Source organism: Pseudomonas sp. PS01270 (genome assembly GCF_029959775.1).
GTDB classification, from domain to species: domain Bacteria; phylum Pseudomonadota; class Gammaproteobacteria; order Pseudomonadales; family Pseudomonadaceae; genus Aquipseudomonas; species Aquipseudomonas atacamensis.
The window spans coordinates 1-50,961 of record NZ_JASCPT010000028.1 but is presented as its reverse complement, the minus strand read 5'-3'; the positions used below and the strand labels follow the sequence as shown (position 1 = coordinate 50,961).

At 60.3% G+C, this 50,961-nt stretch carries 56 protein-coding genes and 1 tRNA gene; 27 read left to right on the top strand and 30 right to left on the bottom strand.

Going from position 1 to position 50,961, the window contains the following annotated elements; genetic code table 11:
- Window positions 1-87 precede the first annotated feature (87 nt).
- Genes QMX86_RS11260 through QMX86_RS11220 form a run of 9 tightly spaced genes read right to left on the bottom strand, consistent with a single transcriptional unit; the run spans window position 88 to window position 9,125 of the window.
- Entirely contained in the window at window positions 88-1,035 is a 948-nt protein-coding gene (locus QMX86_RS11260; RefSeq protein WP_282387037.1) for a peptidylprolyl isomerase, read from the bottom strand.
- Window positions 1,032-1,502, bottom strand: coding sequence for a YbjN domain-containing protein (locus QMX86_RS11255; RefSeq protein WP_282387036.1), 471 nt, complete (start codon window positions 1,500-1,502; stop codon window positions 1,032-1,034). The genes QMX86_RS11260 and QMX86_RS11255 overlap by 4 nt, the downstream gene beginning before the upstream one ends.
- A gap of 17 nt (window positions 1,503-1,519) precedes the next feature.
- The gene (locus QMX86_RS11250) at window positions 1,520-2,149 is read right to left on the bottom strand and encodes a DNA repair protein (RefSeq protein ID WP_130929960.1); all 630 of its coding nucleotides are present in this window, start codon (window positions 2,147-2,149) and stop codon (window positions 1,520-1,522) included.
- Window positions 2,150-2,166: 17 nt separating this feature from the next.
- Window positions 2,167-3,864 (bottom strand): putative porin, encoded by a 1,698-nt coding sequence (locus QMX86_RS11245; RefSeq protein ID WP_122507255.1) that lies wholly within the window; start codon window positions 3,862-3,864, stop codon window positions 2,167-2,169.
- A 39-nt stretch (window positions 3,865-3,903) separates the two neighbouring features.
- Entirely contained in the window at window positions 3,904-4,608 is a 705-nt protein-coding gene (locus QMX86_RS11240; protein WP_282387032.1) for an energy transducer TonB, read from the bottom strand.
- A gap of 3 nt (window positions 4,609-4,611) precedes the next feature.
- Window positions 4,612-5,037: a biopolymer transporter ExbD gene (locus QMX86_RS11235; RefSeq protein ID WP_003201710.1), complete on the bottom strand. Its 426-nt coding sequence runs from the start codon at window positions 5,035-5,037 to the stop codon at window positions 4,612-4,614.
- Between the two features lie 11 nt (window positions 5,038-5,048).
- Window positions 5,049-6,848 (bottom strand): MotA/TolQ/ExbB proton channel family protein, encoded by a 1,800-nt coding sequence (locus tag QMX86_RS11230; protein WP_282387031.1) that lies wholly within the window; start codon window positions 6,846-6,848, stop codon window positions 5,049-5,051.
- Between the two features lie 12 nt (window positions 6,849-6,860).
- Window positions 6,861-8,459, bottom strand: coding sequence for a ShlB/FhaC/HecB family hemolysin secretion/activation protein (locus tag QMX86_RS11225; protein WP_282387030.1), 1,599 nt, complete (start codon window positions 8,457-8,459; stop codon window positions 6,861-6,863).
- Window positions 8,460-8,513: 54 nt separating this feature from the next.
- The gene (locus tag QMX86_RS11220; RefSeq protein WP_024012848.1) at window positions 8,514-9,125 is read right to left on the bottom strand and encodes a transposase; all 612 of its coding nucleotides are present in this window, start codon (window positions 9,123-9,125) and stop codon (window positions 8,514-8,516) included.
- A 376-nt stretch (window positions 9,126-9,501) separates the two neighbouring features.
- Between QMX86_RS11220 and QMX86_RS11215 the strand changes: the two genes are divergently transcribed.
- From QMX86_RS11215 to QMX86_RS11200, 4 genes are all read left to right on the top strand, one after another.
- A complete protein-coding gene (locus QMX86_RS11215) occupies window positions 9,502-11,127 on the top strand; it encodes an NADP-dependent glyceraldehyde-3-phosphate dehydrogenase (protein ID WP_282382679.1) in 1,626 nt (541 codons plus the stop codon).
- Window positions 11,128-11,228: 101 nt separating this feature from the next.
- Window positions 11,229-11,585, top strand: coding sequence for a DUF3302 domain-containing protein (locus QMX86_RS11210; RefSeq protein ID WP_016774599.1), 357 nt, complete (start codon window positions 11,229-11,231; stop codon window positions 11,583-11,585).
- 2 nt (window positions 11,586-11,587) lie between these two features.
- A complete protein-coding gene (locus QMX86_RS11205; RefSeq protein ID WP_071172330.1) occupies window positions 11,588-12,547 on the top strand; it encodes an HlyD family secretion protein in 960 nt (319 codons plus the stop codon).
- A 57-nt stretch (window positions 12,548-12,604) separates the two neighbouring features.
- Window positions 12,605-13,645, top strand: a complete 1,041-nt coding sequence (locus QMX86_RS11200; RefSeq protein ID WP_282382824.1) for an FUSC family protein — start codon at window positions 12,605-12,607, stop codon at window positions 13,643-13,645.
- 3 nt (window positions 13,646-13,648) lie between these two features.
- On the opposite strand, the gene QMX86_RS11195 is transcribed toward QMX86_RS11200, so the two are convergent.
- The gene (locus QMX86_RS11195) at window positions 13,649-14,542 is read right to left on the bottom strand and encodes a DMT family transporter (RefSeq protein WP_282382682.1); all 894 of its coding nucleotides are present in this window, start codon (window positions 14,540-14,542) and stop codon (window positions 13,649-13,651) included.
- A gap of 147 nt (window positions 14,543-14,689) precedes the next feature.
- Between QMX86_RS11195 and QMX86_RS11190 the strand changes: the two genes are divergently transcribed.
- Together QMX86_RS11190 and QMX86_RS11185 are read left to right on the top strand one after the other, a co-directional pair.
- Window positions 14,690-15,127 (top strand): Lrp/AsnC family transcriptional regulator, encoded by a 438-nt coding sequence (locus QMX86_RS11190; protein WP_056785725.1) that lies wholly within the window; start codon window positions 14,690-14,692, stop codon window positions 15,125-15,127.
- Between the two features lie 58 nt (window positions 15,128-15,185).
- Window positions 15,186-15,515: a YceK/YidQ family lipoprotein gene (locus QMX86_RS11185; protein WP_024012842.1), complete on the top strand. Its 330-nt coding sequence runs from the start codon at window positions 15,186-15,188 to the stop codon at window positions 15,513-15,515.
- Between the two features lie 65 nt (window positions 15,516-15,580).
- Here the strand turns inward: QMX86_RS11185 and QMX86_RS11180 are convergent, their stop codons facing one another.
- Window positions 15,581-16,252 (bottom strand): Bax inhibitor-1/YccA family protein, encoded by a 672-nt coding sequence (locus tag QMX86_RS11180; RefSeq protein WP_008006561.1) that lies wholly within the window; start codon window positions 16,250-16,252, stop codon window positions 15,581-15,583.
- Window positions 16,253-16,375: 123 nt separating this feature from the next.
- Between QMX86_RS11180 and QMX86_RS11175 the strand changes: the two genes are divergently transcribed.
- Window positions 16,376-16,463, top strand: a tRNA-Ser gene (locus QMX86_RS11175).
- Between the two features lie 151 nt (window positions 16,464-16,614).
- On the opposite strand, the gene QMX86_RS11170 is transcribed toward QMX86_RS11175, so the two are convergent.
- From QMX86_RS11170 to pstS, 6 genes are all read right to left on the bottom strand, one after another.
- Window positions 16,615-17,256 carry a hypothetical protein gene (locus QMX86_RS11170; protein ID WP_282382685.1) on the bottom strand — a complete coding sequence of 214 codons (642 nt, stop codon included), beginning with the start codon at window positions 17,254-17,256 and terminating at the stop codon, window positions 16,615-16,617.
- Window positions 17,256-17,954, bottom strand: coding sequence for a hypothetical protein (locus tag QMX86_RS11165; RefSeq protein WP_282382687.1), 699 nt, complete (start codon window positions 17,952-17,954; stop codon window positions 17,256-17,258). The genes QMX86_RS11170 and QMX86_RS11165 overlap by 1 nt, the downstream gene beginning before the upstream one ends.
- A 93-nt stretch (window positions 17,955-18,047) precedes the next feature.
- Window positions 18,048-18,809, bottom strand: a complete 762-nt coding sequence (pstB, locus tag QMX86_RS11160) for a phosphate ABC transporter ATP-binding protein PstB (protein WP_016774591.1) — start codon at window positions 18,807-18,809, stop codon at window positions 18,048-18,050.
- A 75-nt stretch (window positions 18,810-18,884) separates the two neighbouring features.
- Window positions 18,885-19,796, bottom strand: coding sequence for a phosphate ABC transporter permease PstA (pstA, locus tag QMX86_RS11155; protein WP_016774590.1), 912 nt, complete (start codon window positions 19,794-19,796; stop codon window positions 18,885-18,887).
- Window positions 19,796-20,761, bottom strand: a complete 966-nt coding sequence (gene pstC / locus QMX86_RS11150) for a phosphate ABC transporter permease subunit PstC (RefSeq protein WP_073474631.1) — start codon at window positions 20,759-20,761, stop codon at window positions 19,796-19,798. Before pstC ends, pstA begins: the two co-directional genes overlap by 1 nt.
- Window positions 20,762-20,835: 74 nt before the next feature.
- Window positions 20,836-21,867 (bottom strand): phosphate ABC transporter substrate-binding protein PstS, encoded by a 1,032-nt coding sequence (gene pstS / locus QMX86_RS11145; protein WP_051600442.1) that lies wholly within the window; start codon window positions 21,865-21,867, stop codon window positions 20,836-20,838.
- A gap of 313 nt (window positions 21,868-22,180) precedes the next feature.
- Here pstS and QMX86_RS11140 point away from each other — a divergent pair, with 313 nt between their 5' ends.
- Window positions 22,181-23,620, top strand: a complete 1,440-nt coding sequence (locus tag QMX86_RS11140; RefSeq protein ID WP_280035893.1) for an ATPase domain-containing protein — start codon at window positions 22,181-22,183, stop codon at window positions 23,618-23,620.
- 23 nt (window positions 23,621-23,643) lie between these two features.
- Window positions 23,644-24,006, top strand: a complete 363-nt coding sequence (locus tag QMX86_RS11135; RefSeq protein ID WP_071172326.1) for a response regulator — start codon at window positions 23,644-23,646, stop codon at window positions 24,004-24,006.
- A gap of 21 nt (window positions 24,007-24,027) precedes the next feature.
- Here QMX86_RS11135 and QMX86_RS11130 read toward each other — a convergent pair whose 3' ends face one another.
- The 10 genes from QMX86_RS11130 to QMX86_RS11085 all read right to left on the bottom strand — a co-directional run bounded on the left by QMX86_RS11130 (window position 24,028) and on the right by QMX86_RS11085 (window position 33,448).
- Window positions 24,028-24,345, bottom strand: a complete 318-nt coding sequence (locus QMX86_RS11130) for a LysR substrate-binding domain-containing protein (RefSeq protein WP_282382692.1) — start codon at window positions 24,343-24,345, stop codon at window positions 24,028-24,030.
- Window positions 24,231-24,944 (bottom strand): LysR family transcriptional regulator, encoded by a 714-nt coding sequence (locus tag QMX86_RS11125; protein ID WP_282382693.1) that lies wholly within the window; start codon window positions 24,942-24,944, stop codon window positions 24,231-24,233. Before QMX86_RS11125 ends, QMX86_RS11130 begins: the two co-directional genes overlap by 115 nt.
- 87 nt (window positions 24,945-25,031) lie before the next feature.
- Window positions 25,032-25,568, bottom strand: a complete 537-nt coding sequence (locus QMX86_RS11120) for a 2,4'-dihydroxyacetophenone dioxygenase family protein (protein ID WP_024012829.1) — start codon at window positions 25,566-25,568, stop codon at window positions 25,032-25,034.
- Between the two features lie 108 nt (window positions 25,569-25,676).
- Window positions 25,677-26,822: a glycerol dehydrogenase gene (locus tag QMX86_RS11115; protein ID WP_282382695.1), complete on the bottom strand. Its 1,146-nt coding sequence runs from the start codon at window positions 26,820-26,822 to the stop codon at window positions 25,677-25,679.
- A gap of 24 nt (window positions 26,823-26,846) precedes the next feature.
- Entirely contained in the window at window positions 26,847-27,617 is a 771-nt protein-coding gene (locus tag QMX86_RS11110) for an SDR family NAD(P)-dependent oxidoreductase (RefSeq protein WP_282382698.1), read from the bottom strand.
- 33 nt (window positions 27,618-27,650) lie between these two features.
- Entirely contained in the window at window positions 27,651-28,355 is a 705-nt protein-coding gene (locus QMX86_RS11105; RefSeq protein WP_073474647.1) for an ABC transporter ATP-binding protein, read from the bottom strand.
- Window positions 28,348-30,129 carry a branched-chain amino acid ABC transporter ATP-binding protein/permease gene (locus QMX86_RS11100; RefSeq protein WP_282382703.1) on the bottom strand — a complete coding sequence of 594 codons (1,782 nt, stop codon included), beginning with the start codon at window positions 30,127-30,129 and terminating at the stop codon, window positions 28,348-28,350. Before QMX86_RS11100 ends, QMX86_RS11105 begins: the two co-directional genes overlap by 8 nt.
- Before the next feature lie 11 nt (window positions 30,130-30,140).
- A complete protein-coding gene (locus QMX86_RS11095; RefSeq protein ID WP_024012825.1) occupies window positions 30,141-31,016 on the bottom strand; it encodes a branched-chain amino acid ABC transporter permease in 876 nt (291 codons plus the stop codon).
- A 77-nt stretch (window positions 31,017-31,093) separates the two neighbouring features.
- Window positions 31,094-32,341, bottom strand: a complete 1,248-nt coding sequence (locus QMX86_RS11090) for an ABC transporter substrate-binding protein (protein ID WP_282382704.1) — start codon at window positions 32,339-32,341, stop codon at window positions 31,094-31,096.
- 201 nt (window positions 32,342-32,542) lie between these two features.
- Window positions 32,543-33,448, bottom strand: coding sequence for a LysR family transcriptional regulator (locus QMX86_RS11085; protein WP_282382706.1), 906 nt, complete (start codon window positions 33,446-33,448; stop codon window positions 32,543-32,545).
- A gap of 118 nt (window positions 33,449-33,566) precedes the next feature.
- Between QMX86_RS11085 and QMX86_RS11080 the strand changes: the two genes are divergently transcribed.
- Window positions 33,567-34,493, top strand: coding sequence for an alpha/beta hydrolase (locus QMX86_RS11080; protein WP_177433993.1), 927 nt, complete (start codon window positions 33,567-33,569; stop codon window positions 34,491-34,493).
- Between the two features lie 94 nt (window positions 34,494-34,587).
- Window positions 34,588-34,797, top strand: coding sequence for a hypothetical protein (locus QMX86_RS11075; protein WP_282382711.1), 210 nt, complete (start codon window positions 34,588-34,590; stop codon window positions 34,795-34,797).
- Between the two features lie 25 nt (window positions 34,798-34,822).
- Here the strand turns inward: QMX86_RS11075 and QMX86_RS11070 are convergent, their stop codons facing one another.
- Window positions 34,823-35,137, bottom strand: a complete 315-nt coding sequence (locus QMX86_RS11070) for a hypothetical protein (protein WP_016774554.1) — start codon at window positions 35,135-35,137, stop codon at window positions 34,823-34,825.
- 320 nt (window positions 35,138-35,457) lie between these two features.
- Here QMX86_RS11070 and cyoA point away from each other — a divergent pair, with 320 nt between their 5' ends.
- The 9 genes from cyoA (at window position 35,458) to QMX86_RS11025 (ending at window position 44,066) form a co-directional block, all read left to right on the top strand.
- On the top strand, window positions 35,458-36,387 hold the full coding sequence (gene cyoA / locus QMX86_RS11065; RefSeq protein ID WP_016774553.1) for a ubiquinol oxidase subunit II: 930 nt from the start codon (window positions 35,458-35,460) through the stop codon (window positions 36,385-36,387).
- A gap of 3 nt (window positions 36,388-36,390) precedes the next feature.
- Complete coding sequence (cyoB, locus tag QMX86_RS11060; RefSeq protein WP_039760284.1) at window positions 36,391-38,364, top strand: cytochrome o ubiquinol oxidase subunit I; 1,974 nt, start codon at window positions 36,391-36,393, stop codon at window positions 38,362-38,364.
- Window positions 38,365-38,366: 2 nt separating this feature from the next.
- A complete protein-coding gene (locus QMX86_RS11055) occupies window positions 38,367-38,981 on the top strand; it encodes a cytochrome o ubiquinol oxidase subunit III (RefSeq protein WP_130929946.1) in 615 nt (204 codons plus the stop codon).
- Between the two features lies 1 nt (window position 38,982).
- Window positions 38,983-39,321, top strand: coding sequence for a cytochrome o ubiquinol oxidase subunit IV (cyoD, locus tag QMX86_RS11050; RefSeq protein ID WP_016774550.1), 339 nt, complete (start codon window positions 38,983-38,985; stop codon window positions 39,319-39,321).
- Complete coding sequence (cyoE, locus tag QMX86_RS11045) at window positions 39,279-40,304, top strand: heme o synthase (RefSeq protein ID WP_282382717.1); 1,026 nt, start codon at window positions 39,279-39,281, stop codon at window positions 40,302-40,304. Before cyoD ends, cyoE begins: the two co-directional genes overlap by 43 nt.
- Entirely contained in the window at window positions 40,297-40,557 is a 261-nt protein-coding gene (locus tag QMX86_RS11040) for a metallothionein (RefSeq protein ID WP_282382720.1), read from the top strand. The genes cyoE and QMX86_RS11040 overlap by 8 nt, the downstream gene beginning before the upstream one ends.
- Window positions 40,554-41,738, top strand: coding sequence for an MFS transporter (locus QMX86_RS11035; RefSeq protein ID WP_282382723.1), 1,185 nt, complete (start codon window positions 40,554-40,556; stop codon window positions 41,736-41,738). The genes QMX86_RS11040 and QMX86_RS11035 overlap by 4 nt, the downstream gene beginning before the upstream one ends.
- 27 nt (window positions 41,739-41,765) lie before the next feature.
- Window positions 41,766-42,440, top strand: a complete 675-nt coding sequence (locus QMX86_RS11030; RefSeq protein ID WP_071172297.1) for a polysaccharide lyase family 7 protein — start codon at window positions 41,766-41,768, stop codon at window positions 42,438-42,440.
- 288 nt (window positions 42,441-42,728) lie between these two features.
- Window positions 42,729-44,066, top strand: coding sequence for an MFS transporter (locus QMX86_RS11025; RefSeq protein WP_348776222.1), 1,338 nt, complete (start codon window positions 42,729-42,731; stop codon window positions 44,064-44,066).
- A 7-nt stretch (window positions 44,067-44,073) separates the two neighbouring features.
- Here QMX86_RS11025 and QMX86_RS11020 read toward each other — a convergent pair whose 3' ends face one another.
- Window positions 44,074-44,202: a hypothetical protein gene (locus tag QMX86_RS11020; protein WP_024012797.1), complete on the bottom strand. Its 129-nt coding sequence runs from the start codon at window positions 44,200-44,202 to the stop codon at window positions 44,074-44,076.
- Between the two features lie 132 nt (window positions 44,203-44,334).
- On the bottom strand, window positions 44,335-44,886 hold the full coding sequence (locus QMX86_RS11015) for a cytochrome b (RefSeq protein WP_282382730.1): 552 nt from the start codon (window positions 44,884-44,886) through the stop codon (window positions 44,335-44,337).
- A gap of 173 nt (window positions 44,887-45,059) precedes the next feature.
- On the opposite strand from QMX86_RS11015, the gene QMX86_RS11010 reads away from it, so the two are divergent.
- From QMX86_RS11010 to QMX86_RS10980, 7 genes are all read left to right on the top strand, one after another.
- Window positions 45,060-45,737 (top strand): thermostable hemolysin, encoded by a 678-nt coding sequence (locus tag QMX86_RS11010; protein ID WP_282382733.1) that lies wholly within the window; start codon window positions 45,060-45,062, stop codon window positions 45,735-45,737.
- A complete protein-coding gene (locus tag QMX86_RS11005; protein ID WP_282382736.1) occupies window positions 45,727-47,205 on the top strand; it encodes an AMP-binding protein in 1,479 nt (492 codons plus the stop codon). Before QMX86_RS11010 ends, QMX86_RS11005 begins: the two co-directional genes overlap by 11 nt.
- Window positions 47,205-47,879 (top strand): iron-containing redox enzyme family protein, encoded by a 675-nt coding sequence (locus QMX86_RS11000; protein WP_282382739.1) that lies wholly within the window; start codon window positions 47,205-47,207, stop codon window positions 47,877-47,879. Before QMX86_RS11005 ends, QMX86_RS11000 begins: the two co-directional genes overlap by 1 nt.
- Window positions 47,866-48,675 carry an SDR family oxidoreductase gene (locus QMX86_RS10995; RefSeq protein ID WP_282382742.1) on the top strand — a complete coding sequence of 270 codons (810 nt, stop codon included), beginning with the start codon at window positions 47,866-47,868 and terminating at the stop codon, window positions 48,673-48,675. Before QMX86_RS11000 ends, QMX86_RS10995 begins: the two co-directional genes overlap by 14 nt.
- A complete protein-coding gene (locus tag QMX86_RS10990) occupies window positions 48,672-49,316 on the top strand; it encodes a tetratricopeptide repeat protein (protein ID WP_071172290.1) in 645 nt (214 codons plus the stop codon). Before QMX86_RS10995 ends, QMX86_RS10990 begins: the two co-directional genes overlap by 4 nt.
- Window positions 49,317-49,327: 11 nt before the next feature.
- Window positions 49,328-49,990: a response regulator gene (locus tag QMX86_RS10985; RefSeq protein WP_016774538.1), complete on the top strand. Its 663-nt coding sequence runs from the start codon at window positions 49,328-49,330 to the stop codon at window positions 49,988-49,990.
- On the top strand, window positions 49,987-50,961 hold a 975-nt coding region (locus QMX86_RS10980; RefSeq protein ID WP_282390391.1), incomplete at its 3' end, for a histidine kinase dimerization/phospho-acceptor domain-containing protein. The genes QMX86_RS10985 and QMX86_RS10980, both read left to right, overlap by 4 nt.

Genomic DNA, 50,961 nt, shown 5'->3' with positions numbered 1-50,961 from the left:
AGCGTCAGCACATTCAACATATTTGCTGACTGATACTCCGCTTTCGCGAGCAAGCTCGCTCCCACAGGGGTTGTGGTGTAGGTGAAATCAGTGCTTTTCCTCCAGGACTTTGTTCAGTTCAGCGCCGTCGATGCTGAGGGTGGCGGTGTTGAGCATGCCGTCCAGATAAGCCTGGGCGATCTGTTCCTGGCGTTGTGCGCGCAGGGCCTGGGTCAGTTGGTCGCACAGTTCCTCCAGCGTCGCGGTGCGGGCCGGTTGTTGTTCGGTTAGTTTGATCACGTGGAAGCCGGCGGCACTTTGTACCGGATCAGACACGGCGCCCACCTTGAGCCGCGCCACGGCGCTGCGCACTTCCGGCACCAGCTGTTGCAACGGTTGCAGGCCGGTATCACCGCCCCGCTCTGCCGTCACTCGATCCTGCGAATATTGCGTAGCGAGCGCCGCAAAATCAGCCGGTGCTGACTGCGCCTTCTTGCTCAATTCAGCGGCTTGTTTGCGTACGGTTTCCAACGAAGCGGAATCACTGACAGCAAGGAAAATCTGACTGACCCGGTACATCGGCGGCGTCTGCCAGTTGGCCTTCCCCGCGTCATACGCCTGCTGCAACTCAGCTGCGCTTGGATACTCCGCCGGCACCTGACTCACCGAGCGCAAATAATCACGAAACACGATCTGCTCAGTCGCCGCGCGAGTCTGCCGGGCGACGTCGGGACGCTGCGCCCAGCCCTGCGCATCGGCCTGTTCCAGCACGGCTTTTTCCGCCAGCCGCGCACGAATCCAGCGCTCCAGCGCCTCACGGTTGCCGCGCAGCTGTTCGCGGGTTTGCGCCGGGACGGTGGCCAGCAGCGCCTGCAATTCCTCTGGCGAAACCTGCTGATTGCCCAACCGCGCGACCGCTGGCCCGGCTGCAACCGCCATCACCGGCGAGGGCTGCTGAGCGGCGACCGGATCACTGCCCGGCCGCAGCACCAATGCCACGGCCACCACCAACAACGCCAGCGCTCCGGCGCCGATCACCATGGCAGGCTTTTTCACAGCGCGACTTCCTCTTGTTCGGCGATAGCTGATTTGGCGGTTTGCACACCAGTGGCCTGGCTGAAGTCGCGCAGGTAAACGATGAATTCCTGCAACAGGCGATCCCACAATTCCAAATTGCCGCGCAGGTGCTCGTTGCTCACCCCAGCGGCCACGACCACGTCCATTTCCATCAGCAGAAACTCGCCCTGCAACGACAACCGTGCAAACCGCCGCGTAGCGTTCCACTGCTCGGCCACGCCCTGGGGCAAGTCGCCCTGCACGCGCAGCGCACAGCTGAAGGTGAAATCAACAAAGCTGCCCTGCTCCAGCGCCGGGTTGCCGAACCGCACGGCGTAGCCGATGCCCTGACTGGCGCTGAGCAATTGCACGATGCCGTTCTGTTCGCTCTGGTTGACGCGATAACCGGCGGCTTGCAGAACGTCGGTCAGTGATTGCGGGGAAACGTGGGTGATCAATTGAGTCATGGCTTTCTTCCTTGTTATCAGTGAGCGATCGCGGCTTGCGGCGCGTCGAATTGGGTTTTGTACAGCTCGTCGCCAAAGCCTTGGGCCAGTTCATCGAACTTGACCCGGGCACTGCCGGCGAATGGCTGGCGGATCTTCATCACTTCGGCGACGTCGATGTTTTCGTACGCCGTGAGGATCTGTTTGGCGACGCCGTACATTTGCTGATTCTTGGCTGAACATTGCTGCACTTGTGTGTCACGTTCCGCCAGCTGCGCTTGCAGCTTCGCGCGTTCGGCTTCTTTGCCACGGGCGAGGACGAGCAACTCGTCGTAGGCTTTCTTGAACTTGCCAGTCTGCTCGGCACTGGCCGCGACTTGCGCCTGCGCCTGGCTGTGCAGGGCCTGCTGCTGCCCGGCCAGTTGCTCGGCGAGGCCTTTGGCTTTGGCCAGTTCGGCGGTCAGCTGCTTGATCTGCGCTTGGGCAGCCTTGGCTTCGTTCTGTGCCGCCAGTTGCGCGGCGCTGGCCTGGGCCTGCTGGCTTTGCAGGGCCTGCAATTGCTGGGTGGTGCTGCGCAATTGCGTGCGCAAGCGTTCTTCCATGCCTTCGCCGTTCGCCCCGGTGGCAATCAACAAACCCAGGCCCAGCGCGAGAAAACGCGTGTTCATAAAGCTCTCCCGGCGCCTTAGAAGCGCGTGTTGATCTCAAGCTGCAAGACGTCGATGTCGAACGGCGCGCCGTACACCGCTTCGGTGCTCATCCAGCGGCCCGTGGCGGAAACGTTCTTCGCCAGGCCGTAGTTGCCGCCCATGAAATAGCCCTTGGCGTTGGTGCCGCCGAGGTGGAACGACGAGTCGTTGAAGCCGTCCGGCAAGGCGTCCGGCTGGATGTACTTGTAGCCGGCGAACAGGTTCCAGTCGCCCTTGCGTTTGAGGTCCAGTGCGTTGCCGAGGGTGAACTGCACCATCCATGCATTGGCGCCGCTTTCGATCTCGCCGTTGCTGTCGAGGTTGTTGACGATCTGCCCGGCGGAACGCTTGCGCATGTCGCCTTCGTCGTAGCTGAGGTTGTGGATGTAGTTGCCTTGGCTGCGCAGTTTGAAGTCCTGCGGCAAGTCGGCATCCCAGACCACGTTGAGATCGAGCAGGTTGAACTCGGACGCAAGCCCGACGAATTGCGGCTGCGGCGTAGCGCTCGGGTTGAGCGGGTTCGGCGTGATGTCACGCAGCAGGAACACGCTGTTGCCCTTCTGCATGAACGCCGCGCGGGTGCCGTCGCTGTCGCAGCCTGGCGAGCCGGCCCACGGTTCACAGGGGCTGGAGCGCTGGCCCTGTATGTCGTCGAAGCGGTAATAGGCCAGCGCACCTTTGAGGCGGTTGTTGCTGTTGATCGCCCATTTCGCGCCGAGCTGCGCGCCGTACAGCCATTTGTTGTCGCTCTCTTCCTTATCGAAACCGTTGCTGCTGGAAGTGTCGTTGGTGTAGTCCACCGGGAACGCGCCGACGGTGCCGAACACGCCCCAATCGCGGTTGAGCTTGTGATCGAAAATCGCCGCCACACCGTCGAAATTCAGGTCGTTGGAATAGAGCATGTCGGTGGACATGAACGGATTGGCGAAGCGCCCGCCGGTCAGGGTCAATTCGTCCATTGGCTTCCAGGTCAGGTAGCCCTGATCGAGCCAGATGTCCTTCTTGGCGAAGCCGCCGCCGAGGTTCTGCGTGGTCGATACCGGGTTGTTGTCCGAACCGGTGCCGATGCGAATGCCGGCGGTCCATTCCTCCGAAATCACTGCTTTCATGCCCAGGCGTGCACGCAGGCGAAAGAGGTTTTCGCGGTCTTCGCGGGTGTTGAGCAACGGCGGCAGACTGGTGCTGCTGTTGGGATTTACGTCGTACGGGCCATTGTTGTTGAGCTTGGCGAAGTCGACGATTTCGTTGCTGTTGTTGCCCGAGTAGTACCGCGATTCGTCACGCAGGCGAATGTCGCCGTCGAAACTGATGCGCGAGGCCCAGTCCGGGAAGGTATTCGGCGCGGCCCAGTTTTCCTGTTTGGCGGTGGCCATGACCTCGGCTTTGACCTGATCGCGGATCTGGTCGCGCACTGCTGCCGGCACGTACTGCACGCGCACATCCCCCGGCGCGGCGACCGGCCCGGCCGCAACTGCGGTAGAAGCCGCCGCCTGCTTCGCCTGCGCCGCTTCGTTCTGCGCCTGGGCGATCAGCGCGTCAGCCTTGTCCTGTTTCAGAATGCCCTGCTCGACCAGCAAGCGGATCAGATTGATCGTGGCGTTCTCCGACGGCGCAGGCGCTGCCACGGCCTGACCGACCAGGGTCGCGACGACCATGCCGACCGCCAGGGACAATCGATTCACGTTGGAAATCATCTGCACACAACTCCTTTTGCCGAAGCTTGAATAAGTGAATTAACCCGGACGCCGCCCTTGCAGGGACAGGCGCACGGGCAAAGTGATGGAGGCCGGAGGCCGTTCGCTGAGGGCTGGCGCACCGCGTAAAGCGGCCAGCACCTGGGTATCGATTTGCGGGTTGCCGCTGGACTTGATCAGCTCGACACGGGTGATCTCGCCGACGCTGCTCAGCCAGACATCGGCCTGTAGCGAGAACGCGAGGTTGCGCAGGTCGGGGTTCTCGCGCAGCAAACGCTGGAAGGTGAACGCGAGAAACTGGCTGTACGTGCCCGTGCCCAAACGCCCGCCGCCAGCACCGGCCATGCCGCCGCCCTTGCCCGCGCCGATGTTGAAAGCGTCGCTGCCGGCCTGCGCGTCGCCGTCCATTTGCATCGGATTGGCCAGATCGTCCGCCGGCGATGGCGGCGCCTCTTCTTCAGGCTTGACCTCCTCCGGCTCCGGCGTTGGCTCGGGCTCGACGACTTTTTCTTCCACCGGCGTTACCGGCTCTGGCGGTTTCTCCGGCGGCGGTGGTGGCGGTGGCGGCAATGGAATGATCGTCGGCACTTTCGGCGCTTCGCGGCGCACGCCGGCCATGTCGTTGGCCCACTGCCAGAGGAACCACGCGGCGAGTGCGCCGACCAGCAGTCCGGCGCCCCACTTCACATAGCGCAACGGCGACTTTTTCACGGGCGGCGGTTCGATCGGGAGTTGTGCGGTCATGACTCAGCCCTGACTCGGTTTGCCGGTAACGAGACCGACCTGGGACAGTTCGAGCCGGCGCAGCAGATCGAGTACTTCGATGACTTTCTGGTACTGCACCGTCGCATCGCCGCGCACGATCACCGGGAAATCCGGGCTTTGCGCTTTCTCGATGCGCAGGCGCTCTTCCAGCTCGGCCAAAGTGACCGGATAGGCATCGAGGAACACCTGGCCGCCGTCGTTGACCGAGATCGCCTTGGTCTTGGCTTCGGACAGCGACACCGAAGCGCTGGCCTTAGGCAGGTTGATCTGGATCCCGGAGACCTGCGCGGTAGCGGTGAGGATGAACATCACCAGCACCACCATCAGCACATCGACCAGTGGGGTGATGTTGATGCTGTCGACTGCGGCATCGTCATCATCGTCGTGGGAGGCATTTACGGACGCCATGGCAGTGCTCCTCAGGCCGGTACGGAGTGGTTGGCATGATGGCCGCGCGGGTGCGACGCCTCACTGAACTGGCTCTCGCCGTGCATTTCCGCCAGCCGGGTGATGAACTCGTCGACGAATACGCGCATGTCGGCGCTGACTTCCTTGTTGCGGGTGATCAGGCGGTTGTAGCCAAACAGCGCGGGGATCGCGACGAACAGGCCCATCGCCGTGGCCAACAGCGCGGCGGCCATACCGGGAGCGATGGCGTTGATGTTGACGTCGCCGGCCATTGCCGTGCCGAGGAACACCACCATGATCCCCAGCACCGTACCGAGCAGGCCGATATACGGACCGCCGGCGATGGCGTTGGACAGGGTCGAGAGTTTCGAACTCAGTTGCTGGTTCTCGCGGGTGCGCACGCCATCCATGGAGCAGCGGATGGCTTCGATGGTTGCCGCTGAAACCGAGGAGGTATCGGCGCCCTGCTCGCGACGGGTACGGATCTCTTTGACCGCCACCAGATACAGGCGCCACAGCGACGAATGCTGCAGACGCTGAGCCAGTTGCGCATCGTCGGCGAACATTTCCAGACGCGTGCCGACCTTGGCGAATTGCACGCGGAAGTCTTCGTTGGCAGCGGTGACGCGGCTGAGGCTGCGGTTCTTGCGCAGCATGATGATCCACGACTGGAACATCATCAGCACCAGCACGGCGATGATCACCCAGGCGTCGACTGGCACCGCGTTGAGCAGGAAGCCGAGGCTGCCGAAGCCAAAGCCGGACTGCTCTTCATCGACGCCGTAAGCCACCAGTTTCGACTCGGCGCCTTGCGAGGTGGCATCGGCCAGCAACAACGCGGCCGGACGGGCGACTTTCGACAGGCGCAGCTCATCAATAGCGCCAGCGAATGGCTGGAACGCGCCTTCCTGCAGATCGGCGCCGATGGCCATGACCGAGTTGAACGCCGGCATCGCCTGGGCCAACGCAGCACTTTCGCGACCGTTGATATACAGGGTGACTTTCGAGCCCTCGGCGGTCAGCGCAACGTGTTGCCATTGCGCCGGCGCCAGCGCCTGGGTGGCAGCAGCGCGCTGGCCGTCGATTTCCACGAACGGCAGGCCTTGGCTGACGCCGATCAGCAGGCTCTGCGAGCCTTCGCGACGCGCCAGTATCACTTGCTCGCCGCTGGCCTGATCCAGACGCAGCCAGGCACTGAAGGTGAACGCACTGCCCGCGTTATGTTGTAGCGACGGACTGGCTGGCAGCAACAACGGCTGGCCGCTGAACTGCAAGGCACGCCCGACGACGCCATCAATCGCTGTGCCGGTCGCGCTTTGCGCGGTGTTGCCGTACGCCGTGGTGTCTTTCGCCGGGGTGCCGGTGGCGCCGTCGAAGTGATACAGCGCGGTGTAATTCGGATCGAAAGTGAGTTGGCCGTTGCCAGTGGCCGGGGCTTTCTGGTTGCCGTAGTACATCCAGATGTCCTGACGCTGACCGCCCTCTACATTCGGCACATCAACCCAGATCAGCGCCATGCCCATCAGCGCGTCGAAACTTTCGATCTGGTGGTTGAGCACGGTTTTGTCATCCGCCGCGACGAAGCGCAGATCGGAGCCGTCCTCTTTCACGCCGTCGAAGGTGAAGTTGCCGGTGTGCAGGCGCACCAGTAGCGCGGTGCGGCCGAGCGCCTGATTGATCGCCGCGCCTTGTGGCGTGGTGTCGACGGCGATCTGTTTACGGTAATGCCAGTCGTCCTGCCACCAGGCCTGAGCCGTGGCCGGGAGCACGAAGCCCAGGCAGATCAACAACGAAAGGAAGAGGCGTTGCATGGACGTGCTCCGTTAGAAAGTGGCTTGGAGGTTGAAGTGCAGGCGCGATTCCTGCTTTGAGGTGTTCGGCCCTTCGAGTAGCGGGTAGCCCCAGTCGAGGCTGCCGGACAGCCATTTACTCAGGCTGGCGCGGGTGCCGAGGCCGACGCTGGCCAGGGCGTAATTGGCGTCCTGATCCGGCAGTTCGTCGCGCAGGTAAAGTTGCGCACCCTCGGCGAAGGCGTAGAAGCGCCAGTCCTGCATCCACGTGCCGGCAAATTTCGCCAGCGACGGTGTGCGCAATTCCTGGCTGAGCAAATAGCCGTCATCGGCGGTGCGCTCTGCCGCGAGATAGCCGCGCACCGAGGTGGCGCCACCGGCGGAGAATTGTTCGTTGGAAACCAGCGGCCCCGAGGCGAGTTGGAATGCGGCTTTGCTTGCGCTCTGCCAGTCGTTGTCAAAGGTCCAGGTGTAGTTGGTGTCGCCCTTGAGCACGGCGAAACTCGGTTTGGCGCGATAGCGTTTGTAGTCGAAGTCTTCGTCGTCGCTGCCGTAGCCGAACACGCTGCGGGTGGCGGCAACCAGACTCAGGCCGAGGCCGAGCTGGCTCTTTTCGCTGTAACGAAAGCCGTTGTAGGCGAAGGTGAACGGCGCGTATTTCAGCGGCACCTTGTCGCTTTCGCCGGACAGGCTCAGGCGCTCGTCGAAGTCCTTGAAGTCGATCCCGGCCGACAACGAGTTCGACCAATTGCCGCTCGAGGGCAATGTGTAAATCGCCGCGACGCCGTAGCTGTGACCCTTGCCGAGCACGTTGCTGCCGCCGATGGTGGCGACGTTGCTGTCGGACTGGTAACCGGAGAACTGCACGCTCCAGCGCTCGCTCAGCGGCGCGGTGTAGGACCCGGACCAGACCTTGGCGTTGTCGGTTTCCTGCGGCGCGGTGAAGAACGTCAGGTTGACGCTGTGGCCGAGCTGCCAGAGGTTGTTGTAACCGAGGCTGGTGACGCTGCGCAGCTTTTCGGTGTCGACGCTGTAGTCGTTATTGAGGCCGACGCTGGCCGTCCACGGGTTCTGGTCTTCGACCTGCAAGTCGACATCCATGGTGCCGGGGCGCTGACCCTCGCGCACCAAAGGCATGACCTGGCGACCGGGGGTCTTGTTGAGCTGCGCGAGTTCGCCCTGGACCTTGGCGAAGTCCGGCACCTCGCCTTCCTTCAGCGCCGGTACGTTGTCGCGAATGTCCAGCGGCGAATAGTGTTTGGCGCCGACCACGCGCACCCGGCCGACCTTGGTTTCGCTGACTTGCAGATAGACGATGCCATCGGCCACCGCCTGCTCGGGCAGCTCGACAAACACCGACTGATAGCCGCGCTCCTGATAGGCCTTCTGCAACGCATCGCGGGCGCCTTCGATGTCGCTCAAGGCTTTCTGCGGGCCGAGAAACGGGTAGACCGCTTCTTCGATCGCCCGGGCATCGAGCACGGTATTGCCGCGCACGAAGTATTCGTTGACGTCGACCAGTCGCTGCGCGGCGGGCGCTTCTGTGCCCTCCTCGGCCAGCGCAGGCTGCGCGCCCGCCGTCACCAGCAGCCAGCCCCACAGCGCCAGCCGTGACGTGAAAATCCGTTCCACATTACCCCCTGAAATTCGCGATGACCTGTGGGCGTTAGCGCCCGGTGTGCTGCGTCAATTGCTGATCGTTGTGGCGCAGGCGTGCTTGCCCAGCCAGGTATGCAACAGCGCAAAGTTCAGCGAGAACTCGGGCATTTGCAGCAAGGCACCGCAGAACACTTCGCCGATGATTTTCTGAATCAGCAGCACCGCGCGCGGCTCGTTGAGCAGCGTGGCGATGTCACGGCTGAGGGCGGTGAAACTCCAGACTTTCTGGTTCAGGCCGAGGCCGACAAACCAGCGGAACAGCAGGTTGTAGTTCAGCTGTTCATAGAGCTGCTGTTCGCTGGGCACCGAATACAGCAATTGCAGGAGCAGGACGTGCATCACCGTCTGCGCGGGAATGAGCATGCCGGGTGCGGCATTGAGGTCGTGCAGCAGGTCCTGGTGGGCGTCGAGCAGATCGTCGATCTGCGGGCGCAGCAACACCAGCGAATGGCCCGGTGGAATGTAGCTGGACACTTCTTTCAAAGCACCCTGCCAGTCCTCCTGCGAGACGATCCAGACCCACGGCGCGCCGTAGCGATACACCGAAACCGGCTTCTTGCGCGCCGCTTCGACGATCTTCGACAGGCGTTGATCGAGCTCCTGCATGCCCACTTTCGAATAGCGTTCCATAGTCCCCATTGCCTCACTCCCGGCGTCCCGCCTCGGCTTGCAAAGTGCGCCCCGAAAGGCCCCTCAAGCGCGTTACACAGGCATGACCGGACTGGCAAAGGGCTACCGAACTTTTGTCATAAAAGCTTCATTACCGAAGACAGACTGACTGATTTAAACGATCGACCGTGGGAGCGAGCCTGCTCGCGAAAGCGCTGTGTCAGGCAATGAGGATGTTGGATGTGCCGCCGCCTTCGCGAGCAGGCTCGCTCCCACAGGGTGGACTGCGGTTGCACGGGTGCGTGACATTCGCGTGACATTCACAGGGTTAAATCCCGGCCCGTTCAGGCGTATAACCTTCACAAGACTTTCAATCGGCACGCCGACTTCAACACAGGGTAGTGACATGACCACAGCAAACATCCTTGGCAACCTGTTCCCTTCGGTCAGCGACATCCCGGAAAAATATCGCCTCGACGCTCAGGTCGAGCAGCGTGAATACCTGGTCGATGGTCAATTGCGCCGCTGGGACGGCCCTCTCGCGCAGGTGCGCAGCCCGGTTTATCTGAAAAGCGCAAACGGCGAAGAACAGGTGATCCTCGGCAGCACGCCGCTGCTGGATGCCGACACCGCCCTCACCGCTCTCGACGCTGCCGTTCGCGCTTACGATCGCGGCCAAGGTCTGTGGCCGACCATGCGCGTGGCCGAGCGCATCCAGCATGTCGAAGCGTTTCTCGGCCGCATGCGCGAGCAGCGCGAGGCCGTGGTCAAGCTGCTGATGTGGGAGATCGGCAAGAACCTCAAGGACTCGGAAAAAGAGTTCGATCGCACCTGCGATTACATCGTTGACACCATCAACGCATTGAAAGAACTCGACCGCCGCTCCAGCCGCTTCGAGCTGGAGCAGGACACCCTCGGCCAGATCCGCCGCGTGCCGCTCGGCGTCGCCTTGTGCATGGGGCCTTACAACTACCCGCTGAACGAAACCTTCACCACGCTGATTCCGGCGCTGATCATGGGCAACACCGTAGTGTTCAAACCGGCCAAGCTCGGCGTGCTGCTGATTCGGCCGTTGCTCGAAGCCTTCCGCGACAGCTTCCCGAGCGGCGTGATCAACGTCATCTATGGCAGCGGCCGTGAGACCGTCAGCGCTTTGATGGCCAGCGGCAAGATCGACATCTTCGCCTTCATCGGCACCAACAAGGCTGCCAGTGACCTGAAGAAGCTGCACCCAAAACCACACCGTTTGCGCGCTGCCCTCGGTCTGGATGCCAAGAACCCGGGCATCGTCTTGCCCGAAGTCGATCTCGACAACGCCGTCAGCGAGGCCGTCACCGGTTCGCTGTCGTTCAACGGCCAGCGCTGCACCGCACTGAAAATCCTCTTCGTGCATGAAGACGTGGTCGACAGTTTCATCGAGAAATTCAACGCCAAGCTGGCCACGCTGAAACCGGGCATGCCCTGGGACAGCGGCGTGGCGCTGACGCCGCTGCCGGAGTCGGGCAAGGTCGATTATCTGCATGGTCTGGTCGCGGATGCGCAAAGCAAAGGCGCCCAGGTGGTCAACCCGAATGGTGGCGAGTCCCATGCCTCGTTCTTCTACCCGGCAGTGCTCTATCCGGTGAACCCGCAGATGCGCGTGTATCAGGAAGAACAGTTCGGCCCGGTCGTGCCCATCGTGCCGTACCGCCACCTCGATACCGTGATTGACTATGTGCTGGAATCCGATTTCGGCCAGCAGTTGAGCATCTTCGGCACCAACCCGGTGGCGGTCGGCCGGCTGGTCGACACTTTCGCCAACCAGGTCGGGCGGATCAACCTCAACGCCCAGTGCCAGCGCGGCCCGGACACTTACCCGTTCAACGGTCGCAAGAACTCCGCCGAAGGCACGCTCTCGGTTCACGATGCATTGCGGGTGTTTTCGATTCGTACGCTGGTGGCGACCAAATTCCAGGAGAGCAACAAGGACCTGATCAGCGAGATCATTCGCGGGCGTGATTCGAGTTTCCTGACCACCGATTACATCTTTTGACGGGTGATCGGCAGGATTAATGATCCTGCCGATCCGTCAGCCCCCCGGCGATTCAGTGACTACACTCAGCCCAGCATTGCTGGATGCCCGGGAGGCTGACCATGCTCGATTACTTCGCATTGGGTCTGTTGGTTTTTGTCGGTCTCGTGCTGTTTTACGGGATCATCGTGCTGCATGACATCCCGTACGAGATCGCTGTCCACCGCAACCACCCACACCAGGACGCAATCCATGCCACGGGCTGGGTCAGCCTGTTTACCCTGCATGCGCTGTGGCCGTTTCTGTGGATCTGGGCGATGGCCTATCGCGAGGATCGCGGTTGGGGTTTTGGCGATGGCAAACCCATTCAGAATCACGTCAATCAACTGGAGCAGCAGGTCGTCGAGCTGCAAGCCAGGATCGAGCGGCTCGAAGCGCAGTCGCCGGTTGCGCCTCAATCTGACAGCCGGGGGATCTGAGCATGGATCTGTTGCTCATCCTCACGTATGCCGCGCTCTGCGTCGCGATTTTCAAGATCTTCCGTATTCCGCTGAACAAATGGACGGTGCCCACCGCTGTTCTGGGTGGCGTGCTGATCGTCGGCGCGCTGATTTTCACCATGAACTACAACCATCCCTATTCCGAAGTGGCGCGCTCCTACTTTGTCTCGGTGCCGGTCATTCCGATCGTCAGCGGCCAGGTTATCGACGTGCCGGTAAAGGGCAACGAACCCCTGGAAAAAGGCGACGTGCTGTTCCGCATCGATCCCACGCCTTTCCAGAACCGCCTGAAATCGCTGAAGGCGCAACTGGTTGCAGCCAAGGGCGACCGCTACCGCATCACCGAACTGATTCGCCGCAACTTCGGCACCCAGCGTGAACTGGATGCGGCCATTGCCCGCACCGACGATCTGCAGGCGCAACTGGACAATGCGCAGTTCGAGCTGGACAACACTGTGGTTCGAGCGCCGAGCAAAGGCTTCGTCACCCACGTTTCGCTGCGCCCGGGAATGATGGCGAGCAAGCTGCCGCTGCGCCCGTCGATGGTGTTTATTCCGCAGGAAGGTCAGTACTTCGCCGCTTGGATGCGTCAGAACAGCCTGCTGCGTCTGACCGTGGGCGACGAGGCCGAAGTCGCCTTCGATGGCATTCCCGGCAAAGTCTTCGCGGGGCGAGTGAAAAGCGTTATCGGGGTGATCGCAGAGGGCCAGGTGCAACCTTCCGGTACCCTGATCAGCTACACCGGCTCGCCACCGGCCGGACGGGTGCCAGTGATCATTGAAATCACTGACCCGGCGTTCGCCGAATACAGCGCGCTCATGCCGGGCGGCGCCTACGGGCAAGCGGCGCTGTACAGTCAGCACTTTCATCACATCGGCGCGATGCGCAAAATCCTGCTGCGCATGTCCGCCTGGATGAATTACATTTTCCCCTTCCATTGATTTGACTGACTCACGAGGTTCGCACTGACTACTTACAGCACCCACCGCCTGCCACCGCTGTTGCGCCGTATCCTGCGTCCGCTGCTGGACCCGTATCGGCGCTACCGTCACGCCCGACTGATCCATTCCGTGCGGGTGGCGCTGGGGTTGCTGGCGACGATTCTGCTGACCACTGGCATCAATCTGCCCCACGGCGAATGGGCATCGGTGACCATGCTGGTGGTGATCGGCGGTTTGCAGCACCACGGCAACATCGGCAAAAAAGCCGCCGAGCGCGCTATCGGCACCCTGATCGGCGCGGGGGTCGGATTGGCCCTAGTGGCGCAGCACGCCTGGCTGGGCATGCCGTGGCTGACCTATTTTTCCATGGCCGTGGTGTGCGGTTTTTTCTCGTATCACGCGATCGGCAAGGGCGGCTACACCGCCCTGCTCTCCGCCATCACGGTGTTCATCGTCGCCGGGCATGGCGACAACCCGATCACCGATGGTCTGTGGCGCGGCGTCGACATCCTGATCGGCATCGCCCTCGCCCTGGCGTTTTCCTTCGCCCTGCCGCTGTACGCGGTCTACTCGTGGCGTTACAACCTCGCCGACGCCTTGCGCGACTGCGCCACAGTGTACGGGCGCATCATCAACGGTGAAGCGGTCAGCGCCGACGAGCATGTGCGGCTGATGAGCAAAGTCGGCGCGGTGATGGTGCAATTGCGCTCGCTGATGCCGTCGGTGTCCAAGGAAGTGAAAATCTCCATGACCGAGCTCGACGCGATTCAGCGCAACCTGCGCATGTGCATCAGCACGCTGGAGATCCTCGGCAATATCCGCCCCAACGCAAGCGACCCGCAGGCCACGGCATATCTGCAAACGGCACTGAAGGCTGAGCACCGGCAGATTCGTGTGCAGCTGATCGGCATGGCTCGCGCGTTGAAAACCGGGGCCTCGCAACGGCTGGAGCGACCGATGGAGCTGCCAGCAGCGGACCTTGATGCGCCAGTCGCCAATACGCTCGACGGCTACCGGATGCTGACCCGGCAACTGGCGGCCAATATCAGCGAGATGCGCCAGCGCTTGGCAGCAACCGCACCGCGCTGGAACATCTGATCCTTATTGTGCCGCCAGCCGCCGGGCTTTCCAGCCCCAACCTTGTTGCATGCCGGCGGCGGCCAGCAGGATCGCCGCCACGCCGATCCACTGCAGCAATTGGAGGCGATGGCCGAAGGCGAACCAGTCAACGAAAATTGCCGCGATCGGATAGATAAAGGACAGCGCGCCGGTCAATGCCGTCGGCAATTTTTGAATCGCGCCGTACAGCAAGACGTACATCAGACCGGTGTGCACGATCCCGAGAGTCAGCAGACTGGCCCACGCATCGGCGCCCGCCGGCAACGCATCGAAATGCGCAAAAGGCGCGAGCAACAGCACACCGGTGCAGACTTGAATCAGCGCGATCAGGTGCGGCGGCGTGCCGGTCAGGCGCTTGATGATCAGTGCCGCGATCGCATACAGAAACGCCGCGCCCAACGCCAGGGCAATTCCCATCAAGTAATCGTTATCCTCCTCGCCTTGCGTGCCATGGGCGCTGACGATCGCCAGCATGCCCATGAACGAAATCGCCAGCCAGAACAGCTTCTGCAGGGTAATTTTCTCGCCGAGGAACAACGCCGCCAGGCCGACCAGCATGAATGGCTGCACGTTATAGACTGCGGTGCCGATGGCAATCGAGGCGCGGGAATAGGATGCGAACAGCAGCACCCAATTGCCGACAATCGCCATGCCACTGAGCACCGCCAGCAGAAACGTTGTGCGGGTCAGCATTCCCGGACGCAGGAAGCCGAACGCGGCGCAGACCAACAGCAAGGTGCCGGCGCCGAACACGCAGCGCCAGAACACCACGTCGAGCACCGGTTGCCCGGACACCAGCACAAACCAGCCGATCGTCCCCGATATCAGCATGGCGGCGGTCATTTCCAGCGAGCCGCGGCGGATTGCGTTGTCCATCATCTTCTCCTGAGGTTGTGTCTGAAGCATGGCAAAAGTATGCCAAGCGCACCTCGCGCTGCTCCAGCGCATAAAGCAGGCTAAACTTGGTTTTTGCCTTTTTTATCGAGGGTGATTTGCGTCCTTTGCCTAATCCGGAGTTTGAATGTGACTGACGATATCGATCAGATCCTTATCAGCGCGCTGATGGAAGACTCGCGGCGCTCGCTCAAAGCGCTGGCGCAGATCAGCGGCCTGTCATCGCCTAGCGTGGCAGAGCGGTTGCGGCGCCTGGAAGAGCGCGGCGTGCTCAAGGGCTACACGGTGGAGATCGATCCGAAATGCTTCGGCTATCAGTTGCAGGCGATCGTCCGTGTGCGGCCGCTGCCAGGGCAATTGCAGGAGGTTGAGCGGCAGATCATGTCGATTCCGGAGTTCACCGAGTGCGACAAGGTCACCGGTGACGACTGTTTTATCGCCCGCCTGCACGTGCGCTCGATGGAACAGCTCGATACCCTGCTAGACCGACTGAATACGTTGGCCGAAACCAACACCGCGATCGTCAAGAAGACCCCGGTCAAGCGACGCCTGCCACCGATGGCGTAGGTGTCTTTTACCAATGATCAGGGTAGATTGGGGTTTTTCGCGGCTAAGGAATGGCGCTATGAAAATTCAGGCAATACTGCTCGCGGCCCTGCTGCTCGGCGGTTGTGGCACGATTCAAACGGTGGCGCGCGACGACCAGGCTGCCATTGACGGGCTCAAGCAGCAGAAAAGCTATTGCGGCGCGGTACCGAGAATCTACAGCGGCCTCGCTTATGACTTCTGCACGCTGAACGCTCCGCTGGCCTCAGGCATCGATCCCGATGATCACCGCAACGCGGCCATTCCGGTGGTGCTGGTGGACGCCGTGGTGTCCGGCGCGCTCGATACTTTGCTGCTGCCCTACACGATCTACCGTCAGCAAGTGGACGGCAGCATCGTCATCAACTGAGCAGACACTTTTCTCCAGACGATAAAAAACCCGCCGAAGCGGGTTTTTTATTGCAGCCATTACGATCAGTCGTCGCGGCTCATGATGCCGAACAGTTGCAGCAGGCTGACGAACAGGTTGTAGATCGATACATACAGGCTGATGGTCGCCATGATGTAGTTGCGCTCGCCGCCGTGGATGATCGCGCTGGTCTGGAACAGAATGCAGACCGACGAGAACAGCACGAAGCCGGCGCTGATCGCCAGTTGCAGGCCGCTGATCTGGAAGAAGAAGCTCGCCAGCGTAGCGCCCAGCAGGACAAAGAAACCGGCGGTGATGAAGCCACCGAGGAAGCTCATGTCCTTGCGGGTGATCAGCACGTAGGCCGACAGACCACCGAACACCAGCGCGGTCATGGCGAACGCCGAGCTGACCACTTCAGCGCCGCCCTGCATGCCCAGGTAACGGTTGAGGATCGGGCCGAGCAGGAAACCCATGAAACCGGTCAACGCAAAGGCGGACACCAGGCCCCACGCGGAATCACGGAGTTTGTTGGTGAGGAAGAACAGCCCGTAGAAGCCGATCAGCACCACGAAAATGTTCGGATAGCCGACACGCATCTGCTGGGCTACGAAGGCCATCACACCGCTGAATGCGAGGGTCAGAGCCAAGAGACCATAAGTGTTGCGCAGGACGCGGCTAACCTCTAGCTGCTCAGCCTGCACGCTGTTATTAACTGCGTAATCCTGTTCGCGCATGGCGACACTCCTGTTGGTTTGAAACGTTCAGTCGCAAAGATCATAACAGACGCTCTGTAACAAGCCATGCAGAGAGTTTGACAGTGTGTTTCATTCAGGTATTATGGCGCCCGCAACGCAAACGGAGGTGTGGCCGAGTGGTTTAAGGCAACGGTCTTGAAAACCGTCGACTGTAACAGGTCCATGAGTTCGAATCCCATCGCCTCCGCCATCTTATGTACAACAAAGCCCTGATTACTCAGGGCTTTGTCGTTTCTGCGAGACATGTTTGCACAGCAGCGTTTGCGCATCTGTTGAGTCATTTCACAGCAGTGCCTCGTACACCTGAGGCGCTGCTGTCCAGATAGCCAATGTGTACTCGCTCAGCCAAGCGACTCAAAGACAGCCTCCGCACGCTGTTGCACCGGCGCCTGAGGTCTGCGCATTTGCTGCCAGGCGAGCTGCGCCTGGATCTTGGCCACCGAATCCAGCACTTTCTGCGCCCAGCGATCATCCTCGGGATGCACCACGACCACCCGGAAGCCATGATCCTTGCCTTCAATCTGCACGCCTTCGGAGTCATCGACATGCAAGTCGATATCGAACGCTGGCGGATACTTGGAAGGCGAATTCGACATTCCGTGCGCCGTCAGGGCACGGTTGTGCAGCACACTGTTGACCACGCCGTCGACGCGGATGCCATAAAGCGCCAACCAACGCCTGATATAGGACGGCGTGCGCCCGGATGAGGTGTAGACCCAGACACTGCAATCCTGGCGACGCAGCTCTCGGATCAGCGATCGCGTGCCCATCCGCAACGGCTCACCCAACCAGCGATGAATACAGGCCGGTAGTCGACTGTTCTCGACCGCGCAGTGATGAAGCTGGCAAGCGAGCGTGTCATCGATATCGAACGAAATCCGTATGCGCTGACGTTCGAACAACTGCGGCAAAGCCCAGCGGACAGCCTGCCCTGCCCGGCTGCCGAAGGTTTTCAATCTGGCAAATGCTGGAGCCCAGCTCATCAATTACTACTCTGCGAGAGAGGCAAAGGCTTGCCTTTGAGAAAGAACTTCATTGGATCGGGCGCCTGTTCTTCCAGGAATGCTGCATATTTTTTCTTGATCTTGGGCAATTCGTACAACGCCTTGACGCCATGCTTGGCGGAGTTGCGGATGACCGAAGACGGGTTGAAATAGCCCTCGGCGTTTTCCAGGGTCAACACGAATGGAGGCAGCCCCGCCCGCATGAGCAGGTAGCTGACAATCAGCGAGCCACTGCGGTTGTTGCCTTCGATAAACAGCTGCGGCTTGCTCAGAATGCGCACATAGACACCCGCTGCACGCTTCCAGACTGACTCACTGCGATAAGCGCAATACCAGTTGTACAAGTCCTTGATGCCGCCCTCAACATTGTTGAAGAAATGCGCCTCGGTGGCTGCCAGATGCTGGGCGTATTCCAGCCGGCGCGCCGGATCCCGGCCACAAAGCACTGTGGCATTGATCTCCAGCATCAGGTTCAGTTGCTGCAGATCGAACAGGTCGACGCCGCGGGCAACATATTCGTCAACCAACGCATAGCCTTCAAGCATATTGTGCAGAACTTCGTCAGTGAACGGGTCCCGGGGCTCGGTGAAGTGCCGGCTGAGTTCGGTGAAACGGCTCTGCACTTTCCGCAGCGCGCGTTCAATCGCAGGCAAATCAAGGCGATGCGTGGCAGGCATTGGAGCTCCTTGGAAACGCTTGGTAAATGTCCACCGATGCCCGCCAAATCCATTTGGCTTGTGCAGGTAGGCGGCCGTGACCGGTGCTGTGACTTAGCTGAACTTGCCGCTGATGTAATCGCCGGTCATCTGTTCACGCGGGTTGTCGAAGATCTGCGCCGTCGGGCCCATCTCGACCAGATAACCGGTGCGTGTGCCCTGGGAAATATCCACCGAGAAAAACGCCGTGGTGTCAGCAACACGGATGGCTTGCTGCATGTTGTGGGTCACCAGTGCGATGGTGTAGTCCTTCTTCAACTCGACCATCAATTCTTCGACGCGTCGGGTGGCGATCGGGTCGAGTGCCGAACAAGGCTCATCCAGCAGCAGGACTTCCGGCTCAGTGGCGATCGCCCGGGCGATACACAGGCGTTGTTGCTGGCCACCGGAGAGCGACAGGCCGCTGACCTTGAGCTTGTCCTTGACTTCGTCCCACAGCGCGGCGCCTTGCAGCGCATGCTTGACGCGGTCGCCGATATCGCCCTTGTAGCGGTTGAGGCGAAGACCAAACGCCACGTTGTCGAAGATGCTCATCGAGAACGGGTTAGGCTGTTGAAACACCATGCCGATGTAGCGGCGCACGACCACCGGATCGACGCCCTTGCCGTAGACGTCCTGCCCGAGGAAATGCACATGGCCCTCGAAACGAAAGCCCTTCACCAGATCGTTCATGCGGTTGAGGCTGCGCAGCACGGTGCTTTTGCCGCAGCCTGAGGGACCGATGAATCCGGTGATCTTGTTTTTCTCGATGGGCACGTGGCTGTCACGTACTGCCATGAAGTTGCCGTAGAAAATCTTGTCCAGTTTGCAGTCCATGACTACAGGCGCCTGGGTGACAAAAGGAGCGGCAATTTGCGCAGTGGATACGTTCAAAATCAGATGCTCCCGTTCTTAATACTTGGGCTTGCCGAAGATCCGGCTGATGATGTTCACGAACAGCACGATCATCACCAGCACCAACGAGGCCGCCCATGCGAGCTCGAGCTGGTTATCGAAAGGCATGCCGGAGAAGTTGTAGATCAGCACCGCCAATGAGGCAGTCGGATTCATGACATCGAGATTGCCCTGGTGGTAGATCCAGTAGTTGCTGAACAGCGCGGTAAACAACAGCGGTGCCGTCTCGCCTGCGGCACGCGCCACGGCGAGCATCACGCCAGTCAGGATCGCCGGCATGCCGGTCGGCAAGATGATCTTCCAGATGACCTGCGAGCGAGTGCAGCCCATGCCATAAGCAGCATCTTTCATGATCTTGGGCACCATCCGCATCGACTCTTCGGCGGTCAGCACCACGATAGGCAGCATCAGGACGGCGAGCGCCACGCCACCTGCCGGTGCCGAATACGTGCCGGTGGTCATCACTACCAAGGCGTAGGCAAATACACCTGCCAGGATTGATGGCAGGCCCGTAAGCATCTTGGCGGCAAAACGCGCGGCGTTCCCCAGCTTGCTGTCCGGCCCCAGTTCAGCCAGAAAAATGGCCGCCATGATCCCGACCGGCACCGCGATCGCTGCCGCGATACCGACCATCACAAAGGTACCCGCCATCGCGTTGCCGAAACCGCCGCCCATCTCGAAGCCGGTCGGCGGCAGTTCGGTAAAGACTTCCAGGTTCAGACGCGCGCCACCACGAGTGATCAGCATGTAGAGCACGGAAATCAGCGGCACGCTGGCCAGCAAAGCACCTGCCCAGACCAGGGTGGTCAGGATCAGGCTGCGCAGCGCACGGCCTTCGAATCTGCGTTGCAAGCTGGGCATCGCACCGGTTGGCGCCGTCAGGTCTGTTGCTGCGGTCAGATCAGTCATCACTTGTTACCCCGTTGGGCGTACATCATGATCATCGAGCCGAAAATGTTGACGATGAGCGTAATCAACATCAGCACCAGCGCGGCATACATCAACACCTCGATCTCGTTCGGTCCGGCTTCGGGGAAGTTCAGCGCCAGCAGAGCGGCAAGCGTGTTGGCCGGTGCAAACAGCGAGAGGGAAATGTTGTTGGCATTGCCGACCAGCATGGCCAGCGCCATCGTTTCACCCAACGCGCGCCCCAGGCCCAGCACCAGAGAGCCGAAAATGCCGGTGGCGGCCGAAGGCACCATCACCTTGAGAATCGCTTCCCAATGGGTTGTGCCCATGCCGTACGCGGCCTGTTTGGTTTTCATCGGCACAGCCGTCAGCGCGTCCTGCGAAACGGCGGCAATGGTCGGCAGAATCATGATCGCGAGCACCAGCGCTGCGGGCAGCAGGCCCGGACCGCTCAGGGACGTGCCGAAAAAAGGTATCCAGCCCAGTTCGCTGTTCAACCAGGTCGTCAGCGGCCGAATTGCCGGAATCACCACATAGATCCCCCACAGGCCATAGACCACGCTGGGAATGGCTGCGAGCAGTTCGACGATGGTGCGAAACAGCGCAGCGAGCTTGGTCGGCAGGAAATCCTGGGTCAGGAAAATCGCCATGCTCACGCCAAAAACACCGGCGATCAGCAACGCGATCAAGGCGCTGTAAAGCGTGCCCCAGATGGCTGGCAGAATGCCGTATTTGCCTTGGTTGACGTCCCATACGCTGCCCAGAAGCACATCGAAGCCGTGCTTCTCCATACCGGGAAGTGCCTTGCGTCCGACTTCGAACACCAGTGCAAATACCAGCGCCAGAATCAGTACCACACCGATGCGCGCCAGCGCGCGGAAGGTGCGATCAACCAGGAAATCCTTCGTCGAGGGTGGCTGGCAGGCAGAGTCGGGATTAACCGGTACGACAAAAGGTTTGTTCATGGGCTAAGTCCGGAACAGGGGGAAAACTCTCCCGGCGTGGCGCAGACGCACACGCCGAGAGAGACCTCACGGCGTTACTGAATGTTGGCGGACGCTTTGCGAACCTGTTCGACGACCGATTGCGGCAACGGGATGTAACCCATCGAATCGGCAATCTTCTGCCCCTCGGTCAGGCTGTATTCGACCATTTCACGCATGGCCTTGGCCTTGGCCGGGTTGCCATTGTCCTTGCGGAAAATCATCCAGGTATAAGAGGTGATCGGATAGGACTTGGCACCGTCCGGATCAGGCAGCCAGGCCACCAGGTTTTCCGGCATCTTCACCGCCGCCAAGGCCTCGGCACCGCTTTCGGCGTTTGGCACGACGTAATTGCCAGCCTTGTTCTGCAACTGCGCGAAGTCGACCTTGGCCAGCTTGGCGAAGCCATATTCGATGTAACCAATCGCACCAGGGGTCTGGCGTACGGTAGCGGTTACGCCATCGTTTTTTGGCGATTTGATGAACTTGTCACTGGCCGGCCAGTTGACGGTGTTGCCCTCACCCAACGCCTGCTTGAACTCGGCGTTGACGGTTGCCAGGTGCTTGGTGAATACCGCGGTCGTACCGCTGGAATCTGCACGCACGACAACCGTGATCGGCGTATCGGAGAGTTTCAGGTCCGGGTTGGCTGCGACGATCTGCGGATCGTTCCAGCGCGTGATCTTGCCCAGGAAAATGTTGGAATAGACGTCGCGTGGCAGCTTCAGACCCTTGGGATTGCCCGGCAGGTTATAGGCCAGCACGATTTCACCGGCGGTCATTGGCAGCAACTGCACGCCTTCGGCGACCTTGGCGATATCTTCGTCTTTCATTGCCGAGTCACTGGCAGCGAAATCCACGGTTTTGTTCAAGAAGTCCTGTACGCCCGCGCCACTGCCCTTGGATTGGTAATCGACAGTGACGCCATCGGATTTCTTGCTGAAATCCTTGAACCAGGTCAGATAGATCGGCGCCGGGAAACTTGCTCCGGACCCCGTCAGGCGAACATTTTCTGCTGCAAAGGAGGCCGAGGTGGCACAAAGAGATACCGCAATGGCGAGCGCAGCAGACTTCATCAAACTTTTCATTAAATGACACCTAGTGATTACGGGCTCCCGAACTCTGCAGCAGTTTTGTGACGATTTCATGAAAGCAAAGTGGCAAGCGTTACCCTCATGGTCCGCAGCAGCGCCTATGGATGTAATCGGCTTCCGGGTTTCGAAAAATCGAATCTTCCTGTGCCGGGCTTGTCACTACCCCCTGATCCCGAGCAGTCACGTGCCAGGTTCACATTGCAAAAACGCTACTTTTCCCCAGCCTTTATGGCCCTCAACCGGAAATGGCGTTAGCATTTCACTCATTCGGCTGAACAAGCCTGTTTATTCAGATCAGGGTCGCATTGTGGAAAAGCTAAAACGCCTTCAAAGCGGGATCGAAGGGCTCGACGCGCTGCTTCAGGGGGGCTTTGTCGCCGGCGCTTCATACATCATTCAAGGGCGCCCGGGCTCCGGCAAGACCATCCTTGCCAACCAGCTAGGGTTTCACCATGCCCGCAACGGCGGCCGTGTGCTGGTCGCCACGTTGCTGGCCGAGTCCCACGACCGCCTGTTCCAGTTCCTGTCGACCATGAGTTTTTTCGACGCTTCGCGAGTCGGCGCGGAAATTCAGTTTGTCAGCGCATTCGATACGCTGGAAAACGAAGGCCTCGATGAAGTCGTGAAGCTGCTGCGACGTGAAATCACTCGGCAGAAGGCGACCGTCATGGTCGTCGACGGCCTGCTCAATGCACGCTCCAAAGCCGACTCGCCGATCGACACGAAAAAATTCATCTCCGAACTGCAAGGCCATGCCGCATTTGCTGGTTGCACCGTGCTGTTCCTGACCAGCTCGCGCCTGGACGACGGCAGCCCCGAGCACACGATGGTCGACGGCGTCATCGAAATGGGTGAAGAGCTGTTCGGTACCCGTTCGGTGCGCCGCATTCATTTGCGCAAAACTCGCGGCAGCGGTGCGTTGACCGGTCTGCACGAATGTGAAATCACCGATAACGGCCTGGTCGTCTACCCGCGCCTCGAAAGTCTCTACAAGCGCCCTTCCGCCCCCGACAGCGCGGACATGACTCGCATTCCAAGCGGCATTGCGTCGCTCGACAAGATCTTCGGTGGCGGCTTGCACAGCTCCAGCGTCACGCTGGTCATGGGGCCTTCCGGCATCGGCAAAACCACGCTGGGCCTGAAGTTTCTCGCGCAATCTACGGCCGAAGCGCCTGGCCTGCATTTCGGTTTCTATGAAAGCCCGCAGCGCCTGCGCCTGAAAGGCCGTTCGCTGGGCATCGATATTGAACACATGGAACACAGCGGCGCATTGAGCATTGCCTGGCAGCCAACTACCGAAGGCTTGCTGGACGGCCTCGGCGCACGCCTGCTGAGCCTGGTCGATGAGAAAGGCATCAAGCGCCTGTTCATCGATAGCCTGAGCGGCATGACACGGGTGTCAACCACACCGGAACGCATCACCGACTTTTTCAGTGCATTGATGAACGAACTGCGGTCCAGAGGCGTGACGGTCTTTGCCTCCTGGGAAATGCGCGATTTGTTCGGCTCCGAAGTCAGCGCACCGAACTCTGACCTGTCCAGTATTGTCGACAACCTGATCCTCATGCGTTTCTTTGAGAATCACGCTGAACTTCGCAGGACGCTTTCCATTCTTAAGGTACGTGATAGCTCCTACAACCCGTCGCGGTTCGAGGTGGTTGTCCGTGATCAAGATGTGTTCCTGGAAAAGGCTTTGAAAAATGAACCTTCAGTCGCAGCTGAGTCATTGCCTGGTTCAATTTCGTAAGTCTTCAAGCGGGTTGAAATAACATGACCACCATTCTGGTAGTCGACGACGAGTATCTGATTGCTGACATTCTTGGCTTTGCGCTAGAGGATGAGGGCTTCATGACTGTGACCGCGAGCAATGGCAAGAAGGCTCTCGAAGTGCTGGAAAGAGAACGTCCAGCCCTGGTCATCACTGACTTCATGATGCCGGTCATGGACGGCCTCGAATTCGCCGAAGCCGTGCGTGCCCAGCCGTCCGTCAAACACTTGCCGATCATTCTCATGAGTGGCGCGCAAGCGCACATCGGCATGCAGCGCTCGGATCTGTTTGATGTGGTGGTGCCCAAGCCGTTTGATATTGCGGTGATTGTGGGTGAGGTAAAGAGGCTGTTGGCGACGGAGTAGTCCGTCGCTGACGCCAGTCTTTTACAGCCAGCTTTCAGTTTTCCACGGATGCTCACGCCACTTGTTCTGAAAAAACTCGATGAACACTCGTATCCGTGGACTCAAATGCTTGCGATCCGAATAAAGCAGGTAGATCGGCTCGACCACACCCGTTTTGAAATCCTCAAGCAACGGCACCAGTGTTCCCGCTTTTACATCAAGCCCGATATGAAAGTCCGCAAGCTTCACCACGCCAGCGCCTGACAGCGCCATGTCGCGCAACAGATCGCCTTGAGAAAAAAAGACGCGCTGGCGGTCACCGGTACCGAGACGCCGTCTCCATCCTGCAAAAACGACCATTTGTTCCACGGGCTGACGAAGCTGAAATTGAAGCAACGATGATTCAGCAAATCTGCGGGTGTGGTTGGTGTGCCGTGTACGGCCAGGTACTGGGGCGAGGCACAGATCAGCCATTCACATTCGCCGATGCGTCTGGCAATGCGTGATGAGCTGGGCAATACGCCGCTGTGGATGGCGATATCGAGCCCTTGCTCGAAGTGATCGACGAATTGCGCGCCGAGTTGGATCTCAACGTCCAGTGAGGGATACAAATCCAGAAATTCCGGTAGCCACGGCACGATCTGGTGTTTGGCGAAAGAGGTCATGGTGTGGATGCGCAGGGTGCCACTGACCCTGGAGGGCAACGCCTCGGCCAGCGAGTCCGCCTCGTTCATGGCTTCGACGACGGCTTTGGCGCTGCGCAGGTAAGCGGCGCCCTCCTCGGTCAGCGTCAGCACGCGTGAGCCGCGCTGGAACAGCCGGACCTGCAAGCGATCTTCCAGGCGAGTGATCAGTTTGCTGACCGCTGATGGCGTCAGGTGATGGGCGCGCGCGGCAGCAGAAAAACTTCCACATTCGGTAGACCAGATAAAAGCGAGTAGCTGCGAATAATTGTCCATGGCCGGTCCTGGCGAAAAGCTTGAAGGCATGTTGTCTCAACGCTCATGAAAAAGCGCGCCGAAGCGCGCTTTTTCCTGGGGTCCGGGTCAGCGAATGAACTGTTCGATGTAGTCGTCCGGCAAACCCAGCGTCTTGTAATGCGCTCGGGCGGCTTCAAGCTTGGTGAACACATCTTCGTAACCCACGGCAACGCCCTGCGGATCGACGTAAGTGTAGCCACCCTGCACGTGGAACCAGGTGATCATTTCACTCACATCCTCGGGGACGAACAGGGTATGCGTTTCACCGGGCGGCTCATAGGCAAAAGACCCCTCCTCCGCGACCCAGTCATGCTCCAGGTAGTACCAGCGACCCTTGAGCACGATCGCATGCACGCCGCCGGTATGGCGGTGACGCGACAGCACGCCGGCCTGACGCACCCGCAACAGGTTGATGTAATAGCCGCCGCTGGTGTTGAGCAGCAATGGCTTGAAGGAGACAGATTTCGTTACCGGCACCCACAGCGCATCGTCTTCGAGCCACTGCGTCATGACGCCCGGATGCACCATGTCGGGCGTCATGAAGGGAACTTGCGGCAACTGGTACGCAATGGCGAGCTCATCAGGTTTAACAGGAGTATTCATAGTCAGGCCTCTAGGTTTTCTTGACGAACTCACAGCACTTGATTGCGCCAGGATTTCGCTTGAGGGAAAGGTTATGGCGTCGCGGTACGGGAGAAAACAGCTACTTGGTCACACCTGTTGTGACGCAGGATCACAGTGTCGGGGCGGGTTCGCGCAGACTCTGACCAGCCGTGAACCAAGGCTGTCAGCCGCCGCCAATCCTTCCACCAGGCGCTGGTAGTTCAAGGGCGGTTGCATGTTTCTGGCGTAAGCCGCCGATAAGGTTGCGTCCACGAGAATATTGATCTGCGCCGTCGTCAACGGCGTGCGCTGACCCAGTTCAGCGAACGTCACGGGCAGCTTCACCGCGTGCAGCAGACGCGCGACCTGTTCAATCTCTTCGACCGGTCGCGCCTCCACCGCCATCTGCACCAGCGTGCCGAACGCTACCAGTTCGCCGTGCAGCATCGACGCCATCGCCGGTATCGCGGTCAGCCCCCGAACCAGGGCATGGGACAGTGACAAACCACCGCTCTCGAAACCGACACCGCTAATCAGCACGGTGCCTTCGATGACCCGCTCGACATCATCGGTGAGTTCATGTCGACACACCGCCTGATAAGCCGGGACGCCGTACTGCATCAGCGTGTCGAAAACCAGGTTGGTGAGCATCAACGCGGTGTGCAGAGGCGGTGTGCCGAAAGAGTTGTGGCCGCCGGCGGCGTAGCACTGTCGGGCTTCGAATTTCTTGCTGATGGCATCGCCGATCCCGGCCGCGAAGAACCGTGCCGGCGCCTGAACGATGACCTCTGTATCGACAATCACCGCAGCGGGATTCATCTTCAGAAACTCCACGCCCACCACTTTGTGCTCTTCGTCGTAAAGCACGATCAGCCGACTCGTTGGCGCGTCACTTGAAGCGATCGTGGGGCAGACAATGATCGGCACGTCGAGATTGGCCGCCAGCCCCTTCGCCGTATCGATGGTCTTGCCACCGCCCAGCGCAATGATCGTGTCGGGGGCGTGCAGCAATGCCTGCTCGGATAACTGCGCAATGGCAGCGCGCGTGCACTCGCCGGGAAACTCGATGTGCAACGGTTCCAATCCCTGGTCCTGCAACGCGGCGCCAACCTGCGGCCATAGATGCCGGGCGACAAACTCATCGCAAAGCACCAGCGGCCGTGATCGACCCATGTCGCTCAGCACTCTGCCCAATTGTTGCAATGCATTCGGACCCTGCTCGTAGCGCCCGGGAAATCCCATCGTTTTAACCATGACAAACGTCCTCGCAAGAAGTCATCAGCGCATCAACCAGCCGCCCGCGACATCAACCACCTGGCCGGTAATGAAGTCGCTTTCACTCGACGTGAGAAAACACGCCGCCCTTGCCACCTCAAGCGGTGTGCCCAGCCTGCGCAGCGGTGTCTCGTCGACCACGGCTTGATTGGCCTGGGCTGATACGGTCTTGAGCAATGGCGTTTCGATTCGTCCCGGTGCCAGCGCATTGGCGGTGATACCGAACGGCCCGAGTTCGCCGGCCAGGTGGCGGGTAAAGCCGATGATTGCGGCTTTGGTCGCACTGTAGTGCGCTGCGACAATCGGCAAGAACGCGCTGCCCGCCACCGAAGACATATTGACGATGCGCCCGAACCGGCGCTCGACCATGCCGGGCGCGAGCACTCGCACCAGGTTGAAGGAGCCATTGAGGTTGATATCGACAACCCGCTGCCACTCATCCGGTGCCATGGTCCAGATCGGCGCGGGTGCGCCGTGGTGTTTGGGCGAAATGCCGGCGTTGTTGATCAGGGTATCAATGGGGCCGAGCTCACCTTGCACGCGCTCGCAGGCAGCAGCGCAGTCTTGAAAACTCGCGACATCAGCCTGCGCCCACGCGACCGCAAAACCCGCATCACGCAACGCCCCGGCCTGCTGTTGCACCTTGTCGACATCAGCGTCGAGCAGCGCCACGGCTGCACCTTCTTCGCAATACAACCGCGCGATCGCCGCACCGATGCCGCCACCGGCGCCGGTGACCATTACGGTGCGCCCGGCGTGTCTGGAATGAGTCATGACCTTCTCTCGCTTGCAGATGAATGGACTGGGTCAGAGCCCCAGATAAGCACGCTTGACGTGCGGGTTTTCCAGCAGTTCCTGGCCGGTGCCGCTGAGCACCACTTCGCCGTTCTCCAGCACGTAACCTCGATGAGCAATGCGCAGCGTATGAACGATGTTCTGCTCGACGATCAACACGGTGGTGCCCAACTGGAGAATCCTGTTGATGATCTCGAAGACCTGCGACACCAGCAGCGGCGACAGGCCCAGCGACGGCTCATCAAACATCAACAATTTCGGCTCGGCCATCAGGCCCCGGGCGATGGCAACCATTTGTTGTTCGCCGCCCGACAGTGTCCCGGCGTTCTGATCAAGACGTTCGCGCACCCTCGGAAACAGATCGAGAATATTGTCCAGACGCTGCCTGTAGCCCGCTCGTGCACTGCGTTTGTAGGCGCCCATCAAGAGGTTGTCGCGCACGCTGATGAAGGGAAACAACTGGCGCCCCTCCGGTATCAGTGTCAGGCCCGCGTCGACAATCTGATCGGGGCGATTGCCATCGATGCGCTGGCCTTCGAATTCGATCGTGCCTTGGGACGGTGTGACGATGCCGCACAAGCTGCGCAGGGTCGTGGTTTTGCCGGCGCCGTTGGCGCCGACGATAGTCACCACCTCACCGGCATTGACCTCGAAGGACACGCCACGAAGGATCTCCGTACCGCCATAGCCGCTGTGGACGTTGTCGAGTTTAAGCATGGCTGTACTCCTTACCGAGGTAGGCTTCGATAACCTGAGGATCGTTGATCACATCGTGAGGCGCGCCCTGCATCAGCAGCGTGCCGGAACTGATCACGACGATGCGGTCAGAAAGGCTCATGGTGGCTTGCATCAAGTGCTCGATCATCAACACGCTGACACCCGAATCACGCACCCGGCGAATGACTGCGATGGCCTTGGCAACATCCGTCGGGTTGAGGCCGGCCATGACCTCGTCGAGCAGCAGGATGCGCGGGCGCGTCGCCAGGGCGCGGGCCATTTCCAGGCGCTTCATGCCGCCGACCGTCAAGTTGCGCGCCCGGGTGTCGAGCAGCGCGGTGAGTTCGGTCAGCTCGGCGACTTGCTCGGCGATCGCCCTCGCCTCCTTCGCGTCGGCGGTGTGCATGAATGCACCGAGCATGATGTTTTCGCAGACACTCAAATCAGCGAATGGCTGGACGATCTGAAAGGTCCGGCCAATGCCTGCCCTGGCGAACTCGGCCGGGCTGTTCGGGGTGACCCAGTCGCCATTGAGCAGGCGCACTTTCACTTGGCCTTTGGACGGCAGGAGAAATCCGGAGAGCTGGTTGAACACCGTAGTTTTGCCGGCGCCATTCGGGCCGATCACACCCACGATTTCGCCTTCGGCCAAGCTCAGCGAAACATCGTTGGTAGCGTGCAGTCCGCCAAAGAACTTGTGCAGGTTTTCTGCGACCAGAACCGGCTCACCGTGCGTGGCCGAGTGGGCTTGCGCCAAGGTCGGCCCGATCGGTGCTTCTATATTTGCCATCGGACGACGGCCGCCGGGCAATGAGTCGATCCAGGCAAATATCCGGGCCCCAAAACGCCCCACCACGCCTTGCGGAATAGTCAGCACCACCACGACCAGCACGATGCCATAGACCAGACCGTGCACCCCGCTGCCCAGATCGCCAAGCCAGCCGCGTGCCAGTTCAGCCAGCGGCAGCACGAGCAAAGTGCCGATCAGCGGTCCCGATACCGTGCCCAGTCCACCAATCAACGCGAACATGGCGATCTGAATCGACATCTCGAGAGAAAACATCGAGCCGGGTTCGATGAAGGTCAGGTACATCGCATGAAAGCTGCCGACCAGGCTGGTGATAAATGCGGACAACACCACGGCGATCAGCTTGACCTTGACCGAGTTCACGCCCACCGCATGGGCGGCGTCTTCACGCTCACGCACGGCGATCAGGTAATAACCCAGTCGGGAATTCTTGATCTTCCACGACACTGCCAATGTGATGAGCAGAAACGCGAAGGCGATCAGCAGGTATGGCCAGCGCGGGCGGAACAACATCCACTCGAAACCGAGCTTCAGCGGTACGCCCAGCCCTGCCGCACCACCGGTCACGTCATGCTGATTGATCGCCACCAGACGCACGACCTCCAGCACCGCAATGGTCGCCAAGGCAAAAAACGGCCCGCGCAATCTGAAGCACGGCCAACTGATCAGCACCGCGACAATCGACGACAGGATTGCGCCAGCGAACATGCCGATCCATGGACTGATGCCCAGTTTCATCATCAGCAGCGTCGTCGTGTAAGCGCCCACCCCATAGAACACGGCATGCCCCAACGACAGCTGGCCGGCAAACCCGCCGACGATGTTCCAGGCACTGGCCAGTGCCGCATAACTGCATATGAGGATGAACAGGTGATAAATGAACGGCGAGCCAACGCTCAATGGAATGATCAGTAACAGCGCCAGGGCCAGTGCACTGACATAGACACGCGGGTGCAAAATATTCATGAACATCTTCCTCACTCAGACCCGCGACCGGCGCCGAAAAGACCTGTCGGACGAAACACCAGGATGCCAAGGAAAATCGTGAAGTAGACGACCTCCTTGAGGTCCGGCGCGATGTAGTAACCGGCGAGACTGTCGACGATGCCGATCAGCATTGAGCCGATCAGTGCGCCGGACAGGCTGCCCAGGCCGCCCAGCACCACAATCACAAACGCCGTCAGCACGAAGAAAGTGCCAACGGTTGGAAAGACCGGATATTGCGGGGCGATCAGTCCCGAGGCGACGCCCAGGCAGGCGCAACCCAGGCCGAAGGCAAACACATAGATGTTTTTGACGTTGACACCCATCAGTTGCGCCGCGTTGCGATGCTGTGCAGTAGCGCGGACAGCCCGGCCGAGAAATGTGTTCTGCAAAAACCAGTGCAGCCCCGCGACCAGTGCGAGCGACGCGACAAACGTGATCAACTGACCGCTGCTGACGCGAAAGGCGCCGAAGCTGACGGTCGTGGTACCGACGCTGATGTTCTTCACCGTCATGACGTCGGCACCGAAGATCAGCAACGCGCCGTTCATCAGGGCAATCGAGACGCCGACGGTGGCGAAAATCTGGATATGTCCCTCGGCGCCAAGCAACGGCTGGATGATGAAACGCTGCATTGCCGCACCAGCGGCAAACAACAGGATCGTCGCAGGAATGATCGCCATATACGGGTGGATGCCGAAGTGCGAATTCAGCAAGTACACGGCATACAGGCCGATCATCAGAAACTCGCCATGGGCGAAGTTGACCACACGCACGATGCCGAAAATCAGAGTCAGGCCGATGCTGATGATGGCCAGCGTGCCACCGAGCAATAAGCCGTTTAACAGGAGCTGGATGAAAATTTCCACGGTTGGCGCCCTCTTTGCGAGCGAACGAACCCGTGAAGCTCAATGATCAAGCTTCAGCAGATTGCGGGGTTCAGGTATCAGGGTTGGTCGGAAAAACGCGCTTGGGCAACGGCGGCTGCCTGGGGGTAAACGGTTTTCAGCAGTCCGTTCTGCCACTGCATGATTGCCGTATTGGCGCGCTGGTTCTGGCCGTTCTTGCCGAACCTGGCACCGATGCCGGCAGCCGTGCCGCCGAGAGGAATATCGATGGTTGCCACCGAGGCACGGATCGCATCGGCGTCCAGCGAAGTACTGTTTTCCATGGCATCGAGGAATATCTTCGCCCCGACATAGTTGATCAGGCTGTGGCCCGAGCGCGGTTCGCTGCCGTAGCGATCCTTGTATGCCTTGGCGAACGCACCGATACCGGGAGCGCCGTTTTCATTGGTCTGGAACTGTGGAAAATCGACATCGAGCACGCCTTCCATATTGGCTGCGCCGACGACCTTGACCGTGTCCTGCATGGAATAGCCGCCGCCGGCGCCGACAACGGCTTTGGGCCTGAAACCGGCTTCGCGGATCTGGCGGAAAAACAGCGTCGTGTCGTTCTGATAACTGGTCTGCAATACCACATCCGCCTGGGCGCCTTTCAAACGCAGGATCAGCGATGAGAGATCGACCGCTTTGGCCGAATACGGTAGTACCTCGACCACGTTCAGACCTTGCTCCTGAGCGATTTTTTTCTGAAACCCGGCGATGGTCGTACCGTACAGCGCATCCTCGTGGATGATCGCGACCTTCAATTGTTTCGGATCGACCTTGAGCGACGGGCTGACAATGTCCGTGATGGCGGTGATGGTGCCCTCGGCAAAATTCCTGGCAGTCGGGTTGCTGCGCATCACGTAGCTCAGATCACGCTCAGTGATGTGGTCGGACACCGCACCCAATTCGAAAAAGGGCACCCCCGCCATCTCCGTCACCTGCGTGGCCGCAAATGACAGCGCCGAGGAATAGCTGCCAAATACAGCAGTGACGTTCTCAACAGAGGTGAGCCGGCGCGCGGCACCGACCGCTTGTCCCGCATCGACTGCGTCGGCCTTGAGCAATTTGATCGGCTCGCCCTTCAACCCGCCCGAGGCATTTCGTTCGGCGACGGCCAGTTCGAGGCCACGGTAGCTCTCGTCGCCCAGCAACGCCAGGGATCCACTCAGGGGATAAAGCGCACCGATCCTGATGTCCGCGAGCGCGGCGACCGGGGTGGACAGGCAAAGCAGGATGCCGGCAGCTTTCAGCCAGCTTTTCGCGGTAGCCGCCACGGCCACGACTTCCTCTTGAGCGAGTCTCATTGGATTCATCTCCCGCAGATATTGTTTTTATTGTTCCTTCAAGTGATCCGTGCCGAGCACAGACATCGTCGGATTACAGTGGCAATGAAACGGCAGTTTCTGCGCCACTGTTTGCAAGAGTACGGCTCGCCAAGATTGGCTGGATATAGCTGAAAAAGCACACCTGCTGTGAATTTTCGGCACAGCTCCTATGGGGGCTGATCAGTCCCAAGGCGCCGGTGACCACGCTTCCACCAGCCTGTCGATGAACAGGCGAATCTTCGGCGACAGGTGTCGCTTGCTCGGGTAAATCACCCGGATCGGCTCGGCAGCCTCGGCGTACTCAGCGAGCAACTGCACGAGCTTGCCACTGCGCAGGTCACCGTTGACCACATAGGATGGCAACGTCGCGATACCGAGGCCTGCCGCAGTCGCCTGATGCAAGGCTTCGGCGCTGTCCATTTGCAGCCGTCCGGCATGAATGACCGGCACAGGCTGACCATTGACGCGAAAATTCCACGGCAGCAATCGGCCACCGCTGACGAAGTGCAGGCACGCATGCCCGGCGAGATCTTCGGGTGTCTGCGGTGCCGGATGTTCATTCAGATAATCGGGCGAGGCACAGGTGATCATTTGCTGGTAAGCCACCGTGCGCGTGAGTAGCCCGGAGTCTTCCTTGGGCGGACCGATGCGAATCGCCACATCGAAACCCTCGTCGATCAGGTCGACCAGTCGATCGGAAAACGTCGCATCGATGGCGAGCGACGGCCAGTCTCTCAGGCAGCGCTCGATGTGCTGTACAACGTGCAGCCGGCCCAGTGCTACCGGCAGGCTCATGCGCAAGCGGCCGCTGGGCGTCGAACGGCGGAACGCCAAAGCCTCTTCGACCTCGTCCAGATCCTGCAGGATGCCCACACATCGCTCATACAGCACCCGACCATCGTCGGTCAGGCTCAGGCTGCGGGTGGTGCGGTTGAGCAGGCGGACCTGCAGACGTGATTCGAGCCGCACGATCGATTTACCGACGGCCGAGCGGGTCAGCCCGAGTTGCCTGGCCGCCGCCGTAAAACTTCCGGTATCCACCGAGGCGACGAAGGCGGCGATGTCGTTCAGGTTATGCAGTTCCATGTGGCCTCCGGGTTTGGCATTCAAGCGGCTTGGCACCGGTTATGGGGAACCCTATTCCCCAATAATGAGCATAACATCTCGATTAGTTAAGCCATCACTAACGCCTGATCGAGGTCATATGAACACTGAAGTAAAAGCAGCCGTGCAAACCTGGGCCAACAGCCTCAGCGATCTGGTACCTGTGCTCAAGGGCACCGATACCACCACAAGGATGAGCGACATCCGCGATGCCTACGCAAAAATGCTCGGGCAGAATCAGTCGCCTGCTGGCGTGGCGTTTGAAGCAGTCGACATGGGCGGCGTGCCCGCTACGCTGGTGACTCCGGATGAGCTCAAGACCGATGCGGTGCTGATGTACATCCACGGCGGTGCCTACATCGTCGGTCGACCTGACGGCTACCACGGCATCGGCGGCAACTACGCAAAAATGCTTGGCGCGCGGGTGTACATGCCGGATTACCGCCTCGCACCCGAGCATCAGTTCCCCGCCCCCATCGATGACACTTTGCGCGCCTATGAGTGGTTGCTTGAGCAGAACATCGCCGCCAGCAAGATTGCCTTCGCAGGCGAGTCGGCGGGTGGCGCGATGGTGGTCAGCGTGATGGTCGCGGCAAAATCCAAAGGCTTGCCCTTGCCCGCAGTGGGTTCGTCAATCTCGCCTTGGGCCAACCTCGAACACACCGGCGCCTCCATGAGCAATCGTGAAGGCCTTGATCCGCTAAACTCCAAGCCCGTGCTGGACATCCTCGCGCGAGCCTTTCTCGGCGACACCCTGGCCAACCATCCGCTGGCCTCGCCGGTGTTCGCCGACGTCACCGGACTGCCACCGATTCTGGTACAGATCGGCGAAAACGAACTGATGCTCAGTGACGCCATGCGTCTGGCCAATCACCTGGCGGACAACCGCGTCCGGGTCAATCTTGAAGTGTGGCCCGGCATGTTTCACGCCTGGCATTTCTACGCGGGCATACTGGCCGAGGGGCAGCAGGCGCTGGAGAGTTCGGTGCGGTTTATCGAGGCGGGGTTGATTGGGGCGGCTCGCTGATCAGACAGCATTCGCTGCTGATCGGCGACACTTCTGGCTGTATAGCTCGGCGCCTTGGCGGTATGGTGGTTTGCCGACCGCCGAGGAACCCTGAATGCCGAAAAAACCACCACCCCCTGACAGCAACGCCAGCGCAGCCGACATCGAACGCGCCATTCTGGCCTTGAACAAGTTGGCCGAGCGTCTGTGGGGTGACGGGCGCGAAGCCGAGGCCAAGGCGCTGCTCGATGCGCTGGATGCGTTGAACCGCGCCCTCGACCGGATCCGCATCGGGGAAAGTCGCAGGGCCGTCACCCTGCACTGAATCAGACCTGATGAAACTTGCACGGTCACTCATTCTCGTGACCGTGCGCATCGGCACAGGACAATCGTCCGGACTCGCCGCCGGCAATTCGTTCTGCCTGATCGATGCCACGTTTGAGCGCGTCCTCGACTTCCCACTCCACGCCGGGCAATTTCCTGATGCGCTCGTAGGCGCATTCGCCGGTCGCGGTGTAAACGCTGATGAACATTTCGACGTCGCCATCATCGGCTTCCCGTGCCCGTACCTCGATATGACAGCCGTTTTCAACCTCTTCGGTATGGCACTTTTCCGCCTTTTCCGTCGCCTTCCATTTGTTGTAGGTTTCGCCGCGTTTGAACATGTCGTACTCCTGAACTCAACTCGCTCACATCAAAGATCTTTCCTTTGGCGGAATAATTCCACGGACTGCCAAGAGGCATTTTCAGCATAGCGCGTTGATTCGCGCCCGCCGTTTCGCTAGTTCAACCGTTCGTCAGCTTGCGTAACATTCTGTAAAACCAACGCCGGAATGCTCATTCAAAAAGTTCGAGGCCCAGGCGAGCTCAAGTACAACTCGTTATTTAGCCCAGCGTGATTAGCCGGTACAGAAACAGGGTTTTCTGTCCATGGCCAACTGTTGCCCGAAGAAAACAAGGATCGATATAAAGAACAGGAGCATGTATGAAGCGAACAATCAGCTATTGCCTGGTCTATCTCGCTACCAGCGTTCTGCTCGCCGGTTGCAACCTGGTGGTGTTCAACCCCAAGGGCGATGTTGCCCGCGATGAACGCGACCTGATCATCCTCGCCACGGGCCTGATGCTGTTGGTGGTGATCCCGGTCATCGTCATGACGTTCCTGTTCGCCTATCGCTACCGCGCGACCAACAAGAAGGCCCGTTATTCGCCACGCTGGGCCAGTTCGCACAAGATCGAAGCGGTGGTCTGGGGCGTGCCGTTCCTGATTATTTGCGTACTCGGCTGGGTGACCTGGGAAACCACCCATGCACTCGATCCCTATCGCCCGTTGGACTCCGACGTGCCGCACCTCAATGTGCAAGTGGTGGCAACGGACTGGAAATGGCTGTTCATTTACCCCGATCTGGGTATTGCCTCGGTCAATGAACTGGCGATACCGGTGAATACGCCGGTAAGTTTCACCGTCACTTCCGACGCGGCCATGACTTCATTCTTTATTCCGGCACTCGGTGGGCAGATATATGCCATGGCCGGCATGCAGACCAAGTTGCATTTGATCGCCAATGAAATCGGCCAGTATCGCGGGATTGCTGCGAACTATAACGGCCACGGTTTTTCCGACATGCACTTCAGCACCCTGGCACTCAGTGGCGCGGATTACGAAGCGTGGGTCAACAAAGTCAAAGCGGCGCCCGGGCAACTTGATCAAGCCAGTTACGCGGAATTAGCCAAGCCTTCAGTCGCGCACAAGATCACTTATTACTCGGCTGTGCAGGAGCGACTGTTTCTCGACATCGTCGACAAGTACGAAGGAATGAACAAAGCACCGCGCAAGAAGGAAACCCAGGTGCAAAGCAACAGCGACGATGTGCGCGTCAATCAACAACCGAGTCTGCTGGCCGAGGAGCGTTAAATCATGTTCGGGAAACTTTCATGGGACGCGGTTCCATTGCACGAGCCGATTGTCATGTACACCCTGGCTATCGTCGGCCTGATGGGTTTTGCCCTGGTCGGTACCGTCACCTGGAAGCGCAAGTGGGGCTACCTGTGGCGCGAGTGGTTCACTTCGGTGGATCACAAGAAAATCGGCTGCATGTACATCATCGTCGCGCTGGTCATGCTGCTGCGCGGTTTCTCCGACGCGATCATGATGCGTACCCAGCAGGCGATGGCATCCAGTGGCGGGCCGGGCTATCTGCCGCCGGAACACTACGACCAGATCTTCACCGCCCACGGCGTGATCATGATTTTCTTCATGGCCATGCCGTTCGTGGTCGGCCTGATGAACATCGTCGTGCCGTTGCAGATCGGTGCCCGCGACGTCGCCTACCCGTTCCTCAATGCGCTGAGTTTCTGGCTGTTCGTCGTGGGCGCGGCACTGGTGAACATCTCGCTGGGCGTTGGTGAGTTTGCCCGCACCGGCTGGGTCGCCTACCCGCCCCTGTCCGAGCTCGGCTACAGCCCCGGAGTCGGGGTGGATTACTACATCTGGTCATTACAGATATCCGGCATAGGGACGCTGTTAACCGGGGTTAACTTCTTCGTGACCATTCTGAAGATGCGCACCGAAGGCATGACCCTGTTCAAGATGCCGGTGTTCACCTGGAACGCACTGTGCACCTCGATCCTGATTCTTGCTGCGTTCCCGATCCTTACCGCCACCCTGTTGATGCTGACCCTCGATCGTTATCTGGGCATGCACTTCTTCACCAACGAGGCCGGCGGCAACCCGATGATGTACGTCAACCTCATCTGGGCGTGGGGCCATCCGGAGGTGTACATCCTGATCCTCCCTGCGTTCGGGATCTTCTCGGAGATCGCCGCGACCTTCAGCAGCAAGCGCCTGTTCGGCTATGTCTCGCTGGTGTGGGCGACGATTGCGATCACGATTCTGTCGTTCATCGTCTGGCTGCACCACTTCTTCACCATGGGCGCGGGGGCCAACGTCAACGCGTTTTTCGGCATCATGACCATGATCATTGCAGTGCCGACCGGGGTGAAGATCTTCACTTGGCTGTTCACCATGTATCGCGGCCGCGTGCGCTTCGAAACGCCGATGCTGTGGACGCTGGGCTTTATCGTCACGTTCAGTATCGGCGGCATGACCGGCGTGCTGCTGGCGGTCCCCGGGGCCGACTTCCTGCTGCACAACAGCCTGTTTCTGATCGCGCACTTCCATAACGTGATCATCGGCGGCGCCGTGTTCGGCTACATGGCCGGGCTGACTTACTGGTTCCCCAAGGCGTTCGGCTTCCGCCTCAACGACCGCCTCGGGCGCATTGCGTTCTGGTGCTGGCTGGTCGGTTTCTACTTCGCGTTCATGCCGTCTTACGTGCTCGGTTTCATGGGCATGACCCGGCGCCTGAACCATTTCGACAACCCGGCCTGGCAACCGTGGCTGCTGCTGGAACTGTTTGGCGTCGGCATCATTCTTTGTGGCGTGTCCGCGCAGGCGTTGCAGCTCTACGTAAGCATCCGCAACCGCGCGAAACTGCGCGACCTGACCGGCGACCCGTGGGACGGTCGCACGCTGGAATGGGCCACGGCCTCGCCGCCACCGTTCTACAACTTCGCCGAGCAACCGAAAGTCAACGATCTCGACGCCTATTGGGGCATGAAGGAGCGCGGCGTCAGCACCCTCAGTCACACCGACTACCGCGCCATTCACATGCCGCGCAACACCTCCGCCGGCCTGGTGATCAGTGTCTTCGCGCTGATCTGCAGCTTCGCCCTGGTGTGGCATATCTGGTGGCTGGCGATCTTCGGCCTGGTCGCTTCGGTGGTGGCAATGATCGTGCGCAGCTATGACGAAGACATCGACTATTTTGTCCCGGCGCAGGAAGTGGCGCGGATCGAAAAAGCGCGTCTCAAAGACTTGGCGGAGGCTTGAACATGTCCAACATCGTTCTGGATAAAGACATCGCGCACAGCCATGAACATGGCCACGAAGACGCGGGCTCGATGCGCATTTTCGGTTTCTGGATCTACCTGATGACCGACTGCATCCTGTTTGCGACGCTGTTCGCAGGCTATGCGGTACTGCGTGACAGCGTGGCTGGCGGGCCTTCGACCGTCGACATTTTCGAACTGCCCTACGTCCTTGCCGAAACCGCGTTGCTGCTGCTCAGCAGCATCACTTACGGCTACGCGATGCTGGCGATGAACCGCAATGACAAATCCCACGTGCTGCGCTGGCTTGGCGTCACCTTCGTGCTGGGTTGCGGCTTCATCGCCATGGAAATCAACGAATTCCATCATCTGATCGCAGAAGGCTACGGGCCGGATCGCAGCGGTTTCCTCACCGCGTTCTTCACCCTCGTCGGCACCCACGGCGCCCACGTGCTCAGTGGTCTGGTGTGGATGGCGGTGTTGATGCTGCAAGTGCGCAGCCGGGGCCTGACCAATACCAACACCACGCGCCTGAGTTGCCTGAGCCTGTTCTGGCACTTCCTCGATGTGGTGTGGATCTGCGTATTTACCGTGGTTTATCTGCTGGGGGTGGTGTGACATGTATAACCAGAGCCCGATTCATAGCAGTGCCGGCACCAGCCATGGCACCAGTCGTTCGTACATGGTCGGTTTCATCATTTCGGTGATTCTGACCGTCATTCCCTTTGGCCTGGTCATGTACCCGACGTTGCCACGCAGCGTCACCGCCTGGGTGGTGGTTGCACTTGGCGTGGTGCAGGTCTTCGCCCACCTCAAATATTTCCTGCATCTGGACACCGCCAAGGAGCAACGCTGGAACCTCAGAGCGCTGATCTTCTCGGTGGTGATCATTCTTCTGCTGGTGGGGCTTTCGCTATGGATCATGGACAGCATTCACCACAACATGCTGGCGCACTGAAGCAATGGCGGCTGTCGCTGAATGTCGGGCTGGAACTGACCAAGCCCGGCATCATCGTCGGTAATCTGGCTTCGGTGTTCGGCGGCTATCTGCTTGCCGCCGGTGGCCGCCCGGTGTCCCTCGCGCATTTCTTGGCCGCCCTGCTCGGCACCGCGCTGGTCATCGCTTGCGGTTGCGTGATCAACAACTGCGTCGACCGCGATATCGACCGGCGCATGGTGCGCACCTGTCATCGGGCGCTGGCCGTTCGCGCTGTGTCGTTGCCCAGTGCGTTTTGCTACGCGACGGTGCTGGGTGTGATCGGCTTCGGTTTGCTGTGGGTCGGCACCACAGCATTGGCCTGCGCCATGGCGGCAGTCGGTTTGATCGTTTATGCGGGCGTTTATACCTGCCTGATGAAACGCCGTTCGCACTGGGGCACGCTGGTCGGCAGCCTGTCCGGGGCCATGCCGCCGGTGGTCGGTTATTGCGCCGTGACCGGCAGCTTCGATGCCACGGCGCTGATGCTCATCGTGGTGTTTTGCTGCTGGCAGATGCCCCACTCCCACGCGATAACCGTCATGCGCCATGAAGACTTTCGTGCCGCCGGATTGCCGACGTTGACGCTCAGACAGGCACGACGCGAGATCAACCTGTACATGGTCGCGTTCCTGATCAGTGCGGCGATATTGGGCTGGGTGGCGGCTATCAATGTTTCTTATCCGCTGGTGGTGCTCGGGCTGGGCGGCTACTGGTTTTATCTGACGTTGCGACCGGTGCGAACCACCAATGCGAAAGTCTGGGCGAGGCGCATCTTCAGCGTGTCGATCCTGCTGATCCTGGCGCTGAATCTTTCCTTGGCACTGAACGCCGTACTGCCCTCGCCCTCTGCGCTCTACCGCTCATCGGGCGTGGCGGAAAATCATCAAACGCAGGTGCGGGGCGGGTTATCAGAATCGGTAACGACTGCCTTTACAGACCACCTGGAGGAAACCCATGGCTAACGATCCTTCAACAATTGATTGCGCCTGCCCGGGCTGCACCTGCAAATGCAGCGGCGAGCAAACCTTCGAGCGTGACGGCAAGCAGTTTTGCAGTCAGGCCTGCGCCGATCTTCACCCGAAGGGCCAACCGTGCCCGTCCTCGGCCTGCCATTGCGAGCAGAACCTTGGCGCCGATGAGCGCAATGTCAGTGACTCGAAACTGAATCAGGCGGTCGAGGAAACCTTCCCTGCCAGCGATCCGATTTCCCCGTGAGCCTCAATCGACGCAGCCTCAATCTGGTCGCAGCAGCCTTCGCGCTGACCGCCTTGTCCTATGGCTTGGCGCGTTTCGCCTATGGACTGCTGCTGCCACAGATTCGTCAGGATCTGACGCTCAGCGTGACCGCTGCCGGCTGGATCGGAGGCAGTGCGTTTGCGGCTTACTGTGTGGGCATCGTTGCGACGTTTGCCTGCAACGGCAAAGTCAGTCCGCGTGGGTTGACGGTGATGGCCGGCGCCGCTGCGACGCTGGGCATGGGACTGGTGGTTGTCGCTTCGTCGGGATTGACGTTGGGTTGCGGCGTCGCGTTGGCGGGATTGAGCACGGGTCTGACTTCGCCACCATTGGCCAGTGCGGTGGCAGCGCGTCTTGATGATGCGGATCGCCCACAGGCCAATGGTTTTATCAATGCCGGGACAGCGGCGGGCATCGTTTTTTCCGGTTTGGTGGCGATATTGGCGGCCGGGCAATGGCGCCAGCTGTATGCCCTGTTTGCCTTGATCGGCATCGGCGTCACGATCTGGCTCTGGTTTGCGCTACCGCGCCGGGTCGAGCGTGACGTCGCGCAGAACTTCTCGCTGGCAATGCTGCGTCGACCCGGCGTACTGCCTTTGTGCGCCAGTGCTTTCCTGATGGGCCTGGCGAGCACGGCGATCTGGACATTCGGTGCCGATATCCTGCGCAGCGAGGCTGGACTCAGCGATCAGTCGATCGCCTGGGCGTGGATCGTCCTGGGGGCGGCGGGAATCAGCGGCTGCATGACGGGCGTGTTCACCGGCCGATTCGGTGTCGTGCGTATTCAGCATCTGGCACTGGCAGGGATCGCCCTCGGGACGTTGAGCCTGGCGGTCGCTGCCGTTTCAGCCGGCTGGGCCCTCGCAGCAATGTGCCTGTTTGGCGCGGCCTATATCATTTCCTCGGGCGTTTATCTGCTGCAAGGCATCCGCCTGTTTCCGGATCGTCCCGACTTGGGATTGGGCATACCGTTTCTGCTTCTGGCACTCGGTCAAACCGCCGGCACGCCGATTTTCGGCGCAGTGCTGGAGGCAACGGGCGTGACGTTTGCCCTGTGTGTTTTCGCGGCGGCCGCTTGCGCCGCCATGGTGCTGTGCCCAAGAGATGGTGAAAGTCCGCGCGGACAGATGTGCCAATCCACCGAAGGCTTGGGTCGCTAATGATTTTTATCGTCAGGAGTACAAACCATGGCCGTAAACATCAGCAATCTCACCCTCTCCACTCCGGTCCCCGTTTCGGCAACCAATCCGGTCGCACTTGAGCTCAACGGCGCCGAGGCCATTGCGCAGTTCCCCAGCATCGTCACGGTGCTGCCGGATGGATCGCTGCAACTGTCCGCGCCAACCAAAGGCGCCTCGAGCAAGAGCACTCACCGCACTCGCTGCGAATGGAAAGAATCCTTCTATTGGTCTCTGGCCAGCGCCGCTGACCACCTCAACTATCAGGAAATGACCGTGACCAAGGTCAACTCTGCGCAGAAAGTGGTTATCTCGCAGATGCATGTGAAAAACGACGACAGCCCTGCAATCAAAGTGTTCTGGCAGAAAGGCAACATCACCATGGGCTTCCGCCAGAGCTTCAACCAGCCCACCCCGGTCAACACCACGGTGCTCAAGGGCGTGCCGCTGGGGGCGAAGTTCAAGATCACCATTCGCGCCAATTCAGCCGGCGTGGCTCGAGTCACCGTTGACTACAACGGCGTTGTCGGTACATCAGGTGATTTGCAGCTCGACTCAACGTGGAATTCGCAGGTGTTCAATTTCCACGGCGGGGTCTACAACCAGATCGACTACACCGACGCCACGCCGCCAGAGGATGGCTCGATCTGCATCATCAGTGACTTGTTGATTTCGCATACTTAGGCGCTGAAACGAGCAAGGGCCTGCGTCAGCTTCGCTGGCAGGCCCTTGTCAGAGCTGAGCTCAATGGTGGGTTTTCAGCCTCCTCTTCGACTTCGAAATTGCCTGCGTCCTAACGTCGCAGCCTTCAGCTATTGGCAAATCCTGCGCAAGCCGTAGAATCCCGCGCGCTCTTGCAAGCGCGCGTCTGGTCACAGACGCGAACTTGCAGGGCTGGCCATGTCGTCCGACGCCACCGCCCTGCCCGATCGGCAGACATTTGCACAACACCTGTTCCAGCCTGGCAACCGCATGCGCAGAGGCGCACGTTGCGCTGTACGATTTCTTGAGGTTTTTATGTCTCCGCGTTTGCTGGCCATGGCGCTGGCGCCCCTGCTCGGGCTGTTCATTATTGCTCTGGGCAACGGTTTTCTGTCTTCCCTGACCACCCTTCGCCTGGACGCCGCCGGCGCCTCGGCGACGATGATCGGAATTGTTTCGTCGGCCTACTTCATCGGCCTGACGCTGGGCGCGGTGTTCAACGACCGGCTGATACTGCGCATCGGCCACATTCGTGCCTACGGCAGCTTCGCCTCGCTGATCGCCGTGACGATCCTTTTGCAGGGTCTGTTCTATGACGCTTGGGGCTGGCTGGTCCTGCGCCTGATCAACGGCTGGGCCACGGTCGGTGTGTTTCTGGTGATCGAAAGCTGGCTGCTACTGGCCGGTGACGAGAAGATTCGCGGGCGCTTGCTCGCGCTGTACATGATCGTCCTTTATGGCGCTGGCGTTCTGGGCCAGGCGACGCTGGGAACCATCACCGGCATGAGCGACAGCGCGCCGTTCATGGTCGCCGGCATGCTCGCTGCGTTGTCGGTGCTGCCGATCGTGATCCTGCCGCGCGTGTCGCCGCTACTCGATCAGGTCGAGCCGCTCAAGCCCCGGCAACTGCTGGGCGTGACGCCGACCGGGCTGGTCGGCTGTTTCGGCTCGGGGGTGACCATAGCGGCGATCTACACCTTGTTGCCGCTGTATCTGCAACGCAGAGGTCTGGACGTCGGTGAAGTCGGCAGCATGATGGCCTGGACGATTCTCGGCGCGATGTTGCTGCAGTATCCGGTCGGACGCTGGTCCGACCGCACCGATCGCTTGCAGGTGCTGACCCTGCTGACGGTGGCGTGCACCGCGTTATCACTGGTGATTGTGCTGCTGCCGCTGTCTTCGACAGTGCTCGCGGCAATGCTGTTTCTGCTCGGTGGCGGCGTCTTCGCGCTGTACCCGGTGGCCGTCAGCCACGCGGCCGACCGCGCCCCGGCCGAAGCGCTGGTGCCGATGATTCAGGGTTTGCTGTTGATCAACTCGCTGGGCTCGGCCATCAGCCCGATGATGATCTCGCCGGTGATGAATTCGTTCGGCGCCAACGGCCTGTTCTGGGTCTTCGCAGTGGTCAATTTGAGCATGGTCAGCTTTTTCTTCTGGCGCCGTGGCAAACGCCCGGTGCCGGCCAACCCCGCACCGTTCACGGCGGCAGCCACCTATTCGCCGACGGGTGCGGAGTTGCGGGTCACCGAGGATTTGCGCGTCGCCGCTGAGGAGCATCCGGCGATGATGGATGCGATCAGCGGGGAACTGGTGACGCAGCCACGGTGACCGCTGATCAGCAACTGCCCGGCGGGATGCCGTCCTTGTTGAAGTCCTTCAAGCGCTCGCGCTCTTCTTCGGTGGAATGCGCCGGGGTTGTTTGATCCGGTACTTCTTGCGGCACTTCGGTTTTTTCTTCAGTCATGGCTTTGCCCTCGTTGTCGATGCTGTTTCGGCATCGGCGAGGGCTGGCAGTTCCGGATTTTCAGCTCCACCGCAGCCATGCGCTTGAGTTGCGGCGAACATTCCCTTCGACGAACAGCGCCAGATGCTTGCCTCAAGAGCGGGCACGCTCAATCAACATCCTCTGCAACGTGTTGTCCTTCACCCAATAATGGTGGAACAGCCCCGCCAGCGCGTGCAGGCCGATCAGCCAGTAGCCGGCACTGCCAATCCATTCGTGCCAGTACTTGAGTTGTTTGGCCAGGTCCGGATCAATAGCCACCGGCGCCGGCACATGGAAGCCGAAGTACGGAAACGGCTTATCGCCCGCCGCGAGCATCAGCCAGGCCAGGACAGGCGTGACAATCATCAATCCATACAGCGCCAGGTGTGTCAGGTGCGCGATTGCGGTCTGCCACGCCGGCGGCTTGGGGATAATCGGCGGACGCGGGGTCAGGCGGCCGATCAGACGTATCCACACCAACGCGAAGATGCTTGCGCCAAACAGCCCATGCATACCCATCAGCAGGCCGCGTGCTTCGCTGCCTTTGGGCATATAGCCTTTGATTTCGACGCACGCATACACACCGACGAACAACGCCAGCATCAGCCAGTGCATGATGATTGAGAGTTTTCCATAACGGGTTACAGCGGTGTCGCGGATCATAGGAAACGCCTCGTGATTGTTGTGGAGCGACGATCTTCGCTGGCCTACCGTGCTCGCCCAGCCTTAAGACAGTCTGAAGATCGGCGCTGCGGTTAACGGTTTTTCATCTTCAGACTTCGTTAAGAAATGGCTTGGATACTGCGTTCAAACCCATAGAGGGAGGCGCTCTGCCCATGCCCGAATTCGACTGGAACATCCCGCTGCCCTTGCACTTCGGCCAGGCCGAATCGATGCCGATGACGCTGAGAAACGCGTTGCCGGAGGACGAGCTGCGCGCGCCCTTCGAAGCCTTTATCAAGCAGCGTTTTCGCACGGCTCACGGTGCCGAAATCCGCCATTTCATGCCCGAGCTGTTCGGCATGCACAACAGCGATGGCCAGTTGTGCGCAGTGGCCGGGGCCCGTCGAGCGCATCTGCAGGCACTGTTTCTCGAGCGCTATCTGGATGAACCGATCGAGCCGTTGATCAGCGCCGCCGCCGGTCGTGCTGTGGATCGCAAGGTCATTGTCGAAGTCGGCAACCTCGCCGCCAGCGACACCGGCAGTGCGCGCCTGAGCATCATCGCCATCACCTATCTGCTGGCCATGGGCGGCCTGGAATGGGTGACCTTCACCGGCAACATCGGGCTGGTCAACAGCTTCCATCGCCTGGGTTTGAAGCCCGTGACATTGTGCGCCGCTGATCCACAGCGACTGGGTGACGAGCGTCAACACTGGGGCAGTTATTACGAAAGCAAACCCTGGGTGCACGTCGGCAACATTCGCGCGGGATTTGTCCATCTGCGCAATATTGGCCTGTTCACTCGCCTGGGTTTGCCGACTTCTGTTGAAGGAGCCTGCCATGTCGCTTGAATTGCAACGCTTCCAGGAAACCCTGCGCGACCATGCCCGGCGCAATGACAACGCCTCAGCCCTGTGGGGCGACACGCTGAGAATAGATTACGCCACGTTGTATGCCGAGGTGTTGTATCGCCAGGAGCGCCTGCGTGATGAGCAGGTGCAGGTGATTGCGCTGGCGCTGGACAACGGCGTCGACGCGATGCTTTGGGATCTGGCCGTGTTGTTCGAAGGCTTGACCTGCGTAACGCTGCCGCCGTTTTTCAGTGCCGCGCAGCGCGCCCATTGTCTGGAACAGAGCCAGGCCGAACGGGTGATCGCCGAGCCGCAACTGCAAGCCGAGCTGCTGGCGGCGGGATATCAACAACGGGGTGAGTTCTGGTGTCGCTCGTTCAATGGCCCCAGTCGCATGCCGCCGGGCACCGCGAAACTCACGTTTACCTCCGGGACCACCGGCACGCCGAAAGGGGTGTGCCTGGGCGCCGACAGCTTCTTGCGAGTTGCCCGGGAGCTTGATCAGGCAAGCGCAGCTACTGGGCCGGAGCACCATCTGGCGCTGTTGCCTTTGGCGATCCTGCTGGAGAACCTGGGCTGTTATGCCGCGCTATACGCCGGTGCGGTGTTGAGCCTGCCAAGCCAGACAACCCTCGGCATTCAAGGTGCCAGCGGCATCGATGTTGCGCGCCTGCTCGGTTATCTGGCCAAGCGTGCGCCGGAGAGCCTGATACTCGTGCCACAGCTGCTGCAAGTTCTGGTCAGCGCCGCTGAACAGAAGGCTTTCGATCCGCAAACTTTGCTCTTCGCCGCGGTCGGTGGCGCGCGGGTGTCAGTGGATCTGCTGCACCGCGCGCAACGGGTCGGGTTAGCGGTTTACGAGGGATACGGCTTGTCCGAATGCGCCTCGGTCGTATGCCTCAATCGCCCCGGCGCACGCCGTCCGGGCAGCGTCGGGCGCCCTCTGCCTCATATCGAGGTGCGGTTGGCCGAGGACGGGGAAGTGCTGATCAAGGGTTCGGTGTTGCTCGGTTATCTGGGGGAGCCGGCGTATACCGATCAATGGTGGCCGAGTGGCGATCTGGGCGAGTTCGATCCGGAAGGTTTTCTTTATCTCAAGGGCCGCAAAAAACACCAATTCGTCACCAGCTACGGGCGAAACGTCAACCCGGAATGGGTCGAGTCGGAACTGACCCAGCGCCGCCACATCGCTCAAGCGTTCGTCTATGGCGAGGCGATGCCGCACAACCACGCCCTGCTCTGGCCGCATCGTCCGGACTGCACCGATGCCGAGCTGGCCGCAGCCGTCGCCGAAGCGAACGAGGCGTTGCCCGATTACGCCCAGGTGCATCAGTGGACGCGCCTGGCGCAGCCCTTCACCGCCGCCAACGGCCTGCTCACCGCCAATGGCCGGCCGCGCCGCGACGCCATCATCGCGCAGTACCGCACGCAACTGACCGAATCCGCCACTTCCGAGGAATCCGCATAATGAGTTTTTTCGACACCCTGCAAGAAGCCACGCAACGCGAACGCCACGAGCTGTTCAACCTGCCGATCATCGTCGATGCGTTGCAAGGCAAGGTCAGCCTCGACAGCTATCGGGCCTTTCTTGCCCAGGCTTACTACCACGTGCGCCACACCGTGCCGCTGATGATGGCTTGCGGTGCACGCCTGCCGACGCGCCTGGAATGGCTGCGCAAAGCGGTGTGCGAATACATTGAAGATGAATACGGCCACGAGCAGTGGGTACTCAACGACATTGCCGCCTGTGGTGGTGATCGCGACGCCGTGCGCGATGGTCAGCCGTCATTGTCAATCGAGCTGATGGTCAGTTTTCTCTACGACCTGATCGCCCGGGGCAATCCGGTGGGTCTGTTCGGCATGGTAAACGTGCTCGAAGGCACCAGCATTGCCCTGGCCACCCACGTGGCGGGGAGCATTCGCGATCGCCTGGCGCTGCCGGAAACGGCATTCAGCTATCTGAGCTCCCACGGTTCGCTCGACATCGAGCACATGCAGACCTATCGGCGGTTGATGAATCAGCTGCAAGACCCTGACGATCAAGCGGCGGTCATCCACGCATCGAAAGTCGTCTATCGCCTCTACACCGATATGTTCCGTGATCTGCCGCGCGACGCTGAGGCCCAACATGCAGCTGCATGAAGCCCGCGTGGTGCTGACAGGTGCCAGTGGCGGCATCGGCCTGGCCATCGCCAGTGCCTTGTGCGCCGCCGGTGCCAGGGTATTGGCCGTGGCGCGCCATCAGGAGACGCTGTTGCCGCTGCTTGAGCGTTATCCGCAGAACCTCTGCTGGGTCGCCGCCGACCTGACCTTCCTCAGCGATCGGCGCAAAGTGTTGGCCGCCGCCGACGCCATCGGCGGCATCAACCTGCTGATCAACGCCGCCGGGGTCAACCACTTCGCCATGCTCGAACAGCTCGATGACAGTGCCATCAACGCGATGCTGGCGGTGAACATCAGCACGCCAATCTGCCTGACCAAAATGCTCTTGCCGCAGCTCAAGCAGGCTGACAGCGCGATGGTGGTCAACGTCGGCTCGACCTATGGCTCGATCGGCTACCCCGGTTACGCCAGTTATTGCGCAACCAAATTTGCCCTGCGCGGATTCTCCGAGGCGTTGCGCCGCGAGCTGGCCGACACGCGGGTCAGCGTGTTGTATGTCGCGCCCCGGGCCACCCGCACCTCGATGAACAGCGCCGCTGCGCAAGCCTTGAACGATGCCCTCAAGGCCAGCGTTGACGATCCGCAGACCGTGGCGTCGGCAGTGATGCATGCGATTGCCGGCGATCGTCGTGATCTGTACCTAGGCTGGCCTGAGCGATTTTTCGTCCGTTTGAACAGCTTACTGCCGCATCTGGTGGATCGCGGTCTGCGCAAGCAATTGCCACTGATCCGCCGTCTCAGTGAAAAACCTGACAACGAGGCTTCAAAGCCATGAAAAAACTTTCCACTTGCCTGCTGTTTGCTGCCCTTAGTCAAAGCGTCTGGGCGCTTGAGCCGGCTGATCAGCAACGTCTCACCGGCATCCAGCAGAACTGGGCGCACATTCAATACGAGGTCGCGGAAAAGCAGCGCGCCGCGGCGTTCGAGCAATTGGCCAACGAAGCCAACGCGTTCACCACGCAACGCCCGAATGTGGCCGAAGCCTGGATCTGGAAAGGCATCGTTACCAGCAGTTGGGCCGGTGCCGAGGGCGGGCTCGGTGCCCTGGGCAAAGCCAAGGACGCCAAAGCGGACCTGGAAAAATCCCTGACGCTTGACCCTAAAGCCCTGCAAGGCTCGGCATACACCAGCCTCGCTGCATTGTACGATCGGGTACCGGGCTGGCCGATCGGCTTCGGCGACAGCGACAAGGCCGAGCAATTGCTCAAACAAGCCCTGCAGCTCAACCCCGATGGCATCGACAGTCTGTACTTCTGGGGCGACCATCTCTACCGTCAGAAGCGCTACGCTGAAGCCAAGGCAGCGCTGATCAAGGCCAGACAAGCCGCACCCCGTGCGGGCCGCGAAAGTGCCGATGCCGGGCGTCGTAAAGAGATCGACGCCTTGCTGGTGGACGTCAACAAGAAACTCGACTGAAAGGAGTGCGCGTGCGTTTATTACTGATCGAGGATGACGTGGCGCTGGGTGAAGGCATTTATCAGGCGTTGGGTCGCGAGGGTTACACGGTCGACTGGCTCAAGGACGGCAGCAGCGCCTTGCATGCCCTGCTCAGCGAAACGTTTGATGTCGCCGTGCTGGACCTCGGCCTGCCGCGCATGGATGGCCTCGAAGTGTTGCGTCGTCTGCGTGACAGCGGATCGAACCTGCCGGTGTTGATTCTCACCGCGCGCGATGCCACCGAAGACCGCATTGCCGGACTCGACGCTGGTGCTGACGATTACCTGGTCAAGCCGTTCGACCTCGCCGAACTCAAAGCCCGTCTGCGCGCCTTATTGCGTCGCAGTGCCGGGCGCGCCCAGGCGCTGATCGAGCACGCCGGTATCAGCCTCAACCCCGGCACCCAGCAGGTCAGCTATCAAGGCCAACCGGTCGCGCTCACCCCCAAGGAATATCAGTTGCTGCACGAACTGCTGTCGCCGCCGGGGCGGGTGATGACGCGCGATCAATTGATCCAGTTGCTTTACGGCTGGAATGAAGAAGCGGAAAGCAACACCCTCGAAGTGCACATTCATCACCTGCGCAAGAAGTTCTCCACCGACCTGATCCGCACCATCCGCGGCGTGGGTTATCTGGTGGAGGAGCGTCGATGACCTCGATCCGCCGGCGCACGCTGACCCTGATCATCGGCCTGTTACTGGCCGGTCTGGCGGTACTCAGCCTCTTCAACGTGCATGACAGCAACCACGAAATCGCCGAGGTCTACGACGCGCAATTGGCGCAGAACGCACGCCTGCTGCAGGGCGTGATGCGTATGCCGATGGCGAGTACCGAGCACGCGCAGTTGTATCAGGCCTTCAATCAGGCTCTCGGGGAAGCCAAGCCACGGGTTGACGGACATCCTTACGAAAGCAAAATCGCCTTTCAGGTGTGGAACCCGCAAGGCGAGGTGCTGGTACATACCGCCAGTGCGCCCTCCTTCACTGCGCCGCCGACGAGAACGGGGTTCAGCGACGTGGTCGATCTGAAAGGTCGGCAATGGCGAGCGTTCATGCTGGAAGACAAGCAGAATGGCCTGCGCATCTGGGTCGGCGAGCGCGACGATGTGCGCACCGACCTGGTCGACCGCATCGTACGCCACACGCTGTGGCCGAACATGCTCGGCAGCCTGATCCTCGCCGCGATGATCTGGCTGGCCATAGGCTGGGGGCTCAAGCCCCTGGCAGACATGGCGGCGACTCTGCGCGCCCGTCACAGTGGTTCACTTGAGCCGCTGCAACTGACGCCCCTGCCCAGTGAGCTGGAGCCCATGCAGGCAGCGCTCAATCGCATGCTCGCGCAGATTCAGGAAGTGCTCGGCCGCGAGCGTCGCTTTATCGCCGATGCCGCGCACGAAATGCGCACGCCGCTGGCGGTGCTGCGGGTGCATGCCCAAAATCTGCAGGAGGCCGGTACCGAAGAGGAGCGTCGTGAGTCGCTGGAATTTCTGATCTCCGGAGTCGACCGCACCAGCCGACTGGTCAACCAGCTGCTGACCATGGCGCGCCTTGAACCCAAACCCAACCCGCCGCCACTGCAACGCATTGATCTCAGCGAAACCGTACGCAACAGCCTGGTGCAATTG

Bases quoted from the DNA above. Each gene is read 5' to 3' on its own strand.
- QMX86_RS11235 (WP_003201710.1), bottom strand. From the start codon at position 5,037: ATGGCGTCCGTAAATGCCTCCCACGACGATGATGACGATGCCGCAGTC.
- QMX86_RS11135 (WP_071172326.1), top strand. From the start codon at position 23,644: ATGACCACCATTCTGGTAGTCGACGACGAGTATCTGATTGCTGACATT.
- QMX86_RS11080 (WP_177433993.1), top strand. From the start codon at position 33,567: ATGAACACTGAAGTAAAAGCAGCCGTGCAAACCTGGGCCAACAGCCTC.
- cyoA (WP_016774553.1), top strand. From the start codon at position 35,458: ATGAAGCGAACAATCAGCTATTGCCTGGTCTATCTCGCTACCAGCGTT.
- QMX86_RS11195 (WP_282382682.1), bottom strand. From the start codon at position 14,542: ATGGACAACGCAATCCGCCGCGGCTCGCTGGAAATGACCGCCGCCATG.
- QMX86_RS11210 (WP_016774599.1), top strand. From the start codon at position 11,229: ATGCTCGATTACTTCGCATTGGGTCTGTTGGTTTTTGTCGGTCTCGTG.
- QMX86_RS11055 (WP_130929946.1), top strand. From the start codon at position 38,367: ATGTCCAACATCGTTCTGGATAAAGACATCGCGCACAGCCATGAACAT.
- QMX86_RS11075 (WP_282382711.1), top strand. From the start codon at position 34,588: ATGCCGAAAAAACCACCACCCCCTGACAGCAACGCCAGCGCAGCCGAC.
- pstS (WP_051600442.1), bottom strand. From the start codon at position 21,867: ATGAAAAGTTTGATGAAGTCTGCTGCGCTCGCCATTGCGGTATCTCTT.
- QMX86_RS11215 (WP_282382679.1), top strand. From the start codon at position 9,502: ATGACCACAGCAAACATCCTTGGCAACCTGTTCCCTTCGGTCAGCGAC.
- QMX86_RS11070 (WP_016774554.1), bottom strand. From the start codon at position 35,137: ATGTTCAAACGCGGCGAAACCTACAACAAATGGAAGGCGACGGAAAAG.
- QMX86_RS11125 (WP_282382693.1), bottom strand. From the start codon at position 24,944: ATGGACAATTATTCGCAGCTACTCGCTTTTATCTGGTCTACCGAATGT.
- pstA (WP_016774590.1), bottom strand. From the start codon at position 19,796: ATGACTGATCTGACCGCAGCAACAGACCTGACGGCGCCAACCGGTGCG.
- cyoD (WP_016774550.1), top strand. From the start codon at position 38,983: ATGTATAACCAGAGCCCGATTCATAGCAGTGCCGGCACCAGCCATGGC.
- QMX86_RS11005 (WP_282382736.1), top strand. From the start codon at position 45,727: ATGTCGCTTGAATTGCAACGCTTCCAGGAAACCCTGCGCGACCATGCC.
- QMX86_RS11105 (WP_073474647.1), bottom strand. From the start codon at position 28,355: ATGCTTAAACTCGACAACGTCCACAGCGGCTATGGCGGTACGGAGATC.
- pstC (WP_073474631.1), bottom strand. From the start codon at position 20,761: ATGAACAAACCTTTTGTCGTACCGGTTAATCCCGACTCTGCCTGCCAG.
- QMX86_RS11090 (WP_282382704.1), bottom strand. From the start codon at position 32,341: ATGAGACTCGCTCAAGAGGAAGTCGTGGCCGTGGCGGCTACCGCGAAA.
- QMX86_RS11245 (WP_122507255.1), bottom strand. From the start codon at position 3,864: ATGATTTCCAACGTGAATCGATTGTCCCTGGCGGTCGGCATGGTCGTC.
- QMX86_RS11015 (WP_282382730.1), bottom strand. From the start codon at position 44,886: ATGATCCGCGACACCGCTGTAACCCGTTATGGAAAACTCTCAATCATC.
- QMX86_RS10995 (WP_282382742.1), top strand. From the start codon at position 47,866: ATGCAGCTGCATGAAGCCCGCGTGGTGCTGACAGGTGCCAGTGGCGGC.
- QMX86_RS11170 (WP_282382685.1), bottom strand. From the start codon at position 17,256: ATGAGCTGGGCTCCAGCATTTGCCAGATTGAAAACCTTCGGCAGCCGG.
- QMX86_RS11120 (WP_024012829.1), bottom strand. From the start codon at position 25,568: ATGAATACTCCTGTTAAACCTGATGAGCTCGCCATTGCGTACCAGTTG.
- QMX86_RS11085 (WP_282382706.1), bottom strand. From the start codon at position 33,448: ATGGAACTGCATAACCTGAACGACATCGCCGCCTTCGTCGCCTCGGTG.
- QMX86_RS11220 (WP_024012848.1), bottom strand. From the start codon at position 9,125: ATGGGGACTATGGAACGCTATTCGAAAGTGGGCATGCAGGAGCTCGAT.
- QMX86_RS11165 (WP_282382687.1), bottom strand. From the start codon at position 17,954: ATGCCTGCCACGCATCGCCTTGATTTGCCTGCGATTGAACGCGCGCTG.
- QMX86_RS11040 (WP_282382720.1), top strand. From the start codon at position 40,297: ATGGCTAACGATCCTTCAACAATTGATTGCGCCTGCCCGGGCTGCACC.
- QMX86_RS11000 (WP_282382739.1), top strand. From the start codon at position 47,205: ATGAGTTTTTTCGACACCCTGCAAGAAGCCACGCAACGCGAACGCCAC.
- QMX86_RS11030 (WP_071172297.1), top strand. From the start codon at position 41,766: ATGGCCGTAAACATCAGCAATCTCACCCTCTCCACTCCGGTCCCCGTT.
- QMX86_RS11250 (WP_130929960.1), bottom strand. From the start codon at position 2,149: ATGAACACGCGTTTTCTCGCGCTGGGCCTGGGTTTGTTGATTGCCACC.
- QMX86_RS11230 (WP_282387031.1), bottom strand. From the start codon at position 6,848: ATGCAACGCCTCTTCCTTTCGTTGTTGATCTGCCTGGGCTTCGTGCTC.
- QMX86_RS11115 (WP_282382695.1), bottom strand. From the start codon at position 26,822: ATGGTTAAAACGATGGGATTTCCCGGGCGCTACGAGCAGGGTCCGAAT.
- QMX86_RS11010 (WP_282382733.1), top strand. From the start codon at position 45,060: ATGCCCGAATTCGACTGGAACATCCCGCTGCCCTTGCACTTCGGCCAG.
- pstB (WP_016774591.1), bottom strand. From the start codon at position 18,809: ATGGACTGCAAACTGGACAAGATTTTCTACGGCAACTTCATGGCAGTA.
- QMX86_RS11185 (WP_024012842.1), top strand. From the start codon at position 15,186: ATGAAAATTCAGGCAATACTGCTCGCGGCCCTGCTGCTCGGCGGTTGT.
- QMX86_RS11100 (WP_282382703.1), bottom strand. From the start codon at position 30,129: ATGAATATTTTGCACCCGCGTGTCTATGTCAGTGCACTGGCCCTGGCG.
- cyoB (WP_039760284.1), top strand. From the start codon at position 36,391: ATGTTCGGGAAACTTTCATGGGACGCGGTTCCATTGCACGAGCCGATT.
- QMX86_RS11180 (WP_008006561.1), bottom strand. From the start codon at position 16,252: ATGCGCGAACAGGATTACGCAGTTAATAACAGCGTGCAGGCTGAGCAG.
- QMX86_RS11240 (WP_282387032.1), bottom strand. From the start codon at position 4,608: ATGACCGCACAACTCCCGATCGAACCGCCGCCCGTGAAAAAGTCGCCG.
- QMX86_RS11025 (WP_348776222.1), top strand. From the start codon at position 42,729: ATGCGCAGAGGCGCACGTTGCGCTGTACGATTTCTTGAGGTTTTTATG.
- QMX86_RS11205 (WP_071172330.1), top strand. From the start codon at position 11,588: ATGGATCTGTTGCTCATCCTCACGTATGCCGCGCTCTGCGTCGCGATT.
- QMX86_RS11255 (WP_282387036.1), bottom strand. From the start codon at position 1,502: ATGACTCAATTGATCACCCACGTTTCCCCGCAATCACTGACCGACGTT.
- QMX86_RS11130 (WP_282382692.1), bottom strand. From the start codon at position 24,345: ATGGTCGTTTTTGCAGGATGGAGACGGCGTCTCGGTACCGGTGACCGC.
- QMX86_RS10990 (WP_071172290.1), top strand. From the start codon at position 48,672: ATGAAAAAACTTTCCACTTGCCTGCTGTTTGCTGCCCTTAGTCAAAGC.
- QMX86_RS11110 (WP_282382698.1), bottom strand. From the start codon at position 27,617: ATGACTCATTCCAGACACGCCGGGCGCACCGTAATGGTCACCGGCGCC.
- QMX86_RS11020 (WP_024012797.1), bottom strand. From the start codon at position 44,202: ATGACTGAAGAAAAAACCGAAGTGCCGCAAGAAGTACCGGATCAAACA.
- cyoE (WP_282382717.1), top strand. From the start codon at position 39,279: ATGGATCATGGACAGCATTCACCACAACATGCTGGCGCACTGAAGCAA.